Annotated in this window: 32 protein-coding genes; 14 read left to right on the forward strand and 18 right to left on the reverse strand. The window is 71.5% G+C overall.

Annotated elements, in window-relative coordinates; translation table 11 throughout:
- Nucleotides 1–171: 171 nt before the first annotated feature.
- Together ACZ5VC_RS19860 and ACZ5VC_RS19865 are read right to left on the reverse strand one after the other, a co-directional pair.
- Nucleotides 172–1,539: a phosphomannomutase/phosphoglucomutase gene (locus tag ACZ5VC_RS19860; protein ID WP_469121340.1), complete on the reverse strand. Its 1,368-nt coding sequence runs from the start codon at nt 1,537–1,539 to the stop codon at nt 172–174.
- A gap of 108 nt (nt 1,540–1,647) precedes the next feature.
- A complete protein-coding gene (locus ACZ5VC_RS19865) occupies nt 1,648–2,073 on the reverse strand; it encodes a DUF3499 domain-containing protein (RefSeq protein WP_468714605.1) in 426 nt (141 codons plus the stop codon).
- Nucleotides 2,074–2,335: 262 nt separating this feature from the next.
- On the opposite strand from ACZ5VC_RS19865, the gene ACZ5VC_RS19870 reads away from it, so the two are divergent.
- The gene (locus ACZ5VC_RS19870; RefSeq protein WP_468714603.1) at nt 2,336–2,764 is read left to right on the forward strand and encodes a metallopeptidase family protein; all 429 of its coding nucleotides are present in this window, start codon (nt 2,336–2,338) and stop codon (nt 2,762–2,764) included.
- Between the two features lie 87 nt (nt 2,765–2,851).
- Here the strand turns inward: ACZ5VC_RS19870 and ACZ5VC_RS19875 are convergent, their stop codons facing one another.
- The 3 genes from ACZ5VC_RS19875 to ACZ5VC_RS19885 all read right to left on the reverse strand — a co-directional run bounded on the left by ACZ5VC_RS19875 (nt 2,852) and on the right by ACZ5VC_RS19885 (nt 8,581).
- Nucleotides 2,852–4,384 (reverse strand): DUF5719 family protein, encoded by a 1,533-nt coding sequence (locus ACZ5VC_RS19875; RefSeq protein ID WP_469121341.1) that lies wholly within the window; start codon nt 4,382–4,384, stop codon nt 2,852–2,854.
- Nucleotides 4,381–8,094 carry a glycosyltransferase family 2 protein gene (locus tag ACZ5VC_RS19880; RefSeq protein ID WP_469121342.1) on the reverse strand — a complete coding sequence of 1,238 codons (3,714 nt, stop codon included), beginning with the start codon at nt 8,092–8,094 and terminating at the stop codon, nt 4,381–4,383. The genes ACZ5VC_RS19875 and ACZ5VC_RS19880 overlap by 4 nt, the downstream gene beginning before the upstream one ends.
- A 223-nt stretch (nt 8,095–8,317) precedes the next feature.
- Nucleotides 8,318–8,581: a WhiB family transcriptional regulator gene (locus ACZ5VC_RS19885; RefSeq protein WP_015033978.1), complete on the reverse strand. Its 264-nt coding sequence runs from the start codon at nt 8,579–8,581 to the stop codon at nt 8,318–8,320.
- A gap of 687 nt (nt 8,582–9,268) precedes the next feature.
- Between ACZ5VC_RS19885 and ACZ5VC_RS19890 the strand changes: the two genes are divergently transcribed.
- From ACZ5VC_RS19890 to ACZ5VC_RS19900, 3 genes are all read left to right on the forward strand, one after another.
- Nucleotides 9,269–9,772 carry a cysteine dioxygenase gene (locus ACZ5VC_RS19890; RefSeq protein ID WP_469121343.1) on the forward strand — a complete coding sequence of 168 codons (504 nt, stop codon included), beginning with the start codon at nt 9,269–9,271 and terminating at the stop codon, nt 9,770–9,772.
- Nucleotides 9,773–9,914: 142 nt separating this feature from the next.
- A complete protein-coding gene (cofD, locus tag ACZ5VC_RS19895) occupies nt 9,915–10,871 on the forward strand; it encodes a 2-phospho-L-lactate transferase (RefSeq protein ID WP_469121344.1) in 957 nt (318 codons plus the stop codon).
- 32 nt (nt 10,872–10,903) lie between these two features.
- Nucleotides 10,904–12,259 (forward strand): coenzyme F420-0:L-glutamate ligase, encoded by a 1,356-nt coding sequence (locus tag ACZ5VC_RS19900; RefSeq protein ID WP_469121720.1) that lies wholly within the window; start codon nt 10,904–10,906, stop codon nt 12,257–12,259.
- A 60-nt stretch (nt 12,260–12,319) separates the two neighbouring features.
- Here ACZ5VC_RS19900 and ACZ5VC_RS19905 read toward each other — a convergent pair whose 3' ends face one another.
- From ACZ5VC_RS19905 to ACZ5VC_RS19915, 3 genes are all read right to left on the reverse strand, one after another.
- A complete protein-coding gene (locus tag ACZ5VC_RS19905; RefSeq protein WP_469121345.1) occupies nt 12,320–13,315 on the reverse strand; it encodes a DNA-3-methyladenine glycosylase family protein in 996 nt (331 codons plus the stop codon).
- A gap of 123 nt (nt 13,316–13,438) precedes the next feature.
- The gene (manB, locus tag ACZ5VC_RS19910; RefSeq protein ID WP_469121346.1) at nt 13,439–14,521 is read right to left on the reverse strand and encodes a mannose-1-phosphate guanylyltransferase; all 1,083 of its coding nucleotides are present in this window, start codon (nt 14,519–14,521) and stop codon (nt 13,439–13,441) included.
- A gap of 103 nt (nt 14,522–14,624) precedes the next feature.
- On the reverse strand, nt 14,625–15,953 hold the full coding sequence (locus ACZ5VC_RS19915) for a peptidoglycan recognition protein family protein (protein ID WP_469121347.1): 1,329 nt from the start codon (nt 15,951–15,953) through the stop codon (nt 14,625–14,627).
- A gap of 137 nt (nt 15,954–16,090) precedes the next feature.
- Between ACZ5VC_RS19915 and ACZ5VC_RS19920 the strand changes: the two genes are divergently transcribed.
- The 4 genes from ACZ5VC_RS19920 to ACZ5VC_RS19935 all read left to right on the forward strand — a co-directional run bounded on the left by ACZ5VC_RS19920 (nt 16,091) and on the right by ACZ5VC_RS19935 (nt 22,367).
- The gene (locus ACZ5VC_RS19920) at nt 16,091–16,843 is read left to right on the forward strand and encodes a TIGR03089 family protein (RefSeq protein ID WP_469121348.1); all 753 of its coding nucleotides are present in this window, start codon (nt 16,091–16,093) and stop codon (nt 16,841–16,843) included.
- A gap of 173 nt (nt 16,844–17,016) precedes the next feature.
- Nucleotides 17,017–18,633 carry an LCP family protein gene (locus ACZ5VC_RS19925; protein ID WP_469121349.1) on the forward strand — a complete coding sequence of 539 codons (1,617 nt, stop codon included), beginning with the start codon at nt 17,017–17,019 and terminating at the stop codon, nt 18,631–18,633.
- A gap of 245 nt (nt 18,634–18,878) precedes the next feature.
- Complete coding sequence (locus ACZ5VC_RS19930; RefSeq protein ID WP_469121350.1) at nt 18,879–20,606, forward strand: LCP family protein; 1,728 nt, start codon at nt 18,879–18,881, stop codon at nt 20,604–20,606.
- Nucleotides 20,607–20,657: 51 nt separating this feature from the next.
- Nucleotides 20,658–22,367: an LCP family protein gene (locus ACZ5VC_RS19935; protein ID WP_469121351.1), complete on the forward strand. Its 1,710-nt coding sequence runs from the start codon at nt 20,658–20,660 to the stop codon at nt 22,365–22,367.
- 85 nt (nt 22,368–22,452) lie between these two features.
- Here the strand turns inward: ACZ5VC_RS19935 and ACZ5VC_RS19940 are convergent, their stop codons facing one another.
- Nucleotides 22,453–23,469, reverse strand: coding sequence for a glycosyltransferase family 2 protein (locus tag ACZ5VC_RS19940; RefSeq protein ID WP_469121352.1), 1,017 nt, complete (start codon nt 23,467–23,469; stop codon nt 22,453–22,455).
- A gap of 125 nt (nt 23,470–23,594) precedes the next feature.
- Between ACZ5VC_RS19940 and ACZ5VC_RS19945 the strand changes: the two genes are divergently transcribed.
- Nucleotides 23,595–25,055, forward strand: coding sequence for an LCP family protein (locus ACZ5VC_RS19945; protein ID WP_469121353.1), 1,461 nt, complete (start codon nt 23,595–23,597; stop codon nt 25,053–25,055).
- 30 nt (nt 25,056–25,085) lie between these two features.
- Here ACZ5VC_RS19945 and ACZ5VC_RS19950 read toward each other — a convergent pair whose 3' ends face one another.
- Complete coding sequence (locus tag ACZ5VC_RS19950; RefSeq protein ID WP_468714574.1) at nt 25,086–25,634, reverse strand: acyl-CoA thioesterase; 549 nt, start codon at nt 25,632–25,634, stop codon at nt 25,086–25,088.
- Between the two features lie 129 nt (nt 25,635–25,763).
- On the opposite strand from ACZ5VC_RS19950, the gene ACZ5VC_RS19955 reads away from it, so the two are divergent.
- Entirely contained in the window at nt 25,764–27,029 is a 1,266-nt protein-coding gene (locus ACZ5VC_RS19955; protein WP_469121354.1) for an LCP family protein, read from the forward strand.
- Nucleotides 27,030–27,085: 56 nt separating this feature from the next.
- Here the strand turns inward: ACZ5VC_RS19955 and ACZ5VC_RS19960 are convergent, their stop codons facing one another.
- On the reverse strand, nt 27,086–28,243 hold the full coding sequence (locus ACZ5VC_RS19960) for an acyl-CoA dehydrogenase family protein (protein WP_469121355.1): 1,158 nt from the start codon (nt 28,241–28,243) through the stop codon (nt 27,086–27,088).
- A gap of 199 nt (nt 28,244–28,442) precedes the next feature.
- On the opposite strand from ACZ5VC_RS19960, the gene ACZ5VC_RS19965 reads away from it, so the two are divergent.
- Nucleotides 28,443–29,780, forward strand: coding sequence for a UDP-glucose dehydrogenase family protein (locus tag ACZ5VC_RS19965; protein WP_469121356.1), 1,338 nt, complete (start codon nt 28,443–28,445; stop codon nt 29,778–29,780).
- Between the two features lie 272 nt (nt 29,781–30,052).
- On the opposite strand, the gene ACZ5VC_RS19970 is transcribed toward ACZ5VC_RS19965, so the two are convergent.
- Nucleotides 30,053–30,568, reverse strand: coding sequence for a CGNR zinc finger domain-containing protein (locus ACZ5VC_RS19970; RefSeq protein WP_469121357.1), 516 nt, complete (start codon nt 30,566–30,568; stop codon nt 30,053–30,055).
- A gap of 92 nt (nt 30,569–30,660) precedes the next feature.
- Here ACZ5VC_RS19970 and ACZ5VC_RS19975 point away from each other — a divergent pair, with 92 nt between their 5' ends.
- A complete protein-coding gene (locus ACZ5VC_RS19975; protein WP_469121358.1) occupies nt 30,661–31,023 on the forward strand; it encodes a VOC family protein in 363 nt (120 codons plus the stop codon).
- 2 nt (nt 31,024–31,025) lie between these two features.
- Here ACZ5VC_RS19975 and ACZ5VC_RS19980 read toward each other — a convergent pair whose 3' ends face one another.
- The 4 genes from ACZ5VC_RS19980 to ACZ5VC_RS19995 form a co-directional block, all read right to left on the reverse strand.
- Nucleotides 31,026–32,147 carry a dipeptidase gene (locus tag ACZ5VC_RS19980; protein ID WP_469121359.1) on the reverse strand — a complete coding sequence of 374 codons (1,122 nt, stop codon included), beginning with the start codon at nt 32,145–32,147 and terminating at the stop codon, nt 31,026–31,028.
- Nucleotides 32,148–32,699: 552 nt separating this feature from the next.
- Nucleotides 32,700–33,896 carry a dipeptidase gene (locus ACZ5VC_RS19985; RefSeq protein ID WP_469121721.1) on the reverse strand — a complete coding sequence of 399 codons (1,197 nt, stop codon included), beginning with the start codon at nt 33,894–33,896 and terminating at the stop codon, nt 32,700–32,702.
- 47 nt (nt 33,897–33,943) lie between these two features.
- Nucleotides 33,944–34,465, reverse strand: coding sequence for a 5-(carboxyamino)imidazole ribonucleotide mutase (gene purE / locus ACZ5VC_RS19990; RefSeq protein WP_469121360.1), 522 nt, complete (start codon nt 34,463–34,465; stop codon nt 33,944–33,946).
- On the reverse strand, nt 34,462–35,601 hold the full coding sequence (locus tag ACZ5VC_RS19995; protein WP_469121361.1) for a 5-(carboxyamino)imidazole ribonucleotide synthase: 1,140 nt from the start codon (nt 35,599–35,601) through the stop codon (nt 34,462–34,464). The genes purE and ACZ5VC_RS19995 overlap by 4 nt, the downstream gene beginning before the upstream one ends.
- Nucleotides 35,602–35,767: 166 nt before the next feature.
- Between ACZ5VC_RS19995 and ACZ5VC_RS20000 the strand changes: the two genes are divergently transcribed.
- Nucleotides 35,768–36,280, forward strand: a complete 513-nt coding sequence (locus ACZ5VC_RS20000) for a GtrA family protein (RefSeq protein WP_469121362.1) — start codon at nt 35,768–35,770, stop codon at nt 36,278–36,280.
- A gap of 62 nt (nt 36,281–36,342) precedes the next feature.
- Here ACZ5VC_RS20000 and ACZ5VC_RS20005 read toward each other — a convergent pair whose 3' ends face one another.
- Entirely contained in the window at nt 36,343–37,614 is a 1,272-nt protein-coding gene (locus tag ACZ5VC_RS20005; protein WP_469121363.1) for an ATP-binding protein, read from the reverse strand.
- A gap of 113 nt (nt 37,615–37,727) precedes the next feature.
- The gene (locus ACZ5VC_RS20010) at nt 37,728–38,405 is read right to left on the reverse strand and encodes a response regulator transcription factor (RefSeq protein WP_468710228.1); all 678 of its coding nucleotides are present in this window, start codon (nt 38,403–38,405) and stop codon (nt 37,728–37,730) included.
- A 460-nt stretch (nt 38,406–38,865) separates the two neighbouring features.
- Between ACZ5VC_RS20010 and ACZ5VC_RS20015 the strand changes: the two genes are divergently transcribed.
- Entirely contained in the window at nt 38,866–40,383 is a 1,518-nt protein-coding gene (locus ACZ5VC_RS20015; RefSeq protein ID WP_469121364.1) for a peptide MFS transporter, read from the forward strand.
- The last annotated feature ends 129 nt before the right edge of the window (nt 40,384–40,512 follow it).

The raw sequence follows: 40,512 nt of genomic DNA on the forward strand, positions 1-40,512 counted from the left end.
GGGAAGGCGAATCTGACGGGGGGGGGGGGGGGGGGGGGGTGGGGGGGGGGGCCCAGTGGGGGTGGGGGTCCCCGGGGGGGGGGGGGGGGGGGCCCCCCCCCCCCCCCCCCCCCCCCCCCAGCGGCCGGTCGGCCTCCTTGCCCCCGGCCGTCGCCACCCGGCTCCCGGTCCTCAGGAGGTCGCCCGCACCAGGGCCAGGACCTCGTCGCGCAGCGCGGACATCGTCGGCTCGTCCACGGCCTCGACGTTCAGGCGCAGCAGGGGCTCGGTGTTGGACGGGCGCAGGTTGAACCACCAGTCCTCCGCCTTGACCGTGAGGCCGTCCAGCTCGTCCGTCGTGACGCCCTCGCGGGACGCGAAGGCCTCGCGGACCGCCGTCATGCGGTCGGCCTGGTCGGTGACGGTGGAGTTGATCTCGCCCGAGGCGGCGTAGCGGTCGTACGCGGAGACCAGGGCCGACAGGGGGCCGTCCTGGCCACCCAGGGCAGCCAGGACGTGGAGGGCGGCCAGCATGCCGGTGTCCGCGTTCCAGAAGTCGCGGAAGTAGTAGTGCGCGGAGTGCTCGCCGCCGAAGATCGCCCCGGTGCGGGCCATCTCGTCCTTGATGAAGGAGTGGCCGACCCGGGTCCGTACGGGCGTGCCGCCGTTCTCGCGGACGACCTCGGGCACGGTCGACGAGGTGATCAGGTTGTGGATGACCGTGCCGCCGGGGTGCTTGGCCAGCTCGCGCGCCGCCACCAGCGCGGTGATCGCGGACGGGGAGACGCCCTCGCCCCGCTCGTCGACGACGAAGCAGCGGTCGGCGTCGCCGTCGAAGGCGAGGCCGATGTCGGCGCCCTCGGCGACCACACGGGCCTGCAGGTCCACGATGTTCTTCGGGTCCAGCGGGTTGGCCTCGTGGTTCGGGAACGTGCCGTCGAGCTCGAAGTACATCGGTACGAGGTCCAGCGGCAGGCCCTCGAAGACGGTGGGGACGGTGTGGCCGCCCATGCCGTTGCCGGCGTCCACGACCACCTTCAGGGGGCGGATGTCCGCCACCTCGACGAGGGACTTGAGGTGCGCCGCGTATCCGGCCAGCGTGTCGCGCTCGGTCACCTTGCCGGGCGTGGCCGCCGCCTCGGGCGCGCCGGTCTCGGACCAGGACTCGACGAGCTCGCGGATCTCGGCGAGGCCGGAATCCTGGCCGACCGGCTTCGCGCCCGCGCGGCACATCTTGATGCCGTTGTACTGCGCCGGGTTGTGCGAGGCGGTGAACATGGCACCCGGGAGGTCCAGATCCCCGGAGGCGTAGTACAGCTGGTCGCTGGAGCAGAGCCCGATCAGGGTGACGTCCGCGCCGAGGCGGGCCGCGCCACGTGCGAAGGCGCCCGACAGCCCGGGCGACGACGGTCGCATGTCGTGTCCGACGACGATCGCGTCGGCGCCGGTCACCCGGACGAACGCCGCGCCGAACAGCTCCGCCAGCGCCTCGTCCCACTGATCCGGCACCACTCCGCGGACGTCGTACGCCTTCACGATCTGTGACAGATCAGCAGCCACGGCCCAACCCTCCTGAAGTCTCGGACCGCCCAAACTACCCGTCCGTAGACGGGAGCATGCGCAAGGGGCGGCCCGGATCCGCAGGGGACGCCGGACGGACCGGGCGGGTCAGGAGTCGGGGGAGCGCAGGACGCGCAGATGGCCTCGGCGTCCGGCCTCGACCGGGCTGCCGCCGCGGCCGCCCTTGCCTCCGGCCTCCGCCGCGCGCTCCTGCGGTCTGGCCGCTTCGCGCACCGCGTTGGCGAGGGCCTCGAGATCGTCGCCGCTGGGGCGGGAGGGGGCCGAGCCGTCGGTCAGCCGCACGACCTCCCAGCCACGGGGCGCGGTCAGGCGCTCACTGTGCTCGGCACAGAGGTCGTAGCAGTGGGGCTCGGCGTAGGTGGCGAGCGGGCCGAGGACCGCAGTCGAGTCGGCATAGACGTACGTCAGTGTCGCGACGGCAGGGCGGCCGCACGCGGTGCGCGAACAGCGACGTACAGGGCTCACGACGTTGGACGGTACCGCACTCTTGAGCGGGCCGCGACGACTCTCCACCACGTCACTCCACCGTGTCGCGGTGTGAGCTCCGCCACGGGTGCTCTCCGGGCAACTGGCCTGACCTGCGTGGGAGGAGGGGAACACCGACGGGGGCGGTGAGCGATCCGGACATCGACCGGTAGGAATCCGGTCAATGAACGCCAGGGAGACGGTCGCGGAGGCGCAGAGAATCGGGCCCGGGCCCGGTCGGAATGTTCAACTTGCGACATACGCCTGGGGGCGGCTGGGGCGCCGCGCGGAGAGCTACGCTGCGTCAGTGATGGACACTCCTGTGCCGCCCCGCCCGAACGAGCCACGGCCGCGCCGCCGCGACCGCCACGGCCGCGGTATGCGCGGGCCCGTCGCCCCGCCCCAGGTGCCACTGTCGGCCAGCCGGGCGGAGTCCTTCCGTGATCTGGTGCAGGACTCGGTGGAACGCCTGGAGCGGCACTGGCCTCAGCTGGCCGATGTGGAGTTCGTGGTCATGGAGGTGCCGCAGACCCGCGACGACTCCGTGCCGCTCGGCAGCGCGGTGCCGGCCGAGAAGGAGACGCCCGCGCGCGTCGTGGTCTACCGGCGGCCGGTCGAAATCCGCTCCAAGAACCGCGATGAGCGGGCGCTGCTGATCCACGAGGTCGTCGTCGAGCAGGTCGCCGAGCTCCTCGGGCTCTCCCCCGAGTCGGTCGATCCCCGGTACGGCGACACATAGAGGTCTGTCTTTGGGATCAGGCCGGTCAGGCGGGCCTGCTCTGCCGGATGTTGCCGTGCTCCGGCTGAATCCAGGTGACAGGCCCTACTAGTCGAGCACCGTCAGGTCCTGCTTCGCCGTCGGCACCTCGACCGTTCCCCTGTCGTCCGACAGCGTCTGGACGGTGAACATCGGGATGCCCTCGCGCGGCACGGCCAGCGTGCGCGCCGCGTGCACCGGGCCGCCCGAAAGGGTCTCCACGGTCAGCGCGTACGAGCCCTTGAGCCCGGCCGGGACCGGCGGGGTGAAGGCCATCGTCGTCCCGCCCTTGACCGTGAACGTCTTGCTGGTCGCCGTACCCGCCTGGCTGCCCGCCGACGCCGTGACCTTGACCTGCGCGGTCGCACCGGGCGCGGTCAGGGAAAGGGTCGAGCCGGTGGCGCGGTTGTCGGCGACGCCGGAGCGGGCGCCGACCGGTGTGGTGGCCGGGATGAAGGCGATCTCCTGCTTGGCGCCGGTGCCGCGGACCACGCGCAGCGCGGCCACCACCGGGGTGGCGTGTCCGCTCTGCGCCGGGGTGAGCAGCAGGGAGCCGGCCTCGCCCCGGGTGACGTCCCGGAGGTCGACGGAGGCGGTCATCCCCGACTTGACGTGCAGCGACTCATGGCCGGCCGGGGTGATCGTGCCGGTCGCGCCGGCGAGGCGGATCTTCACGTCGGCGTCGTCGTCGCCGGGCGCGTACGCGATCAGCCGCACGGAGGTGGCGTCCGCCGGGATGCCGGGCAGGACCAGCGAGCCCGCCGGGTCGGCCGAGGCGGGCAGCCAGTCGCTGCCGGTCTTGTCGTCGGCGGCACGGACCACCGCGCCCACCCGGCCGGAGCGGGTGGTGACATGGACGGTCACATCGGCAGCCGCGGGGGCCGCCGTGAGGGTGGAGAGCAGCACGGGGACGCTGGAGCGGGCCGGCACCGGGATGCCCTCGGTCAGCGAGGACTTGATGACGCCGTCCGGGCCGTACAGCTCGATGTCCGCGACCGCCGCCGTGTCGTCGGGGTTGGTGAGGTGGACGTAGTCCTGGCGCTCTTTGGCGGTGGAGGCGCCCGGGAACCAGAAGTCGGTGTCGGGTGCGGTGCAGCTGAGGCCGAGCAGTCCGCGTGCGCCGCCCGCGGACTGGGTGGTCGTCTGCTGGGTCGTCCAGCCGGGGGCGAGCGGACCGGTGGCCGAGCCGACGAGGGCCGGGACCTCGCCCCCGTTCGCCGCGGCCGTGACGGGCTTGCCGGGCTGGGTGAGGGTGACGACGGGCTTGTCGGCCGCGGGCGCCTTGTCGGCCTTTTTCTTGGTGGCGTCCGGGTCGGCCAGGGTCTTGGTGACCGGCTTCAGTTCGGCCTTGGCGGCCTTGGCCGCCTCCACGCCCTGGCCGGACGCCTTCTCCCCCGCCGGGGTGAAGGACGTGTACACCGTCTCGGCGAGCTCCGACGTGCTGGGCGCGGGGCACAGCAGGCTGGACCGCTCGACGGGCAGACGCGCGGGGGCCTTCGCCCCGGCGGCGGGGCCGGCGTCGGGCGCGGTCAGGGCGGCCGCGCCGGTGACGGCCGCGAGGGCCGTGGCGGCCGCGATCAGGGAGAGGGTGGTGCGCTTCACTGGTTGCTGCTCCCGTCGGGACGCTGCTCGGTCTCGTGGCCGTCGGCGTAGGGCTGCTGCGGCTCGTACGGCTGTTGCTGCTGTCCGTAGCCGTAGGGGTCGTACTGCGCGTCGTACTGGCCCTGCTGGTACCGGTAGGCGTCCGCCGGGTACTGCTGCTGGTTCGGGTCGTACTGCGGGTACTGCTGCTGGTACTGGGGCTGGTTCGGGTCGTACTGCGCGTACTCCTGCTGGTACTGGCCCTGGCCCTGGTCAGCGGTCTGGCCCTGCGGGCTCTCGCCGTACTGGCCACCGTCGGTGTACCGGCCGTCCCACTCGCCGTACGGCTGCTGCTGGGGAATGTCCGCGTACGGCTGCTGGGTCTGCGGCTGGGCGTACGGATCGGCGTCACGGGCCGCCGTCCCGGCCGCTTCCTGCGCGGCGTCGGCCGTCTCGGCCGCCGCTTCGGCCTCGGCGGCCGCGCGGAGCCTGCGGGCGCGGCGTCCGTCGCCCTCCAGGGCCTGCGCCGGGATGACGGTCTCCTCCTCCGGCAGGTCGTCGTCGATCTCGCGGCGCCGGCCGGGCAGGGCCAGGACGAGCAGGACGACGGCCAGGGCGCTCTGGGTCCAGATCCACACCGTGTGGGTGAGGGGCTCGTCGAAGGTGAGGTCGAGCCGGCCGCCGTTCGCGGGCAGTTCGAAGCCCTGGGCCCAGCCGTCGACGGTGGTCTTCTTGAGTTCCTTGCCGTCGAGGGTGGCCTGCCAGCCGTCGTCGGCCCGGTCGGCGATGCGCAGGATCCGGCCGGCGGGGCCCGCCGGGACGGTGGTGTGCGCCTCGACGGCCTCGGACGCGACGGGCAGCGGTTCGCCCTTGGCGTCGCTTCCGGTGGCGGCGGGCGGGACCACGGTGGCCCGGGCGACCTGGCGGTCGACGCGCCACAGGGCGCTGCCGTCGAGCTGGCTGAGCCGGCTGAGGCCGGGTGTGGCGTCGAGGACGCGGCTCATCTGGCGCGGCGCCCCGTCGCGTACGAGGACGTAACGGATCGCGAAGCCGCTGAGCTGCTCGGTCTGGTCGGCGCCGGAGCCGGCCACCAGGTTGGCGACGACCTTGTCGAGGCGCGGGTCGCTGCCTCCGGTGGCGGCCAGTTCGGCGTCGCCGAGGCGGGCGCCCGAGCCCCGGACCAGGCTGTAGGAGACGGTGGCGGGCGAGCTGCCGCCGAGGACGAGGGTGCGGGGCTGGTCGCGGGTGCCGCTCTCCTCGGCGACGAACGCCGGGACCTGTACGGGGTCGCGCCGGTCCAGTGGGCCGGCCGCGCCGTCGATCATCCAGCCGGCGGCGGCCAGCAGCGGGCCGACGGCCGACGCGAGGGCGATCAGCGCGGCGACGGGCTGGCGCCAGCCGAAGCTCTGGGCGGCGACGCGGGTGCGGCCGCCCTCGGCGCCGAGCATGCCGGCGGCGATGAGCGCGATGCCGTAGACGAGGGTCGCCGGTCCCGCCCAGCCCGATCCGTTGGCGAGGACCGCGAAGACCAGGCCGGTCAGGGCCACGGCCCAGGCGACGCGGACGGCGAACTGGCGCTCGCCGCGCAGCAGGGCGGCGAGCGCCGCCAGGACCAGGCCGATGAGCAGCAGGCCGCCGGCCGCCTTGGGGCCGCCGGGGCTGATGCCGAGGAGGTCGAGAGCGGAGGCCGTGCCCGTACCGAACTCCAGGCCGGCTTCGCGCAGGAACGCGGAGGGGCTGGTCAGCACCGAGAGGGACCAGGGCGCGAGGACGAGCAGCGGGGTGCCGACGGCGGCGACGAAGCGCAGTCCGTAGGCGGTGAGGTCGTCGCGGCGCAGCACGAGGACGGCGAGGCCGAGGACGACGGCGAGCGGCCAGACGATCGGCGTGAACGCCATCGTGAAGGTCAGCAGGAAGGCGTAGGCCCAGGTGGCGCGCCAGCTGCCGCGTCCCTCGCCGCGCAGCCCGTGGGCGGCGACCGCGGCGCGGGCGATCAGCGGGAGCAGGATGGCGAGGACGGCGGTGCCGAGGCGGCCGGTGGCCAGCGCGCCGGTGGCGGCGGGCAGGAACGCGTAGGCGATGGCGCCCCAGGCGCGCAGCAGCCGGGACTCGACGAGGGAGCGCGAGGCGAAGTACGCGGCCAGGCCGGCGAGCGGCACCGAGCAGACGAGCAGCAGGGTGAGCGCGAAGCCGGTGGATCCGAGGAAGAGCCCGGAGAGGCCGGCGAGCACCGCGAGGTAGGGCGGGGCGGACTGGGTGCCGCCGGTCCCGATGGGGTGCCAGCCGTCGGCGTAGCGGCTCCACAGGCCGGAGACGTCGTCGGGCGCCGGCAGCAGGGCGCCGCCGGCGAGCGAGCCGCCGCCCAGCAGTCCGCGGCAGGCGACGACGGAGACGAGGAGCAGCAGGGCGAAGAGCACCGGGCCGGGCTTCCGGGCGATCTTCTTCAGCCGTGCGAACTGCTCGATCTCCAGGAAGTCGGCTTCGTCGCCGCCGGGTCCCGACTCGATGACACCGTGGCGTGAGCCGCCCGATTCGGCGTCCGAGCCGCCGAAGTTGGAGGCGATCTGTTCGACGGTGGCGCGGACGGTGGCGCCGGGCGGCGGGAAGAGCGGGCGCAGGTCGCTCGCCGGTACGGCGGGCCTGGCGCGCCTGCGGCGGGCGGCGATGATCCGCTCGGGCCGCAGCAACGTGCCGAACAGGCCCATGACTTCGTCGACGGCCTGGCCGGGTGCCTTGCCGACGAGGTAGGCGACGGTGCGCAGCAGGGTGCCGAGGATGAGCCGGAGCAGTACATACGGGAGGGTGATCCCGCGGGTGTTGGCCAGCAGGGTGTAGACGGCGCCGGCCTTGTCGACGCGATGCGGGTTGGTGACCGAGCGGCCCGCGCAGTCGACGGTGCGCCGTTCGCGGGCGGAGGCCTCGGCGTGGCGCAGGACGGCGTCGGGGGCGACGAGGACGCGGTGGCCGGCGGAGTGGGCGCGCCAGCACAGGTCGACGTCGTCGCGCATGAGGGGCAGGCGGCGGTCGAAGCCGCCCAGTTCCTCGAAGACGTCACGGCGGATGAGCATGCCGGCGGAGGAGACGGACAGGACCGGTCGGACCTGGTCGTGCTGGCCCTGGTCCTGTTCGCGGCGGTCGAGTCCGGTCCAGCGCCGGCCGCTTCGGGCGATGGAGACGCCGGCTTCCAGGAGCTGCTTGCGGTCGTACCAGCCGCGCAGCTTGGGGCCGATGACGGCGGCGTACGCGTCCGAGTCGGCGACGCGCAGGAGTTCGGCGAGGGCGTCGGGCGCGGGGGCGCAGTCGTCGTGGAGCAGCCAGAGCCACTGCACGGGCTCGCCGTGCGGCAGTTCGGGCATGTCGTAGGCGTCGTCGCGCCAACTCCTGCTGACCGGGTCCCAGCCGCTGGGCCGCTTCAGATAGGGAAGGTCGTCGGGGCCGAGGACGGGGGCGGTCCGGGCGGCCTCGTCGACGGCGGCGCCGAATCCGGTCCGCCGCGCGAGGTGCAGGACCCGCTCGTCACCGATGGCCTCGGTGACCAGTCGCGCGGAGTCGTCGGCGCTGCCGGTGTCGGCGGCGACGACGTTCTGCACGGGTCGTTCCTGGCCGAGGAGTCCGGCGAGGGCGTCGGGCAGCCAGCGGGCACCGTCGTGGGAGACGAGCACGGCGGTGACGACGTGTCGCGGGTACTCGGGCGGCTGGGCGGGAGCAAACGCTGGCGTGGTGGCGGACATCGAGGTACGGGCCCTCCGGCCGGGGGGTCGCCCGCGGGGGGCGTGGGAGCGTCTCGGACGGGGCCCCACCCTAACGGTAGGGAAAAGCGCCGAGGCGCGAAGCGCCTGGATGAGCGGCGGCGGCCGGGATACGGGCGGGCATGAAAGCGGTCCGCCGCCCGTGGACAGGCACAGGCGGCGGACCGTTCTGCAACGACAGGTGTGCGGTTCGGTCGCGCGCTGGTCAGACGGCGGCCTTCTTCAGACGACGGCGTTCACGCTCGGACAGACCGCCCCAGATTCCGAATCTCTCGTCGTTCTGAAGGGCGTACTCGAGGCATTCGGAGCGGACTTCACAGGCGAGGCAGACCTTCTTGGCCTCTCGGGTCGAGCCGCCCTTCTCGGGGAAGAAGGACTCGGGGTCGGTCTGGGCGCACAGAGCGCGCTCCTGCCAGCCGAGTTCCTCGTCCGCGTCCTCGACCAGCAGTTCCTGGAACAACTCGGTCATGTGCGCCCCTCGTCCGTCTTTGCGTCCCCGTGATGTTGCCGCTACCGATTTCGGCTGAACGACACGAGTGAAATTACAAGTTCGTCGCTCCGTGAGAGTCAAGCCGGGATCTGCTATTGCGCCCGGTATTCACTCTGCGGAACCAAGGCTATGCGGAAAGTGTTCAAATCATCAAAAAGGTGACACATGCCATCGGCCTGCTCCGCCCCCCTTCCCGCCGGACGCCCGTCCAAGCCTCCGAAGGGGAGGACGTCCGAAACTCTGATCTTGTTGCGATCGAGCCACGGAAGCGATCCGGATCACAGTCCGGTCACGGGTGCACAACGGCGTTTGTGGGCGCGGTTGATGCGCCATGTGTCCCGGGCTCCCGCTGCACAAACCTTTCTCCTGTCGCAGTAACCGGATGAGGTGAAACATTGCCGCCAAATCAGGCATTGGGTTGACAGTCGGGTACCCCGCCCGGCACCTTGATTGCATGCCAGTGACCTCAGCGCCCCTCGCGACCCGCACCCGTGGGTTCCGCAGTGCTGTCCAGGCTCACTGTTGCTGTTCCAGCTGTTGATGCGCTTCTGAGCTTCTCCCCCGTCCGTCAGGGCCCAGGACTCAAAGCCACAGCGCTCCAGCGTCTTCCTTGTTTGCGACCCCCCGCACTGCACTTCTGTTTCTGCTGAGGAACCACCGCACCCCATGAACAGCGACAGCGACCTTCAGATCGCCGGCGACATCCTCGAGGTCCAGCACCTCCTCCAGCCGGCCAAGCAGCACCCCGCCACCGTGGCCGAGTTCGCCGGCCTCGCCCGCTCCCTCGCCGCCGACCGCTCCCAGTGGGCCCCGCTCGTCCAGTACGACGCCACCGCCCGCTGGTACCACCGGCTGCGCACCGGCCCCGGATACGAGATCTGGCTGCTGTCCTGGGTGCCGGGGCAGAGCAGCGGCGTCCACGACCACGGGCAGTCGTCCGGCGTACTCACCGTCCTCCAGGGCGAACTGACGGAGCGTACGGAGCGCGGGCACCGGGCGCTCGGCGAGGGCGCCCAGCGCGTCTTCGCGCCCGGCTACGTCCACGAGGTCGTCAACGACTCGCTCGAACCGGCCGTGAGCCTGCACGTCTACTACCCGGGCCTGACCGAGATGCCGATGCACTCGGCCCGGTGCGCCGCCCCCGCGGCCCAGGACGTCGTGCGGGCCTGACCGACCACCGCCCGGGCGATCGAGCTGCGCCACCCGCCACCCGACCACCACCCCTCAAACGATCAGGCTGCGCCTGACACCCCCACCCGTCACCCGACCACCACCCCTCAAATGATCAGGCTGCGCCTGACACACTGTTTGTATGCGCATTGTGGTTCTTGCCGGCGGCATCGGTGGTGCCCGCTTCCTCCGTGGTCTGAAGTCCGCCGCCCCCGACGCGGACATCACCGTCATCGGCAACACCGGTGACGACATCCATCTGTTCGGGCTGAAGGTCTGCCCCGACCTCGACACGGTGATGTACACCCTCGGCGGCGGCATCAACGAGGAGCAGGGATGGGGGCGCGCGGACGAGACCTTCCAGGTGAAGGAGGAGCTCGCCGCCTACGGCGTGGGCCCCGAGTGGTTCGGTCTCGGCGACCGCGACTTCGCCACCCATATCGTCCGTACGCAGATGATCGGCGCGGGCTATCCGCTCAGCGCCGTCACCGAAGCGCTGTGCGCGCGCTGGAAGCCGGGTGTGCGGCTGCTGCCGATGACCGACGACCGCGTCGAGACGCATGTCGCGATCGATGTGGACGGCGAGCGGAAGGCCGTGCACTTCCAGGAGTACTGGGTGAAGCTGCGGGCGTCCGTGGCGGCGCAGGCGGTCGTGCCCGTCGGGGCCGAACAGGCGAAGCCCGCGCCGGGAGTGCTGGAGGCGCTCGCCTCCGCCGATGTCATCCTCTTCCCCCCGTCCAACCCGGTCGTCAGCGTCGGCACGATCCTCGCTGTGCCGGGCATCCGCGAGGCCATCGCCGAAGCCGGGGTGCCGGTCGTCGGCCTCTCCCCGATCGTGGGTGACGTGCCGGTGCGCGGAATGGCCGACAAGGTGCTGGCCGCCGTGGGGGTCGAGTCGACGGCGGCCGCCGTCGCCGCGCACTACGGGTCGGGGCTGCTCGACGGCTGGCTCGTCGACACGGTCGACGCCGGCGTCGTGGACGAGGTCGAGGCGGCGGGCATCCGCTGCCGGGCCGTACCGCTGATGATGACCGACCTCGAGGCCACGGCGGCGATGGCGCGTGAGGCTCTGGCGCTGGCGGAGGAGGTCCGCGCGTGAGCGGGGACGGCGACGCGCCGCGGGACTCCGGGATCGGGGACGCGGTCGGGGCCCCGGACAGTGGGTCCGGCGCGAGGGCGGGCGCCCCGGCCTCGTACCGGGTCTGGGCGCTGGGCGGGCTGCCCGAGGTGCGTGCCGGAGACAGTCTCGCCAAGCTGATCGCGGCAACCGAGCCCGGGCTCGTCGACGGTGACGTCCTGCTCGTCACCTCCAAGATCGTCAGCAAGGCGGAGGGCCGGATCGTCGCCGCCGACGACCGCGAGGCGGCGATAGACGCCGAGACCGTGCGGGTCGTCGCGCGGCGCGGCACGCTGCGGATCGTCGAGAACCGGCAGGGCCTGGTGATGGCCGCGGCCGGCGTCGACGCCTCCAACACCCCTTCCGGGACAGTGCTGTTGCTGCCCGAGGATCCGGACGCCTCGGCCCGCGCGATACGCGAGGGGCTGCGGGACACGCTCGGCGTGGACGTGGGCGTCGTCGTCACGGACACCTTCGGAAGGCCCTGGCGCACCGGGCTCACCGATGTCGCGATCGGCGCGGCGGGCGTGCGCGTCCTGGACGATCTGCGCGGTGGCACGGACACGTACGGCAATCCGCTGAGCGCGACCGTCGTCGCCACCGCCGACGAACTGGCCGCCGCGGGCGACCTGGTGAAGGGCAAGGCCCGGGGGCTGCCGGTCGCGGTGGTCCGGGGGCTCCCGCATCTGGTGGGCACCGAAGCGGGCGGTGAGGACGGCGCGCGGGCGCTGGTGCGCGTGGCCGCCGACGACATGTTCCGGCTCGGGACCTCGGAGGCGGTACGGGAAGCGGTGACCCAGCGGCGTACGGTCCGCGCGTTCACCGACGAGCCGGTGGACGGGGGCGCGGTCCGGCGGGCCGTCGCCGCGGCCGTCACGGCGCCCGCGCCGCACCACACCACCCCGTGGCGTTTCGTCCTGCTCGAATCGGCCGGGGCGCGCACCCGGCTGCTTGACGCGATGCGGGACGCGTGGATCGCCGACCTGCGGCGCGACGGCAAGTCGGAGGAGTCCGTCGCGAAGCGCGTGAAGCGGGGCGATGTGCTGCGCGACGCGCCGTACCTCGCGGTGCCCTGCCTGGTGATGGACGGCTCGCACCACTACGGCGACCCGCGCCGGGACGCCGCCGAGCGCGAGATGTTCGTGGTCGCGGCCGGGGCGGGCGTGCAGAACTTCCTGGTGGCCCTGGCCGGTGAGCGCCTCGGCTCGGCGTGGGTGTCCTCGACGATGTTCTGCCGCGAGGTCGTCCGCGAGGTGCTCGGCCTGCCGGACGACTGGGATCCGATGGGCGCGGTGGCGGTCGGGCACGCGGCGGCGCCGCCGAAGGAGCGGCCGGCGCGGGCGGCGGAGGACTTCGTCGAGGTCCGGTAGGGCGGTCCCAGGCCTGACGGAGGCGGGGCCGGAGCCCGTGGCCGTACCGGCTCGGCTCGGCTACAGGGCCGCGATGTTGCCCGGGGTCATTCTGGGCGCCCGGCGGGGTGGGGTGCGGCCGCTGAGGAGGATCAGCCGCGCCGCGCGGTGGCGCTGGCCCTCGTACGGCTCCAGGAGCTTCAGCATCGCCGCGTCGTCGGCGGTGCGGTCGCCGCCGAGCGCGTACCCCACGATGCTCGGGAGGTGGTAGTCGCCGACCGACACCGCGTCCGGGGCGCCATTGCTGCGCTGGACCGTCTCGGCGGAGGTCCACGGGCCGATGCCGGGAATCAACTCCAGGCGTGCCTGGGCCTGTTCGGGCTCCATGCCGGCCGCCTCCTCCATCCGGCGGGCGACCTTGACGGCGCGCAGCACCGTCGAGGCGCGCTTGTTGTCGACGCCGGCGCGGTGCCACTCCCAGGAGGGGATCATCGACCAGGTGCGGGCGTCCGGCATGACGTGCATCCGCTCGGCCGGACCTGGGGCCGGCTCCCCGTACTTCCGTACCAGCAGCCGCCAGGCGCGGTACGCCTCGTCCGTGGTGACCTTCTGCTCCAGGATGGACGGGATCAGCGACTCCAGGACCAGGCCGGTGCGGACGAGCCGCAGCCCGGGGCGGCGGCGGTGGGTTTCGGCGAGCAGCCGATGGCGGGGCTCGAAGGCATCCGGATCGTCCAACACCCCGAGCAGCTCGGGGAGCTGGGTGAGCAGCCAGTCGGCGCCCGGACCCCAGGCCTCGGCCTCGGCCTCGCCGCCGCGCAGGGCGACCCGGAGAGTGCCGGGCCCGGCGGGCGTACGGGCGGACCGCCAGACGGAGCCGTCGGGGGTCGTACGGAAGGTGGGGTCACCGGGGCCCCGGCGCAGGGGTCCGAGTGTGAGGCCGAGGTCCAAGGGGGCCGGGGGTGTCCAGCGGCGGACCTGAGCGGGGGCCGGTGCGGCCGCCCGGGGAGCGGGTACGACGACATGGCCACCGCGCACCGTGGTGCGGGAGGGACGGGGAGCGTAGCGGCCGGACACGTAATGAGGGTATGCCTTCGCCGACCCGGCGCCGGGGCCGGACCCTCGGCCCCTGGCCCACCGGCCCCGCGGCCTCTTGCCCCGGGCCGGACCCCGCCCCCGCACACGCGCGGGAAAGCCGTCCTACTGGTCCGAGGAGAACCGCAGCGCCCCCGGCGCGAGCGTCGCGTCGCACCACACCCGGACGCCCTCACGGAGCTCGTTGTCCGCGCCCACCTGCGCGCCGTCGCCGATGACCGCCCCGGTCACGACCGTGCGGGCGCCGACCCGGGCGCCCGCGCCGATCAGGGAGTCCGTGATCACCGCGCCCGCCTCCACGATCGCGCCGGCCAGGATCGTGCTGCCGCTGATCCGCGCGCCCGCCTCCACGGTCGCGCCCTCGCCGACGACCGTGCCGCCGGTGAGCTTGGCGTCCGGGGCGACGGAGGCCGTCGGCAGGACGAGCCGGTCACCGCAGCGCCCCGGGACCGCCGGGGACGGGGCCAGGCCCAGAACCAGATCGGCGGAGCCCCGGACGAACGCCTGCGGGGTGCCGAGGTCCAGCCAGTACGTGGAGTCGACCATGCCCTGCAGATGCGCTCCGGAGGCCAGCAGGTCGGGGAAGGTCTCCCGCTCGACCGAGACCGGGCGGCCCTCGGGGATCGTGTCGATCACGGAGCGCCGGAAGACGTACGCCCCCGCGTTGATCTGGTCGGTGACGATCTCCTCCGGCGTTTGGGGCTTCTCCAGGAACGCCGTCACCCGGCCCGTCGCGTCCGTGGGGACCAGGCCGAAGGCCCTCGGGTCCTCGACGCGGGTCAGGTGGAGGGAGACGTCCGCGCCGGACTCCTGGTGCGTGGCCACCAGCGCCCGGATGTCCAGGCCGGTGAGGATGTCCCCGTTGAAGATCAGTACGGGGTCCTCGGGGCCCGAGTGGAGCCGGGAGGCGACATTGCGGATCGCGCCGCCGGTGCCGAGCGGCTCCCGCTCGGTGACGTACTCCAGGTGCAGCCCCAGCGCGGAGCCGTCGCCGAAGTGAGGTTCGAACACCTCGGCCAGATAGGAGGTGGCGAGCACGATGTGCTCGATGCCCGCCGCTCTCGCCCGCGCCAGCTGATGCGTGAGGAAAGGCACGCCTGCCGCGTGGACCATCGGCTTCGGCGTGTTCACCGTCAGCGGCCGCAGCCGCGTGCCCTTGCCACCGACCAGGAGGATCGCTTCAGTCACCTTGTCGTCTCTGCTTCCTGCTGGGGCCGGTCGATGGTCGGTCGTATGACCGATGTGACCGGCCAGTGTATGAGACGCCCCGGCGCTTCCCGAGCCCACTCCATCAGCCGCGCCCCTGGTACTGCGCGGATGTGGCCCTGGCCGTGCCGAGCTTGCTGTAGAGCCGGCCTCCGGGGCACGCCGTCGCGAATCCGTCCCGGTGGCCGGAAATGACGTTGAGCCTGACCTTCTTGCCCTTCTTGTACAAGTTGCCCCCGCCCGACGTCAGATACGTGGTGCCGCGGGGGTTGACTCCGTACAGCCCCAGCTTCCAAGCGGTCAGCCTGGCGAGGGAGTTGACCACCGCCGCGGGCGGTGACTTGCTGCTGTAGGTACCGAGGACGGCGATGCCCATGCTGTTGCTGTTGAAGCCGCGCGTATGCGCGCCCAGTACCGCCTTGGACACACCGCCCGCGCGGCCCTCGTAGATGTTTCCGCACTTGTCGACGGCGAAGTTGTAGCCGAGGTCACGCCATCCGCTGCTCTTGACGTGGTAGCGGTAGATACCGCGCAGGACGGAGGGTGCCTGCTTGCATGTGTATCCGTTGCCGGTGACGGTGTGGTGCACGAAGGCGGCCTTCACGGACTTCGTGTAGACGAAGTTCCGCTGGCGCAGGCTCTCGTCCGCGCCCCAGCCCTTGCGGGTGACGATCCGCGGGCGCGGTCCGATGTACGGCTTGCCGAAGCCCACGAGGCCGGCCTCCGTCGCCGCCTTCGAGAGGGCGGGGATGTGGGTGGCGCCGAGGGGGGCGAGGTCCGCGTTGACCGCCGACGTGGCGGCGTCCGCCGCCGTCATCTGGGGGCTCGTGGGGGCGCGGTCCGCGTCGTCCGAGGCGGCTCCCGCCGTGAGGCCGGGGCCGTCGCCCTCGGGAGTCGGTCCCGGATCGACCAGTTCGAGCCGCAGTCCGCTCGGGAGCAGTCCGCCTCCGGTGCGGTCGGACCCGTCCGCCTGGACGCGGACCTCGACCGCGTTGGAGTCGCCGACCCACAGCGGGGCGGTGGAGCCGCGGACCGTGGCCGACTCGCCCTCGGGGGTGCCCGGGTCGGCGGAATGCTCGTCGTTGTGGGTCTCCACGGCCTGCCAGCCGGACCAGACACCGCCCTTGGTGGCGCGCGTACGGACCTGGACCGTGCCGTGGAGCTCGGCCCTCGCGTCGTCCCAGACGACGCCGACCAGCGAGAACGGTCTGACGTCCCGCTGGGGCAGGCCCTGCTGGGCGGCCCCGGCGGCGCGGTTCGAGCCGAGGGGGGCGAGCGGGAGCGACTGCGTCGAGCCCGGTACCGCGTCCGCCTCCGCGACGGCGGGCGTGGCCGCGGTGGCGGGCAGCGAGAGCGGGAGAACGAGGGCGGCGGTGCACGCGACGCCGATGGCTGAAGCTAGTGAGGCACGCATGGAGCGATAGTCGGCCGGGCCCCCTTCTTCCGCCTCCCGGGAGGACGACGGAGAACTGACGGGGTGTCGGTCCGACCGGAGGACGGCATCACCGGTACGGCGGCACGTCCGCGGGGCCCCGGCGTACTGTTGCGCGGGTGAACGCCAGCGACCGTACCCCCGCCGACCTGCTGCGATCCGCGCTCACCGCGGACCCGGCCCGCCCCTTGGTCACCTTCTACGACGACGCCACCGGTGAGCGCGTGGAATTGTCCGTCGCCACCTTCGCCAATTGGGTGGCCAAGACCGCCAATCTGCTCCAGGGCGACCTCTCGGCCGAGCCCGGCGACCGGCTCGCGCTGCTGCTGCCCGCGCACTGGCAGACCGCCGTCTGGCTGCTCGCCTGCGCGTCCGTCGGGGTGACGGCGGAGGCCGGCGGCGACCCGGCCGGCGCCGATCTCGTGGTCGCCGGACCGGACCGGCTCGACGAGGGGCTGGCCTGCTCCGGTGAGCGGGTCGCGCTGGCGCTGCGCCCGCTGGGCGGACGCTTCCCCGCCCCGCCCGCCGGATACGCCGACTACGCCGTCGAGGTCCCCAGCCAGGGTGACCGCTTCGCGCCGTACGCGCCGATGGACGCGGACTCTCCCGCGCTCTCGGTCGGCGGTGCGGAGCTGACGGGCGCCGAACTCGTCGACCGGGCCCGCTCCGACGCGCGGGCCCTGGGCCTGGAGCCCGGCTCGCGGCTGCTGTCGGGACTGCCGTACGACACCTGGGAGGGGCTGTCCTCCGGGCTGTACGCGCCACTGGCCGCCGGGGCGTCCGTGGTGCTGTGCCGGAACCTGGACCAGCTGTCCCCCGAGGGCCTGCAGAAGCGGATCGAGAGCGAGCGGGTCACCCACACCGCGGGGTGATCACGGCAGGTGATCACGGCACGTGACCACCCCGTGTGACAAGCACGGGGGCAAGCGGCTTGAAGTCCACCCGTCCGGCGCAATCGACTGCCGAGTCCCGGGGCCCGGGCGTCACCTCCGGTACATGATCGGCGGTACGTACCCGGCGACGCCTTGAAGGACGGACTCAGAACGTGACGGACAGTGCTGGCACGCCCGCCGAACCGGACTCCTCGGCGGAAGACGAGCCACCGGTCGGCACGTCGGGCGGAGCGAAGGCACCGGAACCGCCGAAGAGTGACGAGGCGACGGACGGGACGGGGGAAGAGGACGAGCCGGACGAGCCGGACGGGGCCGATGAGCTGGACGATCCGAAGGCATCTGATGGTGTGGAGGACGAGGACGATTCGGATGATTCCGGCGAAGACGCGGAGGGCTCGGACGAAGACCCCGGCGGCCCTGACGACTCCGCGGGCACGGACGCGGACGACGGCGACGAGGGCGGCAACGGCGACGAGGCGCATGACGCCGACCCGACCCCCGGCCCCCACCCGGATTCCGACCCCGACACATCGGACTCATCAGACGCATCGGATGCATCAGAGGTATCGGGCGGTGAATCCCCCTACCGCTGGCGCCGCTGGCTGCGTTGGACCGCCCTCGGCGCCTCCGTCGTCCTTCTCGCGGGAGCCGGTACCGGCTGGTGGCTCTACCGCAAACTCGACAACAACATCACCACCGACACCAGCGCCGCCGCCGAGTTGGAGCGGTACGAGAAGGAGCGCCCCGTCCCCGCCGTGAGGGGCGCGCAGAACATCCTGCTCATCGGCTCCGACACCCGTAGCGGCAGGGGGAACGCCAAGTACGGCCGCGACCGCGGCACCCAGCACTCCGACACCACGATCCTGCTGCACCTCGCCGCCGACCGGCGCAGCGCGACCGCGATGTCCGTCCCCCGCGACCTGATGTCGGACGTGCCCAGTTGCCGGACCTCCGACGGCTCGCGCAGCCGTGCGCAGTCCGTCCAGTTCAACTGGGCCTTCGAGTTCGGCGGAGCGGCGTGCACGATCCGCACCCTGGAGCGGATGACCGGCATCCGTATCGACCACCACATGGTGATCGACTTCCGTGGCTTCAAGAAGATGGTCGACGCGGTCGACGGCGTGGAGGTCTGCCTCAAGGAGCCGATCGACGACGACGACGCCCATCTGAAGCTGTCCGCCGGCCGCCATGTCCTGCGCGGTGAGCAGGCGCTGGGGTTCGTGCGGGCGCGCAAGTCCCTGGGCGACGGCAGCGACACCGAGCGGATGGAGCGCCAGCAGCAGTTCCTCGGGGCGCTGGTCAACAAGGTGCAGAGCAATGGTGTGCTGCTCAACCCGACGCGGCTGTACCCGGTACTGGACGCGGCGACCAAGGCGATCACGACGGACGCGGGTCTCGACTCCCTCAAGGATCTCTACGATCTCGCCCGCTCCATGCGGAACGTACCGACCGAAAAGGTGCAGTTCCTTACGGTTCCACGGCAGCCGTACGCGTACGACACCAACCGCGACCAGCTCGTCCAGCCCGAGGCCGCGGCCCTTTTCAAGCGGCTGCGCGAGGACGCGCCGCTCGTCGTCTCCACCGACGGCGGCGCGACGACGGGTACCGGCCGCAGCCCCGGCCCGGCCGCGCCGAGCACGGACGAAGGGACGGGGGAGAGCGACGGGAGCGCGGACGGGGGCGACGAGAGGCCGGACGATCCGGGTCCGAGCCGTTCCCCGGCTCCCACCTATTCCGGTACGAACGCGGCGAGCGGCCTGTGCTCTTGAGCCCGTGTGAGGCTCGCGGGTAAAGCGATACCCAAGGCGAGACCCCCGATGTATGAGGTTTGGGCGGATTGCCCGGTTGTAAGGAGCGTGGAATTTGTCACGGACGTCGCCCCGCGCTGAACTGGGCGGATAGTGTGACGCGATCCGGTGCTCAGACCGTCAGGTCGCGCACTCTGAGGATCGTAAGACCGAGCGCCTGACGGGGGAGGCGCCTCGCGTGGCACCGACGGAGGACTCAAGCAACCGTGGACGCGCACAGCCGTGGACGGGCGGACGAGATCGACCCCGCCGACCAGTGGGTACTCAACCCGCAGACTGGCAGTTACGAACTGCGACTGGACCAATCCGCTGAGCGGTCGTCCGCCTCACGCCCCCGGGGAGCCGGCACCTCCCGGGCCACCGGCCGCGGCAGAACCGCCGATGTCCCCGGCGGCCGGAGCCGCTCCGCCGAAGTCCCCGGCCAGCGCAGGCGCCGCCCGGCGGGCGGTCATGACGGCACGCCGCCCGGCGCGGGCCGACGCAAGCGGAAGCCGGAGACGTCCCGCAAGAAGAAGGCGCTGATGTGGACCGGCGGGGTCATGGCCTTCGTGGTCGTGGCCGGCGCCGTCGGCGCATACGCCCTCTACGAGCACTTCAACGGGAACATCAAGACCGTCGACGTCGCGGGTGCGGGCAGTGGTGGCTTCAAGAAGGACCAGCCGGTCAACGTCCTGGTGATCGGCACGGACCGGCGCACCGGCGACGGCAACGGCGGCTACGGCGACAAGAACAGCCCGGGCCACGCGGACACCACGATCCTCTTCCACGTCTCCAAGGACCGGACGAACGCGACCGCGCTGTCCATCCCGCGCGACCTGATCACGGACATTCCGGACTGCGAGACGAAGACGCCGGACGGCACCAAGGTCATCCAGGGTTCTCGTCAGACCCGCTTCAACGAGAGCCTCGGCCAGTCCGGCCGCGACCCGGGCTGCACCATGCGTACGGTCAAGGAGATCACCGGACTCACCGTCGACCACTTCATGATGGCCGACTTCAACGCCGTCAAGGAGCTGACCACTGCCGTCGGCGGCGTCAAGGTCTGCCTCGCGAAGCCCGTCAAGGACAAGAAGTCGCACCTCGAACTGCCGGCCGGTGAGTCCACGATCGAGGGCGAGCAGGCGCTGGCCTTCGTCCGTACCCGCTCCAGCTTCGGCAACAAGAGCGACCTCGACCGGATCAAGGTCCAGCAGCAGTTCCTGAGTTCGATGATCCGGCAGATGAAGTCCAACGAGACGCTGACGAGCCCCACGAAGCTGTACGGTCTCGCCGACGCCGCGACCAAGGCGCTGACGGTGGACTCGGGGATAGGGAGCATCAAGAAGCTCACCGCCCTCGCCCAGGAGCTCGGGAAGATCGACGCCAAGAACATCACGTTCGCGACGCTGCCCGTCATCGACAACCCGAACGAGCCCAGGCCCGTGACGGTCGTGCCCGACCCGGTGAAGGCGCCGCAGCTCTTCGGGATGATGCAGAACGACACCTCGCTCACGGAGGTGAAGAAGAAGGAACAGGACGCCAAGAACGCCCAGTCCGCCCTTCTCACGGGCGCGCGGGCCGAGGCGTCCGCCGTGCGGGTCGATGTCTACAACGGCAGCGGTATCCAGGGCGCGGCGCAGTCGACGATCAACTGGCTGCAGAACGAGCAGGGCGTGCCCAAGTCCACGAACAAGAGCAACGCCCCCGAGAAGGCGGCGAAGACCATGCTCGTGTACGCACCCAACCAGGCCGATCAGGCCCGCAAGCTCGCGGACATGATGGGTCTGCCGGCCACGGCTCTCAAGCCGGGCACCAAGGACGCCGAGGGACTTCAGGCGATGACGCTGACGCTCGGAGCGGACTTCAAGGGCGCGGGGGTGCCCATCACCGGACCGGCGAAGGCGCCGGAAGGTGTGCAGAAGGTGGAAGCAGACAAGCAGGTATGCGCCAAGTGATCCGGATACACCGGATCGCTCGGCGCGCCTGAACGACAGGGGGACCCTGGGGTGGGACAGAGCAGCGTGCGCGGGGAGGGAACGCGTCGTCGCGTTTCGCGCGCCCGCGAACTCGGCTGGGACGAGAGTCTGTACGCCGACGGAGCGGACTCGGACATACCGGCGCCGCGGCCCGGTTCGGGCGGCGGCGACGGCGGGAAGGGCAGTGGCGGCGGTGGCACGGGTCACCGCCGCGGCGGCCCGCGCAAGCGTGCCAAGACCGGCAAGCGGCGGATATTCCGCTGGATAGCCATCGTGCTCGCGGTGCTGATACTCGGTACGGCGGGCGCCGGTTACCTCTACATCCAGCACCTGAACAGCAACATCCGCAGTGGCGGGCGCAGCGGCGGCGAGAGCGGGGTGAAGAAGGCCTCGGGGGGCGCCGGAAGCGCGCTGAACATCCTGCTGATCGGTTCCGACAGCCGGAACAAGCCGGAGAACCTCAAGCTCGGCGGCAGCCGGGATTCGGTGGGCCAGAAGCCCCTCGCCGACGTGCAGATGCTGCTGCACATCTCCGCCGACCGCAAGAACGCCTCGGTCGTCAGCATCCCGCGCGACACCATGGTGAACGTCCCCGAGTGCAAGGACGACAAGGGCGAGACGTACCGCGCCTCCTACTCCCCCATCAACGAGACGCTGCAACGCGGCGGTCCCGGCTGCACGCTCACCACCTGGGAGAGCATCACCGGCGTCTACGTCGATCACTGGATGATGATCGACTTCGCGGGTGTGGTGTCGATGGCGGACGCCGTCGGCGGTGTGAAGGTGTGTGTGGAGCACGGTGTCTGGGACCGGCCGACGCGCCGGGTCGAGGGCGGTTCGGGCCTCAAGCTCCCGGCCGGCGACAACATCGTCAAGGGCGAGGACGCGCTGAAGTGGCTGCGCACCCGGCACGCGTTCTTCAACGACCAGGGCCGGGCCAAGGCCCAGCACATGTACATGAACTCGATGATCCGCACGCTCAAGGCGCAGAGTGTCTTCACCGACAGCGGCCGGCTGATGGACCTCGCCGAGGCGGGCACCAAGGCACTCCAGGTCTCCGAGGAGATCGGCTCGGTCAAGGGCCTCTTCGACGTGGCCATGCAGCTCAAGGACGTCCCGACCAACCGCATCACCATGACGACCATGCCGACCGTCGAGTGGGTCAAGGACGAGAACCGTCTGGTGCCGGTGAAGAAGGACGCGGACAAGCTCTGGTCGATGCTCCGCGGCGACGTCGCCTTCGACAACAACGGGAAGCCGGCCGACGCCAAGCCAAGTCCCACGGTCCAGGCAACCGGCCCGGCCGCCGCCCCGCCGAACACGCTCGGCATCACGGTGGTCAACGGCACGGCCGGCGACGGTGAGCCGTCCGTGAGCGGCCGGGCCAATGGGATCGCGCAGACGCTCCGGGGCGTCGGTTACACCAAGGCCGGCGCCTCGAAGGGCGCCGAGCCGCGCAAGGACACCGTGCTCCGCTATCCGGCGGCGAGCGGCGCGCAGGGCAAGGCGGACGCGCTGTCCGTGGCGACGGCCGTCGGTCTGCCGCCGACGGCGGTCAAGGCCGACGCCAAGGCGGAGGGGCTGACGCTGGTCATCGGCGCCGACTGGCGCGAGGGCACCTCGTTCGCCAAGCCGAAGGTCGACGCGGGCGACATTCCCGAGAACGCGGACGCCATGAACGCCGCCGACGAGGGCTGCATGCCGGTGTACAAGGCCTACCGCTGGGACGGGAAGGACTGACCCCCGTCCCCCGCGAACGAAGGAGGCCGCCCGGTGCGTGACGCACCGGGCGGCCTTCTTCGTTGGTAGGCGCGGGGTGTGCGGGTCAGACGGTGGTGGTCCGGACCGCCGGGCGGCGGCTCGCGATGACCTTCCTCGCCAGCGCGCGCGGGCTGGTCAGGAAGCCGTACCCCCACGACATGTGCATGGTGGCGAGGGCGACCGGAATCTGCAGCCGCGCCTTCAGGGACAGGCCCTTGCCCGCCGGGACCGAGCCGACCGCGATCCCCGCGAGGTAGCCGGCCGGGATCACCAGGCCGACCGGGTGCAGCGCGACGCCCACCACCAGGCCCGCGGCGATCGCGCAGACGGCGGCGGGCGGAGCGAGATAGCGGAGGTTGATCGAGCCCTGGTGGTAACGGGCGACGACGTGGCGCCAACGACCGTAGTCCTTGTACTGCTTCGCCAGCGCGCGCACGCTCGGCCGGGGCCGGTACTGGACGCGCAGCTCGGGCGAGAACCAGATGAGGCCGCCCGCCTCACGGATGCGGAAGTTCAGCTCCCAGTCCTGGGCGCGGATGAACTCCTCGTTGTAGCCGCCCTGTTGCTCCAGCGCCTCGCGGCGGAAAACACCCAGATAGACGGTCTCCGCGGGGCCTGCCTGGCCGCCCGTATGGAAGGCCGCGTTGCCGACGCCGATCTTCGACGTCATCGCCGCGGCGACCGCGTCCTCCCAGGCGTTCTCGCCCTCGGCGTGCATGATGCCGCCGACGTTCTGCGCGCCCGTCTCGCCGAGGAGGCGGACGGCGGTCGCGATGTAGTTGGGCGAGAGCATTCCGTGGCCGTCGACCCGCACCACGATCGGATGACGCGACGCCTTGATCGCGGCGTTGAGCGCCGCGGGCGTGCGCCCGGTGGGGTTGGGGACGGTGTGCACGCGCGGGTCTTCGCGTACGAGCTCGGCGGCGATCTCGTCCGTGCGGTCCGTGGACGGGCCGAGGGCGATCACCACCTCCATTTCGCCGTCGTACTCCTGCTCGAGGATGTGGCGGACCGAGTTGCGCAGATGCCGCTCCTCATTGAGGACCGGCATGATCACGGAGACAGGGGGCATGGCGTTCATCGGTCGCCACGTTACCGCGAATGGGGGACACCGGTGCGCGCCGCAGGGGCCACTGCACTCTGACGCTGATCGTATGGGCCTACGGTTCTCAGGGTTCCCGCTGTCAACCGCGGAGGTGTCCCCCGGTGCCCACACCGCCCCGCTCGCACCGCCCCCGGCCGGCCGCCGCGCGTCCCGCTCCGGCGGCGCGCCGCACCAGACGGGACGGCCGGCCCCGGTGGGGCATGCGGATGGCGACGACGCTGTCGGTCCTGGTCCTCGGGGCGGGCGGGATCGGACACGCGCTGGTGTCGAGCCTCGACACCGGTATCAACCGGATCGATCCGTTCAAGGACATGAAGAACCGCCCCCAGGCCGGTCACGGGACGAACATCCTGGTCGTCGGCACCGACGGGCGGGACAAGATCACTCCCGAGGAGAAGCAGAAGTACCGGCTCGGCGGGATCCCCTGTCACTGCACCGACACCGTGATGCTGGTGCACATCTCCGAGAACCGCGGGCGGGCCAGCATCGTGAGCCTGCCGCGGGACTCGTACGCGGAGATGCCCGAGCACATCGACGGGATCACTGGCAAGCCGCACAAGGCCCATCCGGTGAAGCTGAACGCGGCGTACGCCGAGGGCGGTCCCTCGCTGACCGTACGGACCGTGGAGCAGATGACCCGGGTCAAGATCGACCACTACCTGGAGGTCGACTTCACCAGCTTCATGAAGACGGTCGACGCGCTCGGCGGTGTGGAGATCTGCACGGCCGGGGCGATGAAGGACGCGTACACGGGTCTCGACCTGCCCGCCGGAAGCCATGAGCTCGACGGCGGCATGGCACTTCAGTACGTCCGTTCCCGCCATATCGACGGGGCCGCAGACCTGGGACGGATGCAGCGCCAGCAGCGTTTCCTGGCCGCGCTGATCCACCGGGCGACCAGCACCGGTGTGCTGCTGAACCCGGTGAAGTTCCAGGGGGTCGCCGCGACGATGCTGAGCTCCGTCCGGGCCGACCAGGGCTTCGGCACGGAGGAGATGCTGTCCCTGGCCAAGGCGATGCGGGGCTTCACGGCGGCGTCCTCGGAGTTCACCTCCGTACCGATCCTGGACGCCTCCTACCCCGTCAAGGGGATCGGCTCGACGGTGAAGTGGAACCCGGTCAAGTCGAAGAAGCTCTTCCAGGCCCTGCGCGACGACAAGCCGCTCGCGGCGGACCGCGCCGCTACCCACCGGACGCTGGTGGAGGTGGCCCCCCAGCAGATCCGCGTGCAGGTCTACAACGGGACGCGGGTGAACGGGCTGGGCCGCAGGGTCGACACCGCCCTGCGCGGCACCGGCTTCAACACGACCCGCTCCCCGCTCAACGCCCCGGGCCCTCTGGCGCGGCACACGGTCGTCTCGTACGACCCGCGCTGGGACCGCTCGGCCAAGTCGTTGGCCACGGCACTGCCGGGGTGCGAACTGCGGGCGGTGAAGAAGCAGGGGCCCACGCTGAAGGTGGTCGCGGGGCCGGACTACAAGGGAGTGACGCCCGTGCGCGCCGAGGACGCCAGCCGGGGCGAGTTCGACGCGGTCACGGGCGACCAGGTGGTCTGCCAGTAGCCCGGACGGGGCGGGGCGGGGCCGGGCGGGTCAGTCGTCGAGGCCCTCGGCGGCGCGCTTGTCCCGGAGCTCCTTGATCGCGCGGCGCCGGGCGAGCCGGTGCGTGCGGCGGATCTGGGCCTCCTGGTAGCGGCGCTGGTCGCGCTCGGTCTCCGGGATCACGGGAGGGACGGTCCGGGGTTTGCCGTCCGCGTCGACGGCCGCGAAGACGAGATAGGCGGAGCCGACCTGCTGCGGCGGCGTCGACTCGTTCCAGCGCTCGGCGAGGACGCGTACGCCGATCTCCATGGACGAGCGACCGGTCCAGTTGCACTGGGCCCGTACATGGACGAGGTCCCCGACCCGCACCGGCTCCAGGAACACCATCTCGTCCATGGACGCGGTGACGGCGGGCCCGCCGGAGTGCCGCCCGGCCACGGCGCCCGCCACGTCGTCCACCAGTTTCATGATCACGCCACCGTGCACGGTACCGAGGAGATTGGTCTCGCTCGCGGTCATGATGTGGCTGAGGGTCGTCCGGGACGCCGAGGTGGGCTTGCCCGGAATGTCGACCTCCGGACGCTGGGCCTGATCTGTCATGCCCTCCACCCTATGCCGGGCTCGCCGCCGGTCACGCGGCCGTCGCATTGCATCAGCTTCGCAACAGCCCTGGTCCGATCCCCCACCCACCCTGTCGGGGGCCGGAGGGCGGACTGCACACTGGGGCGCATGAATGACTGGCCCGATCGATGGACCGACGACCGCGGCAACCGCCGGGGACCCGGCGGCGTGGAGCCCGAGGGTGCTCGGGTGATGCGCCATGTGCAGCGCCCCCCGGTCCCCCCGCAGCCGCAGGGGTACGACGACGGCTACGGCCAGGGGCCCGCGTCGGCGTACGACAGTGGCTACAACACGGGCCAGGTCTACGGCACCCCGCAGGGCGGCGGCTATGGCGGCGGCCAGGGCACCGTCCCCCCGCCGCGCGGCCCGCGGGGCCCGCGCCCCGGGGCGGCTCCGGACTGGGGCCGCCGGATCAAGGTCGGCTCGATCGTGCTGCTCGTCGCCGTGCTCGCCTGGGGCATCGGCACGTACGCCTGGGCGAGCTCCAAGATGCGCGGCGAGGTCGACCTCGCCAAGGTCATCGAGCGCCCCGCGGAGGGCGACTGCACGACCTATCTGATCGTCGGCTCGGACAGCCGTGAGGGCATGTCCGCCGAGGAGAAGAAGAAGCTGCACACCGGCTCGGCCGAGGGCAAGCGCACCGACTCGATGATGATCCTCGCGGCCTGCGGCAGCGGGAACACGATGATCTCGCTGCCCCGCGACTCATGGGTGACCATCCCGTCCTTCGTCGGCTCCGAGTCCGGGAAGAAGTTCCAGGCCAAGGGCGGCTCCAAGCTGAACGCGGCGTACGCCATGGACGGCCCCGAGCTGCTGGTGCGCACGGTCGAGTTCAACACCGGTCTGCGCATCGACCACTACGCGGAAATCGGCTTCGCCGGCTTCGCGAACATCGTGGACGCGCTCGGCGGCGTCGAGCTGGACATCCCGAAGGCCTTCAAGGACAAGAACTCCGGCGCCGACTTCCAGGCCGGGCAGCAGACCCTCAACGGCGAGCAGGCGCTGGCCTTCGTACGGACGCGGTACGCGTTCGCGGAGTCCGACCTGGCGCGCACGAAGAACCAGCAGAAGTTCCTGTCTGCCCTGGCCAACCAGGCGGCGACGCCGGGCACGATCCTGAACCCGTTCCGGCTCTACCCGACGCTGGGCGCGGGCCTGGACACGCTGATCGTGGACAAGGACATGTCGCTGTACGACCTGGGCCAGATGTTCTTCGCGATGAAGGGCATCAGCGGCGGGGACGGGAAGTCGATGAACATCCCGATCTCCGGGACGGCGCCGCAGGGCTCACTGAAGTGGGACATGCCGAAGGTGAAGCAGCTGGTGCGGCAGATCCAGAACGACGAGAAGGTCACGGTCACCTCGAACCGCTGACGGCACAGCGGAAAGGGCCCCACCGCCGGCGGCGGTGGGGCCCTTCGCCGATCCGGTTACGGCAGGTTGCGCGCCATCACGATCCGCTGGACCTGGTTCGTGCCTTCATAAATCTGCGTGATCTTCGCGTCGCGCATCATGCGCTCCACGGGGTAGTCACGGGTGTAGCCGTAGCCGCCGAGCAGCTGGACGGCGTCCGTCGTGACCTCCATGGCGATGTCCGAGGCGAAGCACTTGGCGGCCGCGCCCAGGTAGGTCAGGTCGGCGTCGCCGCGCTCCGAGGCCGCGGCGGCCTGGTAGGTCAGGGCGCGGGCGGCGGAGACCTTCATGGCCATGTCGGCGAGCATGAACTGCACGCCCTGGAAGTCGGCGATCGGCTTGCCGAACTGCTTGCGCTCCTTGACGTAGCCCTTGGCGTAGTCGAGGGCGCCCTGGGCGATGCCGAGCGCCTGGGCCGCGATGGTGATGCGGGTGTGGTCCAGGGTCTTCATCGCGGTGGCGAAGCCGGTGCCCTCCTCGCCGATCATGCGGTCGGCGGGGATGCGGACGTTGTCGAGGTAGACCTCGCGGGTCGGAGAGCCCTTGATGCCGAGCTTCTTCTCCGGGGCGCCGAAGGAGACACCCTCGTCGCCCTTCTCGACGACGAAGGCGCTGATGCCCTTCGAGCGCTTCTCCGGGTCCGTGACGGCCATGACGGTGTAGTACTCGGAGACGCCGGCGTTGGTGATCCAGCGCTTCACGCCGTTGAGGACCCAGAAGTCGCCGTCGCGCACGGCCCTGGTCTTCATGCCGGCGGCGTCGGAGCCGGCGTCGGGCTCGGAGAGGCAGTACGAGAACATCGCGTCGCCCTTGGCGAGCGGGCCCAGGTACTTCTTCTTCAGCTCCTCGGAGCCGGAGAGGATCACCGGGAGGGAGCCGAGCTTGTTCACGGCCGGGATGAGGGAGGACGACGCGCAGACGCGGGCCACCTCCTCGATCACGATGACCGTGGCGAGGGCGTCGGCACCGGCGCCGCCGTAGTTCTCCGGAACGTGCACGGCGTGCAGGTCGGAGGCGACCAGCGCGTCCAGCGCCTCCTGGGGGAAGCGGGCCTCCTCGTCCACCGCGGCGGCGAAGGGCAGGATCTTGGCCTCGGCGAGCGAGCGGATCGTGTCCCGGAGCATGTCGTGCTCTTCGGACGGGCGGTACAGGTCGAAATCAGCCGAACCGGCCAAGGTCTCTCACTCCCCAAGAACGCTAACTACCGTTAAGTAACCCAAATTTTAGTGGGCCCGCTCCGCCAGGCATATGTGAGCCCCACGTGAGCTTGCCGACAGGCGCCGGGGCCACGCTCCGGCCGCAGCCGATCTGCCCGCCCCGCGGCCCGACTATGCTCGGGCAGGCATTTCCGGCCCGTACCCACTGGAGCACCGCATGGCCCTCAAGATCACCGTGATCGGCACCGGCTACCTCGGCGCCACGCATGCCGCGGCCATGGCGGAGCTGGGGTTCGAGGTCCTCGGCCTCGATGTGGTGCCCGAGAAGATCGAGATGCTGGCGTCGGGCCGCGTGCCCATGTACGAGCCCGGCCTCGAGGAGCTGCTGGCCAAGCACGTGGCGGGGATCGAGGGCTCGTCCGGGCGGCTGCGCTTCACCACCTCGTGGGAGGAGGTCGGCGCCTTCGGCGATGTGCACTTCGTCTGTGTGAACACTCCGCAGAAGCACGGTGAGTACGCCTGTGACATGTCGTACGTCGACGCCGCCTTCGGCTCCCTCGCGCCGGTGCTCCAGCCGGGCGCGCTGGTCGTGGGTAAGTCGACCGTGCCGGTGGGCTCGGCCGACCGGCTCGCGGAGCTGCTCTCCGACCAGGCGGCCGAGGGCGTGGAGCTGGCCTGGAACCCCGAGTTCCTGCGTGAGGGCTTCGCCGTGCAGGACACCCTGCACCCGGACCGGATCGTCGTCGGCACGGAGAGCGAGCGCGCGGAGAAGGTGCTGCGCGAGGTGTACGCGGGCCCGGTCGCCGAGGGCTCGCCGTTCGTGGTGACCGACTTCCCGACCGCCGAGCTGGTGAAGACCTCGGCGAACTCCTTCCTGGCCACCAAGATCTCCTTCATCAACGCGATGGCCGAGGTCTGCGAGGCGGCCGGTGGCGATGTCGCGAAGCTCGCCGAGGCGATCGGGCACGACGAGCGGATCGGCAAGAAGTTCCTGCGGGCCGGGATCGGCTTCGGCGGCGGCTGCCTGCCCAAGGACATCCGGGCGTTCATGGCGCGCGCCGGCGAGCTGGGCGCGGACCAGGCGCTGACCTTCCTCCGCGAGATCGACTCCATCAACATGCGCCGCCGCGGCCAGATGGTCGAGATGGCCCGCGAGGCGCTCGGCGGCGGCTCGTTCCTGGGCAAGCGGGTCGCCGTGCTCGGCGCGACGTTCAAGCCGGACTCGGACGACGTACGTGACTCGCCGGCGCTGAACGTCGCCGGGCAGATCCACCTCCAGGGCGGCCAGGTGACGGTCTACGACCCGAAGGGCATGGCCAACGCCGCCCGCCTCTTCCCGACGCTCGGGTACGCGGCGACCGCGACGGAGGCCGTACGGTGCGCGGACGTCGTGCTGCACCTGACCGAGTGGAGCGAGTTCCGCGACCTGGACCCGGCGGCGCTGGGTGAGGTGGTGACGTCGCGGGTGCTTCTGGACGGCCGCAACGCGCTGGACGCGACGAAGTGGCGCGAGGCGGGATGGACGTACCGGGCGATGGGGCGGCCGCGGGCCTAGCTAGGGAGCGTCTGTTGGATCAGGCCGGGTCAGTGTGCCAGGGCACGAGAGCTCGGCGAGATCCGAAAGACAGGCTTTAGCGGTTCACCGCTCCGGGCGCCGCGCGGGGCGTGGAGCCGGGGTGGGCGGAAGCACGTCACGGCGCCGGGTCCCACGGGGCCCGGGTGCCGGACCATGTCATGGCCGCCGGGTCCCACGGCGCGCGGCTGCGGGCCATGTCACCGCGCCCGGGGGCGGCGCGCGGGGGCCGGCGCCACGTCACGGCGGGCGCGTCAGGCGGGCGGCGTGCGGCGCGCCCGGTAGGTGCGCATCTTGGCGCGGGCGCCGCAGACCGCCATCGAGCACCAGCGGCTGCGGCCGGCCGGGCTGCGGTCGTAGTACGCCCAGTGGCAGTCCGGCGCCTCGCACGCCTTCAGACGGGTCCAGGTCCCGGCCCCGGCCGCCGCCGCGATCGCCGCGGCGACCCGGGAGACCAGCGTGTCCGGAGTGGCCGGGCGCAGGGTCGCCGTGCCGTCGGCGGGGGCGACGCTCACCAGCAGGGGTGCCTCGGCGAGGAGATCGTCCAGCGGGGTCGTCGTGCGGTGCGGCGGGTGGCCCGCGTGGGCGAGGCAGACGGCCCGCAGTGACTCGCGCAGTTCGCGGGCGGCCGGCAGCCCGGGCTCGGTGATACCGAAGGGCGCTCGGCCCTCGGCGCTGTCGAGTGCGTCGGCGCCGGTCTCGATGTTCAGCGTGTTCACCAGGGACTCGACGAGGGCCAGGCCGTCGGGCGCGGGCGCACGGTCATTCATGGTTGCGACGTTACCTCTTATGCGGGAGCATGCAGTAACGGTTACCGGATGCACGGATGTAGAGGTAACCGACGTCTACCGAGGAGTACGTCATGGCCATCGCCACACTGGGCACCTTCGTCCTCGACTGCCCCGACCCGCACGCGCTCGCCGGCTTCTACGCCGGGCTTCTCGGCGGCGAGGTGAAGGAGGGCGACGCCGGGTGGGTCGAGCTGACCGGGCACGGCGGCGCCCCGCTCGCGTTCCAGGAGGCCCCCGACCACGTAGCGCCGCGCTGGCCGTCGCCCGAGGCGTCGCAGCAGGCGCACCTCGATCTGACGGTCGAGGACCTCGACGCGGCGGAGAAGGAGGCGCTGGCGCTCGGTGCGCGCCCGCTCGACGCGGACGACCGCTCGCGCAGCTGGCGGGTCTACGCGGACCCGGCGGGCCACCCCTTCTGTCTCTGCGCCTGCTGAGATCAGGACCGGGCGTCGTCCAGCTCCTCGATGGTGAGGGTCGAGGGGCCGCGCTCCCGCAGTGCGCGGGCGACGAACTCCGCCTCACGGACGACCCGTGCCGCGTTGCCCCACGTGAGGTCGGCGATCTCGATGTCCGTCCAGTCGCGGCGGAGCAGCTCGGCGATGAGGTGGGGGTAGCAGGAGGCGTCCTCCAGGCCGACGGTCCGCGGGGCGCGGCCGTCGAGGCCGAACGTGCCGGACAGGCCGACGCACTCCGGTCCCGCGACCTCCCGTACGTGGTCCAGGTGGTCGGCGACGTCCCGCAGGGCGGCGGGGGTGGAGTGCCGCGCCACCTGGTCCGGGGCGAAGCCGACCATGCAGACGCCGCCGTTCGGGCCGAGCAGCCGCAGGATGTCGTCGGGGACGTTGGAGGGGTGGTCGGTGAGCGCGCGGGCCGCCGACCGGGAGAGGAAGAGAGGCGCGCGGGCGATTTCGAGGACCCGGCGCATGGTGGCCGCGGAGGCGCCGGACAGGTCGATGAGAAGGCCGAGACGGTTCATCTCCCGTACGACCTCGACGCCGAACCTGGTCAGCCCCTCGTCCGCCTTCGTCCACCGCGCGCCGGCGAGCGCGACGCTGCGCACGCCCAGGGCGTGATAGACGCGCAGCGTGGCGAGCGTGTCTCCGAGCGCGGGGCCGGCGACGGGGCCCAGAAGCGAGGCGATACGGCCGCAGTTGCGGGCGTCGGCCATGTCACCGGTGGTGAGGGCGAGCCGGAGATCGCCGGGGCAGGCCGCGACGAGTGAACGGATCGCATCGATCTGCCGGAGCGTTCCGGCGATGGTCACGGGCTCGCCGGGTGCGTGCAGCGCCCAGAACTGGGCGCCGACGCCACCCGCGCGGAGCCGGGGAAGGTCGGTGTCGAGGGAGCTCTCGCCCAGCTCCACGTCACGCCCCGCCCCGCCGGCGACGAGCGCGTGGGCGAGGCTGTTGTGGCCGTCCACGACGGGATACGAGGCGAGAAGGGTCCTGGCACGGGCGAGCTCGTCGTCGGCGGACTCGGATACGGAAGGGCCGGATGCCGTGGACGTCGGGTCGAGCTCACCAATGGCATCGGGGCCGTGCGGTTCCAGATCTGCCATGGTGGGCCTCCGGGTTCAGCGAGGCAGTAGAGCCACCGTGGCACGGGTCGGGCAGGGGGACGCGGTGGAGTGGTGCGTTCGGGGTACGCACGCAGCGTGACGGGCCGCGCGGCAGGGCCAGCGGTGCGGAGGGCCCCGCGCGTCAGTCCGGGCGCCCAGCCCCCTGAGGGGGAACGGTGGCGCATCGGCTGCGCGCGCCCGGCGCCGTGTGTGTGGGGGGACGGGCGCGAAGGCCCACACGCGGCAGGCCCTCCCCGCGCCCCGAGCGGACGGTGGCGCATCGGCTGCGCGCGCCCGGCGCCGTGTGTGTGGGGGGACGGGCGCGAAGGCCCACACGCGGCAGGCCCTCCCCGCGCCCCGAGCGGACGGTGGCGCATCGGCTGCGCGCGCCCGGCGCCGTGTGTGTGGGGGGACGGGCGCGAAGGCCCACACGCGGCAGGCCCTCCCCGCGCCCTGAGAGCCCGTGGCAGAAGGCCCGGCCCCCGCCCAACGCCCGGGAGGGACGGTCGCGGAAAGCCCGCCCCCCGGCGGGCCCCCCGCTCCCGCGCCCGCCTAGCCGTCCAGGTCCTCCAGCGTCGCGGTCGACGGGGCTCGGGTCGCCGACAGCGTGTGGGAGACGTCCTCCGCCGACCTCAGCGCGCGGACCGCGTTCTGCCAGGTCAGTTTCGACAGGTCCGCCGTCGACCATCGCCGGGACAGCAGTTCCGCGATGAGGTTCGGGTAGCCCGAGACGTCCTCCAGTCCCGCCGGGGTGAAGGCCGTGCCGTCGTAGTCCCCGCCGATGCCGAGGTGGTCGATGCCGGCCACCTCCCGCATGTGGTCGAGGTGGTCGGCGACCGTCGACGCCGTCGCCATCGGACGCGGGTTCGCGGCCTCGAAGGCGTACTGGACCTTCATGCCCGCCTCGGTGGTGTCGAGGGGGTGCAGGCCGTGCGCCCGCATGTTCTCGTCGGCCCGCCGGGTCCAGTCCACCGCCGCGGGCAGGATGAACTTCGGGACGAACGTGGCCATCGCCACTCCCCCGTTGGCGGGGAGCAGCGCGAGGACGTCGTCGGGGATGTTCCTCGGGTGGTCGCAGACCGCCCGCGCCGACGAGTGGGAGAAGACGACCGGCGCGACCGACGTGGCGAGCGCGTCCCGCATGGTCGTCGCGGCCACGTGCGAGAGGTCGACCAGCATCCCGAGGCGGTTCATCTCGCGCACGACCTCGTGGCCGAACGGCGAGAGGCCACCGACCCCCGGTTCGTCCGTCGCGGAGTCCGCCCAGGCGATGTTGTCGTTGTGCGTGAGCGTCATGTAGCGGACGCCCAGCGCGTACAACGCCCGCAGCGTGCCGAGCGAGTTGTTGATCGAGTGCCCGCCCTCCGCGCCCTTCAGGGAGGCGATCCGGCCCTCGGCCCGCGCCCTCTCCATGTCGTCCGCGGTCAACGCGGGCGCCAGGTCGGCCGGGTAACGGGCCAGCAGCCGGTCGACGACATCGATCTGTTCGAGGGTGGCGGTGACCGCGTCGTCGCCGGCCATGTCGCTGCGCACGTACACCGACCAGAACTGGGCGCCGACCCCGCCGGCCCGCAGCCGGGGGATGTCGGTGTGCAGCAGACCGGTCTGGTCCGTGGCGATGTCCCGGCGGTTCAGGTCGTACCGGACGTGTTCGCGCAGCGCCCACGGCAGGTCGTTGTGGCCGTCGACCACCGGCGCGGACGCAAGCAGCTCCCGCGCCCGCGCGAGCGGACTGGCCTCCGTCGCCACCGGGCCCGTCTCCGGGGTGCCCGCGTCCGCTCCGCCGGACGCCCCGCTCACTTCGCGAAGCCGAACGCCGCCGAACCCTCGACCTTGGCCCGCAGCCGCTTGCCCTTCTCCGTCGCCTGGTCGTTCAGCTCCTGCTGGAAGTCCTTCATCCGCGCGAGCAGGTCCGCGTCGGACGTCGCGAGGATGCGGGCCGCGAGCAGACCGGCGTTCCGGGCGCCGCCCACCGACACCGTCGCCACCGGCACCCCGGCCGGCATCTGCACGATCGACAGGAGCGAGTCCATGCCGTCGAGGTACTTCAGCGGTACGGGGACGCCGATCACCGGCAGCGGCGTCACCGAGGCCAGCATGCCGGGCAGATGCGCGGCGCCGCCCGCTCCGGCGATGATCGCCTTCAGGCCCCGGCCGGCCGCGTCCTCGCCGTACGCGATCATCTCGCGCGGCATCCGGTGCGCGGAGACGACATCGACCTCGTACGGGATCTCGAACTCGTCGAGCGCCTGCGCCGCGGCCTCCATCACCGGCCAGTCGGAGTCGGATCCCATGACAATGCCAACGACAGGGCTCATTCGGTGATCGTTCCTCGCAGATAGTCGGCGGCGTGGCGGGCGCGCTCCAGCACCTCGTCCAGGTCGTCGCCGTAGGTGTTGACGTGCCCCACCTTGCGACCGGGCTTCACGTCCTTGCCATACATATGGATCTTCAGCTGCGGATCCCGTGCCATGCAGTGCAGATAGGCCGCGTACATGTCGGGATAGTCGCCACCCAGCACATTGCACATGACCGTCCAGCGCGACCTCGGGCGCGGATCGCCCAGCGGAAGGTCGAGCACGGCCCGCACATGGTTGGCGAACTGGGACGTCATGGCCCCGTCCTGGGTCCAGTGGCCGGAGTTGTGGGGCCGCATCGCCAGCTCGTTGACGAGGATGCGCCCGTCGACGGTCTCGAAGAGTTCGACGGCGAGATGGCCGACGACCCCGAGCTCCTTGGCGATCCGCAGGGCCAGCTCCTGGGCCTGGCCGGCCAGGTCCGGAGAGAGGTCCGGCGCCGGGGCGATCACGGTGTCGCAGACACCGTCGACCTGGCGGGACTCGACCACCGGGTAGGCCACGGCCTGGCCGTGCGGCGAGCGGACGATGTTCGCCGCCAGCTCGCGGGCGTACTCCACCTTCTCCTCGGCGAGGACGGGTACCCCCGCGAGGAACGGGTCGCGCGCGTCCGCCTCGGAACGTACGAACCACACCCCCTTGCCGTCGTACCCGCCGCGCACCGTCTTGAGGATGATGGGGAAGCCACCCACCTCTCCGGCGAAGGCCGCCGCGTCGGCGGGGTCCTTCACCAGGCGGTGCCGGGGGCTGGGCGCGCCGATCTCGTCGAGCTTGGCGCGCATCACCCCCTTGTCCTGGGCGTGCACCAGCGCGTCGGGCCCGGGGCGGACGGGAATGCCGTCCGCCTCGAGGGCCCGCAGGTGCTCGGTCGGTACATGCTCGTGATCGAAAGTGATCACATCGCAGCCGCGCGCGAAATCACGCAGCGTGTCCAGGTCGCGATAGTCGCCGATGACGACCTCGCTCACCACCTGGGCCGCCGAGTCCTGGGGGGTATCACTGAGCAGCTTGAACTTGATGCCGAGGGGGATGCCCGCCTCGTGGGTCATACGGGCGAGCTGACCGCCACCGACCATGCCGACTACCGGGAACGTCACCCTCTTAGGGTATCCGCCGAGTCGCGGAGCCTCGTCGCCTGTGCTTTGTCACAGCTCCGGCACGCGTATTCTCCGGCCCTCGCGCATGCTGGAAGGGTGCTGGTTAGCATGGCCAGGTTGACGGGACCACGTTGACGTATCGAATGGACGGGGCTGAGCAATCACCATGAGTGAACGAAGCGCACTGCGTGTGCGGCTTGATCAGCTCACACGCGAGTTCGCCAAGTTCGGCGCGGTCGGTGGTATCGGGCTCCTGGTGGACCTCGGAGTCTTCAACCTCGTACGCCATGTCACCGACCTTCCCGTCGTGCGGGCGAGCATCGTGGCGACCGTTGTCGCGATCGGTTTCAACTACCTGGGCTTCCGCTACTTCACCTACCGGGACCGCGACAAGAGCGGCCGGACCAAGGAGCTCACGCTCTTCCTGGTGTTCAGCGTCGTCGGTCTGGTGATCCAGAGCGGGGTGCTGTACGCCGCGACGTACGGCTTCGGCTGGGACACTCCGCTCCAGAGCAACATCTTCAAGTTCCTCGGCATCGGGATCGCGACGCTGTTCCGCTTCTGGTCGTACCGGACCTGGGTGTTCCGTACGCTGCCGGCCCGCGAGGCCGTCCAGACAGCTGAATCGTTCCTGGAGCAGCGCTCCGCCTCCCAGCCGCAGCGCGACCGCGTCGCCTGACGGCCGGTACCTTTCAGGGCCCTCGCAGGCCGTCGCAGGCCGTACGAATCCGTACGAACCTCCTACCGGACCGTGCGCGGCTCCGGTTCCTCCTTGCGGCTGCGAACCTCCCGGCCCAGGAACAGCGCGAAGACCGGCGGCTGCTGCTGGAGCAGTTCGAGGCGTCCGCCGTCCGCCTCCGCCAGGTCGCGGGCGACGGCGAGCCCGATCCCGGTGGAATTGCGGCCGCTGATGGTCCGCTCGAAGATCCGCGCGCCGAGGTCGGCCGGGACTCCCGGGCCCTCGTCCGTCACCTCGATCACGGACTGGTTGCCGGTGACCCTGGTCCGCAGGGCGACCGTGCCACCGCCGTGCATGAGCGAGTTCTCGATCAGCGCGGCGAGCACCTGGGCGACCGCGCCCGGGGTGCCGACGGCCCTCATCCCCTGCCGTCCGGAGCAGACGATCGCCCGGCCCGCGCTGCGGTAGACCGGCCGCCACTCCTCGATCTGCTGCTTGACGACCTCGTCCAGGTCGAACGCGACGGCGGAGCCGGTCCGTGGGTCGCGTGCGTTGGTGAGGAGCCGCTCGACGACATCCGTGAGCCGCTCGACCTGGGTGAGCGCGACGGTCGCCTCCTCCCGGACGGTGTCCAGGTCGTCGGCGACGGCGACCTCCTCCAGGCGCATGGAGAGCGCGGTCAGCGGGGTGCGGAGCTGATGGGAGGCGTCGGCGGCGAGGCGGCGCTCGGCGGTGAGCATCCGCGCGATCCGCTCGGCGGAGGCGTCCAGGACGTCGGCGACCCGGTCCAGCTCGGGTACGCCGTACCGCTTGTGGCGCGGCCTCGGGTCTCCGGAGCCGAGGCGCTCGGCGGTCTCGGCGAGGTCGGTGAGCGGAGAGGCGAGCTTGTTGGCCTGCCGTACGGCGAGCAGCACGGCGGCGATCACGGCGAGCAGCGCGACCGCGCCGATGATCAGCAGCGTGCGGCCCACTTCGGCGGTGACCGTGGAGCGGGACTCCTCGACGGTGACGCTCTCGCCCCGCTCGCCCTTGGCGACGCCCCGGATGACACTGCCGCCGGGGCGGGTGCCGATCTCGATGGGGGTGCGGCCGGGGATGGTGATCAGCGCGTACCGCTTGGCGCCGCTCTGCTCGGCGAGGATGTCGGGGTTGACGGGCTCCCCGCCGATGAGGCGGCTGTCGACGATGCTGACCAGCCGCAGCGCCTCCGAGTCCACGCTCTCCTGGGCGCTGCTGCTGATGGTGCGGGTCTCGACGATGACGAGGGAGACCCCGAAGACGGCGATGACGACGAGCACCACGGCGAGCGTGGAGTTGATCAGACGACGGCGCACGGGCCCTCCGGGCGGGGTGACGCGAACGTACGGGGTGCGTCTCAGAGCCTAGGCGCCCGGGACACGCGGGCCGGACGTACGGGACCGGCGGCCGGACGTACGGGACCGTGGCCCTAGCTCTTCTCGAAGCGGAACCCCACGCCCCGTACCGTCGCGATGTAGCGCGGGTTCGCCGCGTCGTCGCCGAGCTTCTTGCGGAGCCAGGAGATGTGCATGTCGAGCGTCTTGGTCGAGGACCACCAGGTGGTGTCCCAGACCTCGCGCATCAGCTGGTCGCGGGTGACGACCCGGCCCGCGTCGCGGACCAGGACCCGCAGCAGGTCGAACTCCTTCGCCGTGAGCTGGAGCTCCTCGTCGCCCATCCAGGCCCGGTGCGACTCGACGTCGATCCGTACGCCGTGGGTGGCGGGCGCCGGCGCGGGCTCCGTGGCACCGCGCCGCAACAGGGCCCGGACGCGGGCGAGCAGCTCGGCGAGGCGGAACGGCTTGGTGACGTAGTCGTCGGCGCCGGCGTCCAGGCCGACCACGGTGTCCACCTCGTCGGCGCGGGCCGTCAGGACCAGGATCGGCACGGTGTGCCCGTCGGAACGCAGCCGCCGGGCGACCTCCAGGCCGTCCATGCCGGGCAGCCCGAGGTCGAGCACGACCAGGTCCACTCCGCCCTGGAGTCCGGCGTCGAGCGCGGTCGGTCCGTCCTCGCGCACCTCGACCTCGTATCCCTCCCGCCGCAGGGCGCGGGCCAGCGGTTCCGAGATGGATGCGTCGTCCTCGGCGAGCAGTACACGGGTCATGGGGTGATGGTAGTCCGGACGGCAGGTACCCCGGGGAGTGATGGATCAGGCCTGCGGTTCGGGATGGGATCCTGGTCCACACCTTCGAAATACCGAAGTTGGTTGCAGCGACACCTGTGATCCATCTCTCAATCACTTCCATATGGGGCAGTGTCCTGACGTATGGTGGCGACGCACTACACGGGGACCTTTGGCCTGCTTCGCCCTGCCAAGGGTCTCTTTTCTGCGCAAGACCGGTTTTGCCAGTCTTGAGGACAGTGAATGACCTATGGGCCGGGCTCCGTGGCGCGACGACGCGTCCGGGGCGTGGATCCCGATGCGGACCGTTCTCCCGTTGCCGCCCCACACGGTGCGAACCCCCGGGCGTGGGGTGGAACGAAATCCTCGCCGGTGCCGGCCTCCCCCACACGGGCGTCGACAGCTCACGAAGCAGCGCGTCCCGAGCAAGCAAGGATCGACCATGGCGTCCAGCCTGACGAAGGACTCGGCCAGCACCACTGGATCCGAGAAGTCCTTCTTCGGCCACCCCCGCGGCCTGGCCACTCTCTTCATGACCGAGATGTGGGAGCGCTTCTCCTACTACGGCATGCGTGCCCTTCTCGTGTACTACCTGGTCTCGGGCGGCGCCGACGCCGCGACCGGCAGCCAGGGCGGCGGACTGGCGATGACCGCGGCCACGGCCACGGCCATCTACTCGGTGTACGTCTCGATGGTCTACCTGATGGCCATGCCCGGCGGCTGGTTCGGTGACCGCGTCTGGGGCGCCCGCAAGACCGTCACGATCGCCGGCTTCGTGATCATGGCCGGCCACCTGTCGCTGGCCCTGCCGGGGCAGGCGATGTTCTTCGTCGGACTGATCCTGGTCGCGGCCGGTTCGGGTCTGCTGAAGGCCAATATCTCCACGATGGTCGGCCACCTCTACGACGGCCCCGAGGACCCGCGCCGGGACGGCGGCTTCACGCTGTTCTACATCGGCATCAACCTCGGCGCCTTCGTCGCTCCCTTCGTGATCGGCACGATCGGCAAGGAGCACAACTGGCACATGGGCTTCGCGCTCGCCGCGGTGGGCATGGCCCTGGGCCTTGCGCAGTTCCTCATCGGTACGCGCAACCTCAGCCCGAAGAGCAACATCGTCCCGAACCCGCTGAGCCCCGCCGAGCGCAAGAGCGTGCTCGTCAGGCTCGTGGGCGGAATCACCGTCGTCGCCGCGTTCTACGGCGCCGTGGTCGCCCTGGGTGCCTACACGCTGAACTGGGCGCTCGTCCCGCTGACCCTCGCCGGTCTGATCATCCCGGTCGCCGTGCTGGTCCGCATCAAGCGCGACAAGGACCTGTCGAAGACCGAGCAGTCCAAGATGAACGGCTACATCTGGTTCTTCGTGGCCGCCGCCATCTTCTGGATGATCTACGACCAGGGTGGTTCCACGCTGTCCCTCTTCGCGGACAGCAAGACCGCCGGAAGCGTCTTCGGCTTCGACTTCTCCGCCACCTGGTACCAGTCGCTGAACCCGCTGTTCGTGATGGCGCTGGCGCCGGTCTTCGCGTGGCTGTGGCTGTGGCTGGCCCGTAAGAACCAGGAGCCGAACACCATCGTGAAGTTCGCGATGGGTCTGGTCGCGGTCGGCGCGTCGTTCTTCGTCTTCATCGTCCCGATGGGCATGGCGGCCGACGGCAAGGTCTCCCCGATGTGGCTGGTCTCGATCTACATGATCCAGACCATCGGTGAGCTGTGCCTCTCCCCGGTCGGCCTCTCCGTCACGACGAAGATGGCGCCGCGGAAGTACGCCTCCCAGATGATGGGTGTCTGGTTCCTCGCGGTCACCGCCGGCGACTGCGTCACCGGTCTGATCTCGCTGGCCGGCGTGGACCTCAACGGCACGGGCATCATCGCCCTGCAGGCCACGCTCGCGGCCGCCGCGGGCCTCGCGGTCTACATGTACCGCAAGAAGGTCCAGACGATGATGGGCGGGGTCCACTGACCCCACAGGTCGTTCGTACGGTCGTGAGGGCCGCCGCACCGGATCCGGTGCGGCGGCCCTCCGCCGTTTCCGAGTCCCACGCCGGAGGCCCCCACGGGTGAAGGGGAACAACCCTCCACCCAACCGGAG

This window comes from Streptomyces sp. NPDC033174 (genome assembly GCF_055577795.1).

Coding starts and splice junctions, on each gene's coding strand:
- ACZ5VC_RS19870 (WP_468714603.1), top strand. CDS start 2,336: ATGGACACTCCTGTGCCGCCCCGCCCGAACGAGCCACGGCCGCGCCGC.
- ACZ5VC_RS19880 (WP_469121342.1), bottom strand. CDS start 8,094: ATGTCCGCCACCACGCCAGCGTTTGCTCCCGCCCAGCCGCCCGAGTAC.
- ACZ5VC_RS19885 (WP_015033978.1), bottom strand. CDS start 8,581: ATGACCGAGTTGTTCCAGGAACTGCTGGTCGAGGACGCGGACGAGGAA.
- ACZ5VC_RS19890 (WP_469121343.1), top strand. CDS start 9,269: ATGAACAGCGACAGCGACCTTCAGATCGCCGGCGACATCCTCGAGGTC.
- cofD (WP_469121344.1), top strand. CDS start 9,915: ATGCGCATTGTGGTTCTTGCCGGCGGCATCGGTGGTGCCCGCTTCCTC.
- ACZ5VC_RS19915 (WP_469121347.1), bottom strand. CDS start 15,953: ATGCGTGCCTCACTAGCTTCAGCCATCGGCGTCGCGTGCACCGCCGCC.
- ACZ5VC_RS19940 (WP_469121352.1), bottom strand. CDS start 23,469: ATGAACGCCATGCCCCCTGTCTCCGTGATCATGCCGGTCCTCAATGAG.
- ACZ5VC_RS19950 (WP_468714574.1), bottom strand. CDS start 25,634: ATGACAGATCAGGCCCAGCGTCCGGAGGTCGACATTCCGGGCAAGCCC.
- ACZ5VC_RS19955 (WP_469121354.1), top strand. CDS start 25,764: ATGAATGACTGGCCCGATCGATGGACCGACGACCGCGGCAACCGCCGG.
- ACZ5VC_RS19965 (WP_469121356.1), top strand. CDS start 28,443: ATGGCCCTCAAGATCACCGTGATCGGCACCGGCTACCTCGGCGCCACG.
- ACZ5VC_RS19970 (WP_469121357.1), bottom strand. CDS start 30,568: ATGAATGACCGTGCGCCCGCGCCCGACGGCCTGGCCCTCGTCGAGTCC.
- ACZ5VC_RS19975 (WP_469121358.1), top strand. CDS start 30,661: ATGGCCATCGCCACACTGGGCACCTTCGTCCTCGACTGCCCCGACCCG.
- ACZ5VC_RS19980 (WP_469121359.1), bottom strand. CDS start 32,147: ATGGCAGATCTGGAACCGCACGGCCCCGATGCCATTGGTGAGCTCGAC.
- purE (WP_469121360.1), bottom strand. CDS start 34,465: ATGAGCCCTGTCGTTGGCATTGTCATGGGATCCGACTCCGACTGGCCG.
- ACZ5VC_RS20000 (WP_469121362.1), top strand. CDS start 35,768: ATGAGTGAACGAAGCGCACTGCGTGTGCGGCTTGATCAGCTCACACGC.
- ACZ5VC_RS20010 (WP_468710228.1), bottom strand. CDS start 38,405: ATGACCCGTGTACTGCTCGCCGAGGACGACGCATCCATCTCGGAACCG.
- ACZ5VC_RS20015 (WP_469121364.1), top strand. CDS start 38,866: ATGGCGTCCAGCCTGACGAAGGACTCGGCCAGCACCACTGGATCCGAG.